The following is a 55,834-nucleotide window of genomic DNA, read 5'->3' as shown; positions in this document are numbered from 1 at the left end:
GTCTCCTCATCCCACAGCGCTTCGGCGACAAACAGCAAGCGCCCGCCGGCCCGAGCCCAGTTCAGTAGCTGTTCGGCCTGACGCGGGCTCATGTTCGCCCTTTCGCCCAGCAACAGCAGGCTTTGCTGGCGTGGCTCCAGAGTCGGCAGGATATCGAGGCTGTTGGCGTGGGTGACCCGCAAGCCTTGTTTGCGCAAGAAATGCTCGGCGGCCAGGTACGGATTGGCCTGGGCCTCGGGGGAGGGACCATGATCGAGCACTTCCTGATAGGGCTCGGCGTTCAGGTAGAGATAGGCGCCCAGTGCGATCAGCAAGCCGCTTATGAGCACGCCGATGAGTAATAGCAGGCGACGGTTCATCGTGGCGACTCCGCGTCGAACAGCTCACGCCAGCCATCGCAGAGTTCCTGTTGCAGATGCACCGGGGGCAGTCGATGACCGTAGGCCAGGTTCTGCCAGTGTTCGGTCAGGTTTTTGCTGAAGGCTTGTAGCGCCGGTTGTTGCAGGTGCTGGATGCGCTCCAGCACCTGGCCCTCGGTGTCGGCGGCTTTCAGGGGGACGTGAAAGTCATGCAGCAAGCGGCTGAGCAAGGCGCGATAGAGCAAACCAAGGGCTTCGCGGGGCTGGGTCTGCCAGAGGCTTTCGACGCTGGTGGCGACATCGGCGGGCAGGGTTTCGAGGCGCACGTCCAGACCGAATAATTGTTGGGGGGGCGGGCGAGGGATCTGGCTGTCCAGTACCGGACGGCGATCGACAAACGCCTGCCACCACTGGCGGTAACGCCAGACCAGCAGGGCAACGCCACCTATGACACTGGTCCAGAGCAGAATCTCGATGACCTTGGCCAGAGTGCCAAAGCTGCGGCTATCGAACATTGCGAACAGCGCTTTCAACCATCCGGGTGTTTTTGCGTCGCTGGCAGGTGATGGCTGGTCTTCGCCGAATCGATAGCGGGTGACAGTTTCCGGATTCTTGAACGGCGGCTTTTCGAGAATGGCTTTGATGTTGTCCCTGGAGGCCTGGCTGGTCAGCGGTTGTTCGAGCAAGCGCGGGCTGTCCGGCGCGATCGGCGATTCGCCAGCCCATGCCGGCTGCGCGATGGGCACCAGCATCAGAGCGGCCAGCATCAAGGTGACGGCAACACTGCTCAGGCGTTGACGCAGGCGACGGAAGATCAGTTCGATGTCCCAGGCTTCGAGCACAGTGCGTCGGTTGAGGTACAGGCTGAAGCCGCATGCAACATAGATGGGTTCCCAGACGATCAGCACCAACACGTAAAAGGCATTGATCAGATGTTCCAGCCACAGCCAGTCCTGGCCGGCCGCGGCGATCAATGTCTGCCAGCTCCAGTCGAGCGCGATCTGTCGCGGCAGGAGCAGATAGAACAGCACCATCAGCCCCATCCACCAGGCTATCTCCAGATGGGCGCCGATCAGCGTCAGCCAACGTGCCGCGCCAGCATTGCGTTGTTGCAATACCAGCAAGCGTTGCTGCCGCGCCTGACCGTCCAGCCCCTCCAGTTGCACGACGGGCATGACGAAACTGCGGCTCAGGCTCAAGCGACGCCAGGTCAGGCTGGCCAGCAGTTGCGGCTTGAGCAGGCGTGGCCACTGGCGTAGCGCCTGCGTAAGATTTGGGGTTTCACCGAACAAGGCTTTGGAAAGGATATACAGCGGCAAGCGCTCGAACGCCGGTTTCAACCACCAGAACAGCAGCAAGGCGACATTGGGTGAGTCCCATAGCAACAGGCTGAGCAGGGCGAAGATCGGCAGGGTGACGATTGCCCAACTGGTGATCAACAGGCGTCGATGCTGCTGGCTCAACAATACGCCCAAGTCCATGGCTTCCCAGGTTATACGCGGGCGGATGACCACACTGGCATCACTCAGGCGCATGGGGCGTACGTCCGGCAAACATCAGGTAAATGGCCACCAGCAACCAAAGAACGGCGCCCACCAGGTATTTGATCAGTGGCGTGGGCCAGGTCATGGAGGACCAATAGGCTTCGATAAAGGCAGCAATCACCAGAAACAGCATGACTCCGCAAATCAACTGCACGCTCTTGCGCGCTGCCAGCCGAAGGGCTTCACCACGGGGCAGTCGTCCTGGTGCGATCAATGCCCAGCCCAGTTGCAAGCCTGCTGCACCGGCCAGGGCAATGGCGCTGAGTTCGAAGGCGCCATGGCCGATGACGAATGACCAGAAGGTTTCCCCATAGCCAATGTGCGTCAGGTGGCCGGCGATCGCGCCGATCATCAGGCCGTTGACGATCAGAAAAAACACACTACCCAGGCCAAACAGCAAACCACCGGCAAAAGTCTGAAAGGCGATGCCGATGTTATGCATGATGTAGTAACCGAACATCACCCAATCTTCACTGGACGCTCGCTCGGCCGTGCGCCCCAGGTGACTGCCGGCGGGGTCGTACATACGTTGCATCTCGGCCACCTGCTCGGTAGAGACCACGCTGTAGATCAATTCCGGGAACAGATAGACCAGAATGCCGATGCCGAACAGGCAGCCGAAAAACAACAGGCCGGCAACCAGGACAAAACCCCATTGCTCGCGGACCAGCCGTGGGAAACCGGCGAGGATGAAACTCAGTGCATTGGCGCCCAGCTGGCTGCGGTGACGGTAGAGCTGTTGATGACCGCGTAATGCGAGTTGCTGCAGCGGGTCGATCAGGAAGCTGCTGTAGCCGCGTTCCTGGGCCAGGGCCAGATGCTGACACAGGCGTCGGTAGTCCTTGGGGAAACTGACGCAGTCATCGGTTTGCGCCTTACTGCTTTCCAGCTGTTCCAGGCGTTGGGCAAATTGCTCCCACTCGGGTTGATGGCGGCTTTCGAAAAGGCTTTGTTTCATGTTGGCCCCAACAAACCGCGCGCGATGCCGTTGAGTTCGGCGACGGCGCAAGGGGGTGATACATGCAGCGGTTGGGCGAGGATGGCCGCCAGTTCGTTGACTCGCTCATCGGAGAGTTCGCTCTGGCGTTCGGCAAAGCTCAATACAGCGCGTTGTTCAATCAGGTTGAGGACAAAGGGTGACCGTAGCGGTTGCGCGAGGGGGAGTTGCGGGCGGCTCACTGGCTGTTCGCGGTAGATCACCAGCGTGCCGGCTGCCAGGTCACCGAGACGCTTGAAGGTGGGATGTTGCAGGCAACTGACGGCCCCGAGGAAATACCCGAAGGGCAGCATATCGACAACACGCAGCAGGTTTCGGGTCAGCGAGGCGGCCCAGCCAATGGGCGTGCCGTCGTCATGGACTACCCGCAATCCCATCAGCTGTTTGCCCGGCGAACAACCCTGATTGAGCGCTTCGAACAGCACCATGTACCACCAGCTGATGACAAACAACAGGATCGAGCCCAGCCCTGCACCCAATTTTCCCAGAAACCCCAAGGCAATGAACAGCAGGCCGAGAATCAGCCCGCGAATCCCGAGGTCGATGGCGAAGGCCAGCGCCCGGGGCATCAGCCCGGCCGGACGCAGTGGCAGATCGATGCCTTCCGGCGTCTCGACCTGATACCGAGTGTCCAGTGGTGGATGCGGCGGGGCTTTCCCTGGCAGTGCTGAAGTCTGGAGCATGGGCTACTTGGTTGGTGGCCTGGTTGAAAGTTAATACTCGTTCGATGCTAGCAGTGTCGGGGGGACAAACGACATCACTATATGTATGACAAAGGATGCGGCAGAAATGATTGAATGCAGACATCGCTGGTCGGGGCCGTCTGCGAACGCCTAGACTTTGCCGGTCTTTAGATCAGGAATAGCCCGTGACCTCCATCTTCTGGTACGACTATGAAACCACCGGCATCAATCCGCGCTGCGACCGTCCGCTGCAAGTGGCCGGGATCCGCACCGATGCGCAGCTCAATGAAATAGGCGATCCGGTCAATCTCTACTGCCAGCCGAGCGACGATATCCTGCCGCACCCGGCCGCCAGCATGATCACCGGCATTACCCCGAGCCGCCTGGCTGAGCAGGGCCTGAGTGAAGCCGATTTCATGACCCGGGTTCACACGCAACTGGCGACCCCCGGGACCTGTGGCGCCGGCTACAACACCTTGCGCTTCGACGATGAAATGACCCGTTACAGCCTGTATCGGAATTTTTTCGACCCTTATGCCCGCGAGTGGCAGGGCGGTAACAGTCGTTGGGATCTGATCGATGTGGTTCGCGCCGCCTATGCGTTGCGCCCGCAAGGCATTGTCTGGCCCCAAGAGGACGGCCGCGTCACCCTGAAACTCGAGCGCCTGACCGCTGCCAACGGCATCGATCATGGCCAGGCTCACGATGCATTGTCCGATGTGCGGGCGACAATCGCCCTGGCGCGGTTGATCCGCGACAAGCAGCCCAAGCTGTATGACTGGCTGTTCCAGCTGCGTAGCAAGCAAAAGGTCATGGACCAGATAAAGTTGTTGCAGCCGATGGTGCATATCTCGGGGCGGTTTTCCGCGGCACGGCATTACGTCGGCGTGGTGCTGCCGCTGGCCTGGCATCCGCGTAATCGTAATGCCTTGATCGTTTGCGACCTGCATCTTGATCCGCAAGATTTACTGGATCAGGACGCCGAAACCTTGCGTCAGCGTCTGTATACCCGTCGCGATGATCTGGCAGAAGGCGAATTGCCGACTCCGCTCAAGCTGATTCACATCAATCGCTGTCCGGTAGTAGCACCGTTGTCCGTATTGCGCGCCGAAGATCAGCAACGTCTGCAATTGGACATGACGCACTATCAGACCAGAGCACGGCGGCTTAGTGACACACAAGAAGTTTGGCGAGATAAAGTCCAGGCCATTTATGCCCGTGAGGAATTTGTCCCCTGTCTGGACCCTGAGCAACAGTTATACGATGGTTTTGTGGGGGACCGGGACCGGCGTTTATGTGAGCAAGTCAGGACTGCCGACCCTGCTCAGTTAGCGCAACAACAATGGCCGTTCGATGATGAGCGTTTGCCGGAATTATTATTCCGCTACCGCGCTCGCAACTTTCCAGACACCCTGAATGATGAGGAGCGAGCACGCTGGCGCTTATTCTGTCAGAAACGTTTGTCAGCACCTGAGTGGGGCGCTCCGAATACCTTACAGGCGTTTAATCAAGCGGCCGTCGAATGTTCGGCAAGTGCTACATCGGTTCAGCGTCAGGTGCTCAATGAATGGAGCGATTATGCCCAGTCGTTACGCAGCCGTTTGAACCTTTGAAATCAGTGAGTTCTATTAGCTGAATCGCAGGCATAAAAAAACGCCAGCTGGCTGGCGTTTTTTTACGGTCGCAAAGCAGTCTGCGACGGGTGTTTCACTTAGCCCAGCAGGGTAGCCCAGCCTTCAACCACGTCACCGCCCCACTTGGCTTTCCACTCTTTCAGAGTCTTGTGGTTGCCACCTTTGGTTTCAATGACTTCGCCATTGTGCGGGTTTTTGTATTGTTTAACCTTGCGAGCACGTTTGGTGCCGGTAGTTTTCACAGCGCCACGTGGAGCTTTGCTGGTTTTGGATTCTGGATCCAGCAGTGCAATGATGTCGCGCAGGGATTTGGAGTATTCGCCCATCAGGGTGCGCAGTTTGCCTTCGAATTCCAGCTCGGTTTGCAGTTTGTCGTCTTGGGACAGGCTCTTCAAACGGGCTTGCAGCTCTTTGATAGCTTCTTCGGTGGCGCGGTATTCGTTGATCAAGGACATGGAGACTACCTTATGTGGGGCGCTGGATGCAGGGTTACAGTACCGTAATAATAGGCCAGACAGTTTCAGCAAGTAAACATTTAAGCAGACTTTTATTTAATTTAATTAAAGTGGTTAGCGAAAAAATTCGAGTTTCAGTTAAATACTGTGAGGGTGTCCTCACAGATGTTCGCAATAGAGGCCTCGCGAAATTTCAGGAAAAGCCCTCGCGGGTTTTGAACTCGGCAAACGGGTGGCGCAACGGCAGTCGGCGTCTCCATCAAACAAAGCATCAGGAATACTGCAGTTTTGCCGCGCAATGGCTAGAATGGCCGCCTTTGCGAAGTTCTGGAGTTCCCCCCATGCGCACTTTTCGGCTGGTGATTGCTTGCCCGGACCGCGTCGGCATCGTTGCTAAAGTCAGTAACTTTCTGGCGTCCCATAACGGCTGGATCACCGAAGCGAGCCATCACTCGGACAATCTCAGTGGCTGGTTCTTCATGCGTCACGAGATTCGTGCCGATACGCTGCCCTTTGGGCTTGAGGCTTTTCGCGAGGCGTTTGCGCCGATTGCCGAAGAGTTTTCCATGGACTGGCGCATCACGGACACCGAGCAGAAAAAGCGTGTGGTGCTGATGGCCAGCCGCGAGTCCCATTGCCTGGCCGATTTGCTGCACCGTTGGCACAGCGACGAGCTGGACTGCGAAATTTCCTGCGTTATTTCCAACCACAACGACCTGCGTAGCATGGTCGAGTGGCACGGCATTCCTTATTTCCATGTGCCGGTGAATCCGCAGGATAAAGAGCCGGCCTTTGCCGAGGTCTCGCGCCTGGTCAAACAGCATGACGCGGAAGTCGTGGTACTTGCCCGTTACATGCAGATACTGCCGCCTGAGTTGTGCCGTGAATATGCTCACAAGGTCATCAATATTCACCACAGCTTTCTGCCGTCCTTTGTCGGTGCCAAACCGTATCACCAGGCTTCCATGCGCGGCGTGAAGCTGATTGGCGCAACTTGCCACTATGTGACCGAAGAACTGGATGCCGGCCCGATCATCGAGCAGGACGTGGTGCGTGTCAGCCACAGCGACAGCATCGAAGACATGGTGCGTTTTGGCCGTGACGTCGAGAAGATGGTGCTGGCCCGCGGCCTGCGTTACCACCTGGAAGACCGGGTGCTGGTGCACGGCAACAAAACCGTGGTGTTCTGATGATCGTGATGATCGTGATGATCGTTCCCACGCTCCTGCGTGGGAACGCCGCCCTGGACGCTCCGCGTCCGCTTTGGATGTGACGCGGAGCGTCACAGGATGCATTCCCACGCAGAGCGTGGGAACGATCCGGACTCACTGTATAGAGGACATGAACATGGCCGATCCACTGGACAAGGCAACGTCCAAAGCTCCGGCAACACTGGGCGAGGGCTGCCTGAGCCGCTATGACCCGGATGACCTGACGTCCGAAGACGGTACGGAGTTTCCCGGCGCAGCCCAATTGTGGGAGCAATTACAGGAAGAACTCACGCCTAAGCCTGTTTGAGTTTCATCAGCTTGTGCAACAACGGTCGTCCGACCATCAGCAAGAACACCGGCCCACCTGCCAGCAAGTAAAAGTAGTAGGTCACGGCTCGCCAGATCAGAATCGCTGCCGCCGCAGTCGACTTTCCTACCAGCGGCGCCAACAGCGCGGCCGAGGTGAGCTCAGCCGCGCCTGCGCCGCCGGGGAGCAGGCTGAACTGCCCGGCGCTCAGTGAAAGCATCTGGATCAGAAAACTCCAGGCCCACTGCAAGTCGACGCCCAAACCACGCAGGGCCAGATACAGCACACTGTATCGTAAGGCCCAATGCAGGCAGGTCAGGGCAAACACACTGGCCAGTGTTTGCCACGGCAACTTGAGGGTGGCGGTGAAGGCTGCCAGGAAGAGCAGCAGCTTGCGCGCCCAGCGTCGCCGGGTGTAAGCCCTGACGTTCAGGCGTTTGAGCAGTCGGGCACTGAGGCGAATCAGCCAGCGGTGGTAGCGCGCCAGGATCAGGCAGCTGCAGAGCCCGCCAAACATCGAGATGGCGCTGAGGGTCAGCATCCATTCGAGGTTGCGACTCAGATGCTGGAACAGCGCGTAAATCAGAATCCCGATCAATGCACAGAGAAAGAACAGCAAGTCACTCAACTGGTCCATGGCAAACACGGCACTGCCATGGGCCGGGCGTACGCCGTTGCGTGCCAGCAGTGCCATTAACGTCAGCGGGCCGCCACTGCCGCCGGGCGTCGCGCACATGGCGAACTCGGTGGACATCACTACCCCGATGCTTTTCAGGCGTCCGAGCTGACCGCGCTGCTCTCCCAGCAACAGACGCAGGCGAAATGAGTTCAGCACCCAGCACAGCACAATCATTCCCAGCATCGCCAGCAACAGGGCGAGCGGAAAACGCTGCACGCGCAGCCACATATCGCTGCCGCCCAGCAGCAGGGGAACCAGCACGGCCAACGACAAGGCGACGACCAGCCAGAGGAACTTGATCATGCGGCGCACCTGAGCGTGGTTTGAGCTGCCAGCCAGTTGGCCTTGGTCATCGGCACGCGGCCATCGGCCAGCAACCGCTTGAGGGTCTGCAGCCAGTAGTTGCGGGAAATCCCATGGCGCATGTCCTCCGGGTGCAAGCCAAGGCGAATCACCGGTGCTTGCCGCCAACGTTGTTCGCGTTGATCGTTGAGTATCTTCGACAGACCACGGCGCCAGGCACTGCGCGAACTCCAGACCAGTCCCGGCGCATCGACCGGGGTGAAATCCGGCAGGCGGTAGAGATGCTGTGGGTCACTGGTGTAGTGCAACGGCAGTTGACGCAACGCTTGACGCGTCCCCGGGCTCATCAGCCAGGCCGGAGCGACGAACCCTTCCAGCGGCCAGTCGTAGCGCCGAAACAGTTCGATCCCGGCGTGCAGGCGGGCGAGGGCGGCGCTTTGCGACAATCCATAGAACTCGCCCTCACGGGTGTAAATCCTGCGCATGAACCAGTCCCGTGGACTTTCCGGAGCCGGGCTGTCGTCGCAATGAAAATAGCCGTGCAGCGCCAGTTCATCGCCCCGGGCTATGCGGCTGGTCAGCAGACGACGAAAATCCGCATGGGCGTCCAGCGCGTTGTGCTTGTGGTAGTCGGGCACTACCAGCCAGGTCATCGGGACGTTGCCCAGCGCATCGACGGCTTCGACAAACGGTTGATAGTCCGCCCAGGTTTGCGGAGCGACGTCATGCAGGACCAACAACACGCTGGGCTTGCTCATGGCCTCAACCATGGGCCCGCAGCGGTGGCTGGCTGCCAAGCACGGCGTGATAGTGTCCTAGCAGGCTGCTGACCACTGCGTCCCAGGAGTAATGCTGCTCGGCATGGAGTCTCGCCTGCCGACCCAGTGCGACGCTGCCTTGAGCGAACAGTTCGCGCACGGCATTGGCCATCGCCAGCGGGTTGCCCGGGGTGCAGAGCAGGCCGCAGGCTGGTGTGACGATTTCCTTGAATGCACCGGCCGCTACTGCAACCACCGGAATACCGCTGGCCATGGCTTCGAGGATCACCAGACCGAAGGTTTCCTGATCGCCGGCGTGGAGCAGCGCGTCAGAGCTGGCCAACAACCGGGCAACCTGAGGGGCGGAGCAGAACTCATTGATCACCGTGACATTGTTCGGCACCACGGCCGGCATGAAGGAGCCGACCAGCAACAGGTGATAGCGCTCGCCAAGGTGTTTCATGCAATTGAGCAACACCGGCAGGTTCTTTTCCTTGGAGCCACGCCCGGCGAAGATCAATAGCCGGGTGTCTTCGGTAATGCCCAGTTCAGCGCGCAAACCCGGGTCTCGGGCGTTCGGATTGAAGGTTTGCAGGTCCACGCCCAAGGGTTGCACGTAGACGTTTTTCACTCCCAGCCCCATCAGCTTGTCAGCCATGACCTGGCTGGGCGCCAATACCCGATCGAAATTGCCATATAGCTTGCTGACATAGGCTTCGGCATTCGGCGTGAACCAACTGCCCATGCGGTTGCTCACCAGCAGTGGCAGGTCCGAGTGATAAAAACCGATGACTGGCACGTCCAGTTGGCGACGAGCGTCGAGGGCCGCCCAAGCGGTGAGGTAAGGATCGCCGACTTCAATCAAATCGGGTTGCAAATCGCGCAAGACATTGCGCCATGGGGCCAGACGCCAAGGGAAGCGGTAGCCTTTGCCGAAGGGCAGGGCGGGAGCGGGGACTGTGTAAACACCGTCTTGCTCACTCAGATGCGCCCCGGGAATCAGCAAGCTGTGTCGGATGCCTGGATGACGCCCCAGGCGACGGTGTTTGGCATCCAGATAAGTGCGCACGCCACCGCTGGCAGGGGCGTAGAACATGGTTATGTCAGCGATATGCACGATGAACATTCCTCCTATCCGGTGTTTCCCTTTAGGGTTGACCTTTATGAAGGATAGATGTTCGGTACGGGATTTGCGGAAGGTGTCAGAAGAGGTTTAGCGCCTGTTTAGACGCCTTCGCGGGCAAGCCCGCTCCCACAGGTTCAATGCAATCCCTGTGGGAGCGGCGGTGCGGCGATCCGACTTGCCCGCGAAGAGGCCGGATGGGCCAACGCTAGATGCGGAAACTGCCCACCAGTTGTTTCAGGCGTGAGGCCTGTTGCTCCAGGTCGGAACAGGCGCGCAGGGTCGACTGCAGGTTCTCCACGCCTTCCTGGTTGAGGGTATTGATTTCGCTGATATCCACGTTGATCGACTCGACCACGGCTGTTTGCTCTTCGGTGGCGGTGGCCACCGACTGGTTCATGCCATCGATCTCACCAATGCGCTGGGTCACGCTGTTCAGGCGCTCACCGGCGAGGTTGGCGATTTCCACGCTGTCCTGGCTATGGCGCTGGCTTTCGCCCATGGTGCTGACCGACTCCCGGGCACCGACTTGCAGCTCTTCGATCATGGTCTGCACCTGTTGCGCAGACTCCTGAGTGCGATGCGCCAGGTTGCGCACTTCATCGGCGACCACCGCGAAACCGCGTCCGGCTTCACCGGCCCGCGCCGCTTCGATGGCTGCGTTAAGCGCCAGCAGGTTGGTCTGTTGGGAGATGCTGGTGATGACTTCGAGAATCTGCCCGATGTTCACCGTTTTGCTATTGAGCGACTCGATGTTGGTGCTCGAAGTGCTCAGCATGGTGGACAGCTGGTTCATCGCCTTGATGCTTCGGTCGACCACGTGTTGACCGTCTTCGGCCAGGTTTCGCGCGTCGCTGGAATGCTGCGAGGCAAGGGCGGCGTTCTGGGCGATTTCCTGGGCGGCGGCACCGAGCTGGTTGATCGCCGCGGCAACGCTACTGGTACGCGAAGCCTGCTGGTCGGAGTTGAACATCGACGAGTTGGAAGCGCTGACCACCCGCAAGGCCACTTCGTTGACGTGCTCGGTGGCCGAGGAAACTTCGCGAATCGAAGTATGAATCCGCTCGACGAAGCGGTTGAAAGCGGTGCCGAGAATGCCGAATTCGTCCTGAGTCTGGATGGTCAGGCGCTTGGTGAGGTCTCCCTCACCGTCGGCAATGTCCTGCATCGCACGGGTCATGACATGCAGGGGCTGGAGCAGGATGCGAATCAGCATGCCGAGCAGGGCAATGATGATGACCACGGCAATAATCGTGGCAACGATCGTCGATGCACGGAAATTGCTGAGCTTCGCGAAAGCTTTGTCCTTGTCGACGGACAGGCCGATGTACCAGTTGACCGAGGACAGGCCCTTGATCTGGGTGAAGGTGACGATGCGGGTTTTACCATCGACCTCAATTTCGCTGAGGTCTTTGCCCAGGCGCGGAGTGTTCTGCGGGTAGACGTCTTTGAGCGTCTTCATCACCAGTGCCTTGTCCGGGTGCACGAGGATTTTACCGTCGGCACTGACCAGAAAGGCATATCCCATGCCGCCGAAGTCCAGCGCGTTGATGCTATCGGCAATCACCTGCAAGCTCAGGTCACCGCCAACCACACCGACGTTCTGACCGCCCTTGAGCACGCTGTTGACGATGGAAATCACCAATTGGCCGGAAGCCAGATCGATGTAAGGTTCGGTCAACGCCGAGCCGCTGCTGCTCTCTGCACTCTTGTACCAAGGGCGCGCGCGCGGATCGTAGCCGTCCGGCATTTTGCTGTCCGGGCGAATGAGGAAGCTGCCGTCCTTATTCCCTAGATAGGCGCCCATGAAGCTGGACGTTACTGCCTTCTGTTCCAGCAGAGTGGCGACGTTACCCATGTCCGGGTTGAGCGCAACGGACTGTGAAAGATTTTCTATCAGCAAGCTGCGGCCGGCGAGCCAGGTCTGGATATTCTTCGCCGTGACGGTGCCCATTTCCTGCAGGTAATTGTCCAGGTCCTGGCGAATCGCATTACGCTGCAAATAGTCGTTGTACAGCGTGAAGGAGGCGAAGGCGGCAATAACGATCAGGGCGGCGGCAAGCAGGATTTTATGGCTGAAGCGCAAATTGTTGTTCATGACTTGTGGTGTCCGCTAAGGTCTTACCAGGGCGAGCTGTTCTACAGCGCGCAAAATGGGCAGTGTTGAAAGTAAGCTGATATTTCCATCTCTCCTTGGGGAATTATCCGACCTTATTTTCAGTCTTTTATGGTCTATCGCTTCTCTATATCGACCGTGCAGGGCCAAAGATTAATCATGGGTGACCAAATGCCTGACTCATCGCAACTTGTTATCGGTGCCGATCTTCAGGGACAACCGCTTGCTCAGGCCATGCGCCTGGCGAACCGTCACGGGCTGGTGGCCGGGGCCACCGGTACGGGGAAAACCGTAACCTTGCAGCGGTTGGCCGAAGCCTTCAGCGATGCCGGTGTGGCAGTGTTTGCCGCTGACATCAAAGGCGATTTGTGCGGGCTGGGTGCCGCCGGCAACCCTCAAGGCAAAGTGGCCGAACGGATCGCCGGGATGCCTTGGCTCGATCACCAGCCTCAGGCTTATCCGGTCACCCTGTGGGACATTCATGGTCAGTCCGGTCATCCGTTACGCACCACGTTGAGCGAAATGGGACCGTTGCTGTTGGGCAGTCTGCTGGAGCTCACCGACAGCCAGCAGTCGGCACTCTATGCCGCGTTCAAAGTGGCTGACCGTGAAGGTTTGTTGCTGCTGGACCTTAAAGATCTCAAGGCGTTGCTCAACCATCTCAGGGACAGCCCCGAACTGTTGGGGGACGATGCGGCGCTGATGACCACCGGCTCCAGCCAGGCGCTGTTGCGGCGCCTGGCGACGCTGGAGCAGCAGGGCGCCGAAGCCTTGTTCGGTGAGCCGGCGCTGCAACTGGAAGACATTCTGCAGCCTGCCAGTGACGGTCGCGGGCGGATTCATTTGCTCGACGCCAGCCGTCTGGTGCATGAGGCCCCCAAGGTCTATGCGACGTTCCTGCTGTGGCTGCTGGCCGAGTTGTTCGAGCAACTGCCGGAACGCGGCGATGCGGAAAAGCCGCTGCTGGCGCTGTTCTTCGATGAAGCGCATTTGTTGTTCGCCGGTACGCCAAAAGCCTTGCAGGACCGTTTGGAACAGGTCGTACGCTTGATCCGTTCCAAAGGTGTCGGCGTGTATTTCGTCACCCAATCCCCGGGCGACTTGCCGGACGATGTACTGGCTCAGCTAGGCTTGCGTGTTCAGCATGGTCTGCGGGCTTTCACTGCCAAAGAGCAGAAATCCTTGCGCGCGGTGGCCGACGGTTTCCGGCCGAATCCGGCGTTCGATGCGTTGGCGGTGCTGACGGAGTTGGGCATCGGTGAGGCCCTGGTCGGCACCTTGCAGGACAAGGGCACGCCAGGGATGGTCCAGCGTGTTTTGGTGGCGCCGCCACAATCGCGAATCGGGCCATTGAGCGACGCCGAGCGGGCGGCGTTGATTGCCGGCTCACCGTTGGTCGGACGTTATGACAAACCGATCGATCGGGAATCGGCCTATGAAGTGCTGATCGGCCGCAAAGGGTTGGCGCCAGAGCCTGAAGCCGCGCCGGGCAAACCGGTGGCCGAAGAACCGAGCTTCACTGACCGGGCCGGCGAGTTCCTCGGCACGGCGGCCGGGCAGGCGTTGAAATCGGCCATGCGTCAGGCCGCCAATCAGCTCGGGCGGCAGTTGGTGCGCGGACTAATGGGCTCGTTACTGGGTGGCAGCAAACGCCGCTAGGGTATGTACCCCCCCTGTGGGAGCGGGCTTGCCCGCGAAGAACGAATACGCGGTCTATCTGGCAAACCGAGTCGTCTGATTCGCGGGCAAGCCCGCTCCCACATTGGATCTGCGTTGGTTTCAGGGCCGCGGTTTGGCGTGACTGGCCAAACGCTCCAGAGCGGCGCGCAGGTTGGGATCGGTAATGCCGTCGGCGGTGGCCTGAATGGTCTCGGCGGCGTTTGTCGACAGGTCCATGGTGTGGCCGACTGCGCCTTGTTGCACAGTGGGAGGCTGGACCTTGAACAGAATGCGCGTCAGGCTGGCGAATTCGTCGAATACCTGCAACTGACGTTGCAAACGTTTTTGCTGATAGCGCAAACGGGTCGCCCAATGACCGTCGGTGACGATCAACAGTAAACTGCCTTCGCGCCAGGAAGCCACGTGACAATGTTCACGGGCGGCGGGCTGCAGCTGGCTTTCCAGCAAGCGCTGTAAATGGGCCAAACGTTGAGCGTGGCTGAATATGGCTTTTAAAGGCTTGGCTTCGCGAAGCAGGACGGCGGGTGCTCTGGCCGTAAGAGGGCGAAATGCCATGATCAGACACCTGAAGTAACAGAGCCGCCATGTTAGCAGAAAGCACTGGACGCGCTTGCCCCCCATTGCTTTGCAGCCGGTTTACCCATTAAATCAACGAGTAACTTCTGTCGCGAATGGGTTGAAGTTCAGCAAAAAGCCCTTATTTTAAACAGGCCCCGTCACAGCGCTGTGCCAGCATCGTGGAATAACGCCACTTTCCTCACCACCGTTTCCGGGTAGAATGCTCGTTCGCATGCGGCCATGAGGGCTGCACGGGCGACTCACGGGGCCGCCCTCCATCCCTATGTGTGGAAGAACCTGCCGATATGTTTGCGCCTTTGTTAAAGAAACTTTTTGGAAGCAAGAACGAGCGCGAAGTCAAACGCATGCTCAAGACGGTACAGATCGTCAATGCCTTCGAAGAGCAAATGGTGGCCCTTTCGGACGAGCAATTGCGTGCCAAGACCGACGAGTTCAAGGCCCGCTTAGCCAAAGGCGAGACCCTCGACAAGCTGCTTCCTGAAGCCTTTGCGGTTGCCCGTGAAGCCGGTAAGCGTGTCATGGGCATGCGCCACTTCGACGTGCAATTGATCGGCGGCATGACCTTGCATGAAGGCATGATCGCTGAAATGCGTACCGGTGAAGGCAAGACCCTGGTGGCGACACTGGCGGTTTACCTGAACGCGCTGTCCGGCGATGGCGTGCACGTTGTAACCGTGAACGACTACCTGGCTCGTCGTGACGCCAACTGGATGCGTCCGCTCTACGAATTCCTCGGCATGACGGTCGGCGTGGTTACGCCGTTCCAGCCGCCGGAAGAGAAGCGTGCTGCCTATGCCGCCGACATCACCTACGGCACCAACAACGAATTCGGTTTCGACTACCTGCGCGACAACATGGCTTTCAGCATGGAAGAAAAATTCCAGCGTCAGCTCAATTTTTCCGTAATCGACGAAGTCGACTCGATCCTGATCGACGAAGCCCGTACCCCGCTGATCATTTCCGGTCAGGCCGAAGACAGCTCCAAGCTCTATATCGAGATCAACAAACTGATCCCGCAGCTTGAACTGCACATTGAAGAAGTGGAAGGCGAAGTCACCAAGGCGGGTCACTACACCGTCGACGAGAAGACCCGTCAGGTCGAGCTGAACGAAGCCGGTCACCAGTTCATCGAAGATATGCTGACCCGCGTTGGCCTGCTGGCTGAAGGCGAGAGCCTGTATTCGGCGCACAACCTGGGCCTGCTGACCCACGTTTATTCCGGTCTGCGCGCTCACAAACTGTTCAATCGCAACGTCGAATATATCGTACAGGACGGTCAGGTCATTCTGGTCGACGAACACACCGGCCGTACCATGCCGGGTCGTCGTCTGTCCGAAGGTCTGCACCAGGCCATCGAAGCCAAGGAAGGCCTGAACATTCAGGCCGAAAGCCAGACCCTGGCATCGACTACCTTCCAGAACTACTTCCGTCTGTACAACAAACTGTCCGGCATGACCGGTACGGCCGACACCGAAGCGTTCGAATTCCACCAGATCTACGGTCTGGCAGTGATGGTCATTCCGCCGAACAAACCGCTGGCGCGCAAAGACTACAACGACCTGGTGTTCCTGACCGCCGAAGAGAAGTACGCGGCCATCATCAATGACATCAAGGAATGCATGACCCTGGGCCGTCCGGTGCTGGTGGGTACTGCAACCATTGAAACGTCCGAGCACATGTCCGGTCTGCTGCAGAAGGAAGGCATCGAACACAAGGTTCTGAACGCCAAGTTCCACGAAAAAGAAGCAGAAATCATCGCCCAGGCCGGTCGCCCGGGTGCGCTGACCATTGCTACCAACATGGCCGGTCGTGGTACTGACATCCTGTTGGGCGGCAACTGGGAAGTGGAAGTTGCGTCCCTTGAAGATCCAACTCCAGAGCAGATCGCGCAGATCAAGGCCGACTGGCAGAAGCGCCACCAGCAAGTGCTCGAATCGGGCGGCTTGCAGGTCATCGCTTCCGAGCGTCACGAATCGCGCCGTATCGACAACCAGCTGCGCGGTCGTGCCGGTCGTCAGGGTGACGCCGGTTCCAGCCGTTTCTACCTGTCGCTCGAAGACAGCCTGATGCGCATCTTCGCCTCTGATCGGGTGAAGAACTTCATGAAAGCCTTGGGCATGCAGTCCGGCGAAGCGATCGAGCACCGCATGGTGACCAACGCCATCGAGAAGGCTCAGCGCAAGGTAGAAGGTCGCAACTTCGACATTCGTAAGCAACTGCTCGAGTTCGACGACGTCAACAACGAACAACGTAAAGTGATCTATCACATGCGTAACAGTTTGTTGGCCGCCGACAACATCGGTGAAACCATCGCCGACTTCCGTCAGGACGTACTCAACGCCACCGTCAGCGCACACATTCCTCCGCAGTCGCTGCCCGAGCAGTGGGATGTGGCCGGTCTGGAAGCCGCTCTGTCGAGCGACTTCGGTGTGAAACTGCCGATCCAGCAATGGCTCGACGAAGACGATCACCTCTACGAAGAGACCCTGCGCGAGAAGCTGCTGGCCGAGCTGCTGGCCGCCTATAACGAGAAAGAAGAGCAAGCGAGTGCCGAAGCACTGCGCAGCTTCGAGAAACAAATCGTTCTGCGCGTGCTGGATGACCTGTGGAAAGACCACCTGTCGACCATGGATCACCTGCGACACGGCATCCACTTGCGTGGTTATGCGCAGAAGAACCCGAAGCAGGAATACAAGCGCGAGTCCTTCACCTTGTTCTCCGATCTGCTGGATTCGATCAAGCGCGACTCCATCCGTGTGTTGTCCCACGTTCAGGTTCGCCGCGAAGATCCGATCGAAGAGGAAGCCCGCCTGCGCCAGGAAGCCGAATCCCTGGCCCGACGCATGCAGTTCGAACACGCCCAGGCCCCAGGTCTGGAGCACCCGGAAGCGTTGGAAGAGGGCGTCGATCTCGATGTCGCCGTTGCCGCCGCGCCGGTTCGCCATGAGCAGAAGCTGGGTCGCAACGAGCTGTGCTACTGCGGTTCGGGCAAAAAGTACAAGCACTGTCACGGGCAAATCAACTAAGGTCTGTCCCTTGAGCTGAAACACCAAGCGCCGCGACCGGCCTCAGCCGTCGCGGCGTTTTACCATTGAAAAACACCGTCCTGTGAGGACGGCGCAGACATCTTACTTAGGAGCGCATTCATGGCTGTTGGTCTTGGTCCTTTGCCAACGTTGCACCCGGTTGCCGGTTTTGAACTCGGTATCGCCTCGGCTGGCATCAAGCGCCCGGGGCGCAAGGATGTCGTGGTCATGCGCTGTGCTGAAGGTTCCACGGTTGCTGGCGTATTCACCTTGAACGCGTTCTGCGCAGCTCCGGTGATCCTCGCCAAACAACGCGTGCAAGGTCCGGTGCGTTACCTGCTGACCAATACCGGCAATGCCAACGCCGGTACAGGTGCACCAGGCCTGGCTGCCGCTGAGCGCACCTGCGCCAAACTGGCGGAATTGACCGGTGTCGATGCCAGTCTCGTACTGCCGTACTCCACTGGCGTGATTGGCGAGCCGCTGCCGGTCGAGAAAATCGAAGGCGCCTTGCAGGCTGCACTCGACGACTTGTCCGTAGACAATTGGGCCGCTGCCGCCACGGGCATCATGACCACCGACACCCTGCCAAAGGGCGCGAGCCGGCAGTTTCAGCATGACGGCGTGACGGTCACCGTTACCGGCATCAGCAAAGGCGCCGGGATGATCCGCCCGAACATGGCGACCATGCTCGGCTACATCGCTACCGACGCCAAAGTCTCCCGTGAAGTGTTGCAAAACCTGCTGCTGGACGGCGCCAACAAGTCGTTCAACCGCATCACCATCGACGGCGATACCTCGACCAACGATTGCTGCATGCTGATTGCCACCGGCAAGGCTGATCTGCCGCAAATCACCTCCGCCGGTGGCCCGCTGTTCGCCGCGCTGAAGCAGGCGGTGTTCGAAGTCTGCATGGAAGTGGCTCAGGCCATCGTCCGTGACGGCGAAGGTGCGACCAAGTTCGTCACGGTTGAGGTGAACGGCGGCGGTAACCATCAGGAATGTCTGGATGTCGGTTACACCGTGGCGCACTCGCCGCTGATCAAGACCGCGTTGTTCGCTTCCGATCCGAACTGGGGCCGCATTCTCGCCGCCGTCGGCCGTGCCGGTGTCCCGGATCTGGACGTGAGCAAGATCGACGTGTTCCTCGGTGACGTGTGCATTGCCAGCCAAGGAGCTCGTGCGGCGACCTACACCGAAGCGCAGGGCGCGGCGGTGATGCAGCAGGAAGAGATCACCATTCGCATCGAACTGGGCCGCGGTGATTGCAGTGAAACGATCTGGACCACCGACCTGTCCCACGAATACGTGAAGATCAACGCCGAATACCGTACGTAACCATACTCGAGACCGAGTCGCTGCAATCGCGAGCAAGCTCGCTCCCACATTGTTTCCTGCCATACACAAATATTGTGTTCGCTGAAGATCTACTGTGGGAGCGAGCTTGCTCGCGAAGACGGACGACCAGACGCTAAAGATTCTGGTCTGTTCCCCTGACGAAAAGGCGCCAAAACATGAGCTACCACCTGATCATCGGCGACAAACTCTATTCCTCCTGGTCCTTGCGCGCTGCTCTTGCACTGGAATTGGCGGGCGCTGATTACACCGAAGAACTGATCAAACTGAACCAGCCTGATACCCGTCAGTTGATCCTCAAGCATTCGCCGACCGGCAAAGTCCCTTTACTGAAAACCGGGCACGGCACCATTGCCGACTCGCTGGCGATCGCCGAGTACCTGGTCGAACGTTTCCCTGAGGCCGATTTGTGGCCGAGCGATGTTGCCGCCCGTGCCCAGGCGCGTTCCGCTTGCGCGCAAATGCACAGCGGTTTCTTCGCAATGCGCGGCAACATGCCGTTCGACCTGAGTCGCGATGCACCGCTGTCGCCGATGCCGCCTGAAGCGCAGGCTGATATCGAGCGCATGCTGGCGCTGTGGGCTGAATGCCGTGCGGCCGCCACTGAGCCGGGGCCTTTCCTGTTTGGTCGGGTCAGCCTGGCGGACGCCTTCTTCGCACCGATTGCCGTGCGTTTGCGCACCTGGCAGGTGGCCTTGCCGGCGGTCGATGCGGCGTACGTTGAAACGATTTACCAATGGCCAGCCTTCAAGGCCTGGCAGAAGGCAGGGTTAGAGGAAATAGTGCGGTGAAACGAGTACATGTGGCTGCGGCCGTTATCCGTGATACCAGCGGCAAGATCCTCATCGCCAAGCGTGCCGATACTCAGCATCAGGGCGGCCTTTGGGAGTTTCCCGGCGGCAAGGTCGAGGCAGACGAAGCGGTGGAGTCGGCCCTTGCCCGTGAGCTGCAGGAAGAGCTGGGCATTGTGGTCAGTGCCGCTCGACCGTTGATCAAAGTGCAGCATGACTACCCGGACAAACAGGTGTTGCTGGATGTCTGGGAAGTCTCGGCCTTTACCGGCGAACCCCACGGCGCCGAAGGGCAACCCTTGGCCTGGGTTACTGCGCGGGAGTTGGCGGACTATGAGTTTCCCGCTGCCAACCAACCGATTGTCGCGGCGGCGCGCTTGCCGGGTGAGTACTTGATCACCCCTGAAGGTCTGGAAACGCCGGCCTTGTTGCGGGGAATACAGAAAGCTATCGCGGGTGGCATCAAGCTGATTCAGCTGCGTGCGCCGAACGGCTATGACCCGCAATACCGCGATCTGGCGGTAGACGCGGCAGGTCTGTGTGCGGGCAAGGCTCAGTTGATGCTCAAGGGCCCGTTCGAGTGGCTGGGAGACTTTCCCTCCGCCGGTTGGCACGTGACTGCCGCGCAATTGCGCAAATATGCCAGCGCCGGGAGACCATTGCCTGCGTCACGCTGGTTGGCCGCGTCTTGTCACAATGCCGAGGAGTTGGCCTTGGCTGAACAGATGGGCGTGGACTTCGTTACGCTGTCGCCAGTGCAGCCTACTCAGACTCACCCGGATGGGCAGCCGTTGGGTTGGGATCTGGCGGCACAGTTGATCAGGGGCTTCAACAGGCCGGTGTTTCTGCTCGGTGGTGTCGGCCCGGCCGAACATCAGCGGGCATGGGAAAACGGCGCCCAGGGCGTGGCGGGAATTCGGGCGTTTTGGCCCCAGGCGTAAACACCTGATCGTTCCCACGCTCTGCGTGGGAATGGGGCCCTGGACGCTCCGCGTCCGCTTTGGATGTGACGCAGAGCGTCACGAGATGCATTCCCACGCAGAGCGTGGGAACGATCAGTTTGGTGAAGGCTTCGCCGCAGCCTCCCAAAGAATCTCCGCAACACCCTGACGCTTGGCAATCAAGCGCGCCGCGACAAACAGCAAGTCCGACAGCCGATTGATGTACGCCAGCCCAACCCCGGTCAGCGGTTCGACGGCGTTCAGATGCTGGCAACGCCGTTCGGCACTGCGAGCCAGACTGCGGCACACATGGGCCTGAGCGATCAGTGCCGAACCGCCGGGCAGAATGAAGTTCTTCAACGGCCCCAGCTCTTCATTCCACAGATCGATAGCCGCCTCCAGGCGCTCGACTTCAGCTGAGTTGAGCGCTTGGTACACCGGCATGGCCAACTCGCCACCCAGGTCGAACAACCGGTGCTGACAGGGCGCCAGGACCTCGATCACCTCGGCCAACCCAGGATACTCGCGGCTTTGCTCGGTCAGTCCGGCCAACAACAGCCCCAACTGACTGTTCAGGCTATCGACTTCGCCCATAGCCTCGACCCGCGGATGATCCTTGGGCACCCGACGTCCGTCACCCAGGCCGGTTTCACCTTTGTCGCCGGTGCGGGTGTAAATCTTCGACAAGCGAAAACCCATGCTTACCTCTCCAGTTGACTGAGTTCATGAGAGGCGAGCTGGGTGCCCGCCAATGGCAGGCGCAAGGTGAAGCAGGTGCCTTGGCCCGGGGTCGATTGCACTTCCATCTGACCCTTGTGGTTGTTGGTGACGATGAAATAGGAAACCGACAACCCAAGTCCGGTGCCTTGGCCGATTTCCTTGGTGGTAAAGAACGGTTCGAAAGTGCGTTTACGCACGTTTTCGCTCATGCCGATGCCATTGTCTTCGACCTGGATTTCCGCCCAAGGTGGATTCAAACGGGTGCGCAGAATGATCCGCCCCGGTTCCTTGTCATCTTCACGCTGGTGAATGGCCTGAGCGGCGTTCTTCAGCAGGTTGAGCAGCACTTGTTCCAGCTCGTTGGCGGTGCCCGGAACCGGGCCCAATTGCGGGTCGAACTGACGAACGATGGCCTGACCCTTGAAGTCGAAGCCGATGGCCAGATCGAAATCGTTGCTGGCAATTTCCACGGCCTGGTCGATCAACGCCGGCAGATCGCACGGAGCCATTTGCCGGTTGCTGCGACGGCTGAAGCTGAGCATGTGAGTGACGATTTTCGCTGCACGCGCTCCGGCCTGCTGGATGCCGTCGAGTAACTGCGGCACCTCACGATTTTGCAGGTAGCGGTTGACGGTCGCAAGCTCGATGCCGATCTGCTCGGCTTGCTCAAGGTTCTTCGGCAATTCTGGCGACAAACGGCGACGAATGTTTTGCACGTTATGCAGGATCGCTCCCAGCGGGTTGTTGATCTCGTGGGCCATGCCGGCGGCGAGGCCACCGACCGAGAGCATCTTCTCCGACTGCACCATCATTTCTTCCAGGGACAGGCGCTGGGTAATGTCATCGATACGGATCACCACGCCACGCCCGGCACCCCCCATCAACGGGTAGAAGGTCAGGGCGTAATGCCTGGCTTCATCATCCTTGACCCAGGTGACTCGCTCGATCTTGGCCACCGTGTGCTGCTCGACGGTTTGCTTGAGTTGCGGCAGGTACGGTTTGAGTGGTTCGAAGGCGAGGAAGATCGGTTGGTTCAGGGCTTCGTCCAGTCGGGTGCCGGACAGGGCGCTGGCCTCCTGATTCCACTGGGTCACGTAGAGCTGTTCATCCAGCGCAATCAGGGCCGACGGCATCGAGTCGATGATGCTGTTGAGGTAGTTCTGGAAGCCGGTGAGCTTTTTCTCGATCTTGCTCCGTACCTGAACCTCCAGCTCGAGCTTGCGATTGGTATGGCGGGTTTCTTCGGCAAGGCCCTGGGCCTGGTCATAAGCCGCCTGGGAATCGTCCCGTGCGCGTTTGAGCTGTTGCTCACGGGCTTCGATGCGCGAGAGCATGGTGTTGAAGGCCTCGGCGAGGCTGCCGATTTCGTCGTGGTTACCGCGAGCGGCGCGCAAGGCGTAGTTTTCCTCACGGGTCACTTGTCGGGACAGCTCTTCGAGCTGGTGAATCGGTCGAGTGATCAGGCGTTTGATCTGCTGGGCGATGATCAGCCACAGCAGCACACTGAAGATCAGAATCCCCAGGCTGGCGGTCAGGGTGCCGGTGTAGAACGCCATCGGCAGTTCGCTGGTGGCGACCAGTAGCAGATGCCCCGGCGCCGAACCGGGGCGGGGTAAGGTGATCAGCTGGTTGGTGCGAAATTCGGTCACTTGCCAGGTTTCGACATGCCGATAGTGTTTTGGCAGATCGAGCGGCTCACCGTGTTGCAACTGCGCCAGGCGCGCACCCTTGCCGTCATACACCGCCGCAGCGCGTAATGGCGAATAGCTGTTGAGCTCATTGAGCAACTTTTCGGCGTTTTGTGGCGAGTCCAGCGCCTGGGCGGCCAGGCTCGGGTTGGAGATCAGTCGGCCGATAGTCTGTAGGGCCTCTGGTGCCATGCTTTCCTGGGAGATCCAGTAGGCGGCGCTGATAAACGTCAGGTTGGCGACCAGTAGCACGGTGGTCAGAAGAACCAGCAGGGCCGCGAGCAGTTTCTGGCCGACGGGCAGGTTTTCAAGGCGCTGGCGCAATGGCATCGGGGTCGTCGCTGAAGAGGAACAAGTGGCCAGCGTAGCCGCTGCTCAGTCGCTGGGCAATCCACGCGTGCGCAGGTACTCGATCAATCGCTGTTGCAACTGATTGAGGTGGGGCAGCATCAGTCGATGTCGGGACGCAACATTGCAAGCATGTCCCAGCAGATAGCTGATCTCGGTCCTGCGGTTGTTGGCGACGTCCTGATACATCGACGAGTAATTGGCTGCGGTCGCCTGAATGACCCGTTTGACTTCGTGATGCAGGTCTTGAGCCGCTGCCGGCTGGCCACAACGCTCCAGCAGTTCGGTCAGCTCGGCGCAGAGCGTGGCGACCTCGCAGTGATGCTGCTGCAAGCCGCCATTGCGGCAGTCGTGCAGCACGGTCAGCGGGTTTATTGCGCAATTGAGCGCCAGTTTGCGCCACAGTCGCGTGAGAATGTCCGTGCTCCACTCGTGAGGGATGCTGCTCGCGCTCAGGTCATCCAGCCATATCGGCGGGACAGGGTGGCCGGCATCACCGAGCCAGGTATAACCGTGACCGGCAAATACCACCCGCCAATCGCCATCGCGAAACGCGCCTTCGGTGCTGGAAGCAAAGATGCAGCGCGCCTGCGGAACCTGCGCCGCGACCGAGTCCTGGCTGCCCAGGCCGTTCTGCAAAAGAATCAGTTCGGCCTCGGGCGTCAGGCGTGACGCCAGTTGGGCGATGGCCTGCTCGGCGTCATAGGCTTTGCAGGCGACGAGCAAGCGGGCGATGGGTTCGCGACTGTCGATGGTTTCGCCGGGGATTTCATAGAGCCGCTCTTCGCCTTGTTCCACCAGTGTGAGCCCGCCTGCTGCCCGGTAGGCCTGCAAGCGTGCCTGATCACGCAGAATCAGCCGCACTGGCAAGCCGGCCCGGGCCAGACGTGTCGCCCACAAGGTGCCGAGGCTGCCTGCGCCGAGAATATGCCAGGTGGTCGACATCAGCTTTTTGCTCTGTTTGGCAGGCGCATGTGAGGCTCGCAGTGAAGGAGAGGAAAGACCCGTTATAATGAGCCCGCATTTTAACCGCAAGCCTGGCGTGCTCCATCTATATCGAGCGGCGCCCTTTTAACATTGGAGAAATTACATGCCGTCGTTCGACGTGGTATCCGAACTGGACAAGCACGAAGTCACCAACGCGGTCGAGAACGCCGTCAAGGAACTCGACCGTCGTTATGACTTGAAAGGCAAAGGCAGCTTCGAGTTCAAGGAAAAGGATCTGACGATCAACCTGACCGCTGAAGCCGACTTTCAGCTGGAAGCGATGATCGAAATCCTCAAGCTCGCGCTGGTCAAGCGCAAGATCGACGTGCAGTGCCTTGAGCTCAAGGACGCTTACGCTTCCGGCAAATTGATGAAGCAGGAAGCGACCCTCAAGGAAGGGATCGATAAGGAGATGGCGAAAAAGATCGTCGCGCATGTCAAGGACGCCAAGCTCAAGGTTCAGGCGGCCATTCAGGGTGAGCAGGTGCGTATCACCGGCAAGAAGCGTGACGACTTGCAGGAAGCGATTGCCGCACTGCGTGCCAAGGACTTCGGCCTGCCACTGCAGTTCAACAACTTCCGCGACTGATCGGCGTCCGGATACCCGGTAATAAGGAGAGAGAGATGGATTTGAATGCGGAAGTGGACAACCTGGTCAAGGTGTCCCAGGCGTGGATTCCGATGATCATGGAATACGGCAGTCGCGTGCTGCTGGCGGTCATCACCCTGGCCATCGGCTGGTGGCTGATCAACAACCTGACCCGTAAAGTCAGCAAGCTGCTGGCCATGCGCAACGCCGATCAGGCCTTGCAAGGTTTTATCGGCAGCCTGGCGAACATCATTCTCAAGGTGCTGCTGATCGTCAGCGTGGCCTCGATGATCGGTGTCGAAACCACCTCGTTCGTTGCGGCGATCGGTGCGGCGGGTCTGGCCATTGGTTTGGCGTTGCAAGGCAGCCTGGCGAACTTCGCCGGCGGCGTGCTGATTCTGCTGTTCCGTCCATTTCGTATTGGCGACTTGATCGAAGCGCAGGGCATCAGCGGCACGGTCGACAGCATTCAGATCTTCCATACCGTGCTGCGTACCGGTGATAACAAGACCATCATCGTACCTAACGGCAATCTGTCGAACGGCATCATCACCAACCACAACCGTCAGGTGACTCGCAAGGTGGTGTTTGATATAGCCGTCGACTACCAGGCCGATCTGCAAAAGGCCCGTGAGGTCCTGCTCGAGCTGGCCAAGGATGAGCGCGTGCTGGTCGATCCGGCACCGGAAGCGGTGATTTCGACCCTGGGTGACAGTTCGATTACGGTTTCCCTGCGAGTCTGGGTGAAGACCGCGGATTACTGGAATGTCATGTTCATGTTCAACGAACTGTCCCGTGATCGGCTGAAGGCGGCGGGGATCGATATTCCGTTCCCGCAGCGAGTGATTCGGGTGGTTCAGGAAGCAGCTGTGCAGTAACGTTGTTTGTCATTGCTTGGCTGTTCGGTCAAGTGTCGGCAGTGAGCTCAAGGGGCGATGAGCCTCTTGGGTGTCTTATCCCTCCTCAAGTGTTATTCGCTAAAAACATTTGGCTGACGCCAAGCATGAAGTGCGCGCATTGGTAAACAAGATGTGTTGGTTAGCTTGCTATGCAGTTTCCTCACTGCCCGACTGCAACTCAGTGGCCATAAAAAAACCGCTCACCTGAATCAGGTGAGCGGTTTTTTGTTAGAGCATAGCTCTACGACGTCATTGAATTACCGCAGAATTACAAGATGCTCAGCGGGTATTCAACGATGATACGTACGTCGTTGTTGTCTGCGGTGTAGTCGGCGTTGTAGGCATCGTTTGCACGATAGATTGCGCTACGCAGACGGAACGACAGATCCTTGGCTGGACCTTCTTGCAGAACGTACTTGGTTTCGAAGTTGAACTCGTGTTCCTTACCTTCGGTATCGGAAGACGTCTTGATGTTGTCGCCGTATACGTAACGAGCCATGAAGCTCAGGCCAGGAACGCCGTAGGTCTTCATGTTCAGGTCGTAGCGACCCTGCCAGGAGCGTTCGTCGATACCCACGAAGTCGGAGATCTGGATGGAGTTGGCTACGAAGATCGTGCCGTTACCGTCCACGCCGTACAGGTAGGTGGTGTCGCCGGAAGAGCGCTGGTGAGCTACGGTGAATTTGTGCGCGCCGATGCTGTAGGCAGCTGCCAAGCTCCACAGTTTGTTGTCGAGTTCGCCGTACCGCGCCTGGCCCTGATCTTCAGTTTTGTAGGCGTTGAGGTCGAAGTTCAGCGACTGCTCGTCGTTGATCGGGAAGGTGTAGTTGGCGTTGATGTACTGCTTCTTGAAGTACTCATCAACGTCGGATGCAGCGATACCCGCAACGAAGTTATCGGTGAACTGGTAGGTTGCGCCAACGATGTTGGCGCTGGTCAGGCCTGTACCGTCGATGCTGTCTTTGCCCATGCCGGTTTGCGAGCTCAGAGCAGTGAAACGACCGAGGCTGAGTTCCAGGCCTTTGATTTCTTTGCTGGTGAGCAAGGTGCCTTCAGCGACTTCTGGCAGCAGACGGCTGTCATCAGTAGCGAATACAGGGCTGGCTACGAATTGACGACCGTATTTCAGCGTGGTGTCGGAAAGACGGACTTTGACAGCTGCGCCAGCCTTGGATTGGGTGTCCTCAGGATTGCCTTCGCTGTCGCGAGCGAACAGGCCGTTACCAGCGCGACCCGAGCCGCCATCCAGCTTGGCGGTGCCGCCTACGAATGCGTCAAGACCAAAACCGACAGTACCTTGGGTGAAGCCGGACTCGAAAGTAACCAGTTCGCTGATACCGGTGTCTTGACGATAGCCACTTTTGAAACCGCCACCTGGCTTGGCAATGTTGCCAGCGCCATTGCGGAAGTCACGGTTCATGTACTCGATACGAGTCTTGGCGACCAGGCTGGCGTCTTCAACGAAGCCTTTGGATTCGTCCTGGGAGGACGCGATTGCGAACTGCGAGGTGCCTGCTGAAACAGCCAGTGCGATCATGCTCCACTTCATCACGCGCATCGTGATTTGCTCCTTTGGTTTTTAGAAGAGTACTGCCGTCCGCCTGTTTTATTATCCGGGCGGCTCTTTCTTTTTGTGTCGGCGCAAACTTATATCACGCTGACAATGTTGGCGATACTTACGTATCTATCCTTTCGGCTTCTTTACGACCCTGTCGCAAAATGCTCGGTCCATGTCGCAAATCCACAACACAGTGTATCCGGACTGACAACTTCAGTGCTGTTTTCAACGGCCTGAGCATAGAGAAAAATGTTCTACGTTCAAGCGGTGAATTCTCCATGGGCAACCTTGCCACTATTATTATGCGTCTCAAGGTACCCACTTGCGGTGGGCATCTTTTCGACGATGCAGGTGTGGATGCAACAAGCGTGCACAAACACGTTTTCTTTCGCTAATTTTTTCTGATGCTCTGGATGGAGCAGCCAAAACCTCATGAAATCGGGGGTTTTAAGGTCGTTTTGTTTGAGCTTGACTCCGCAGTTTTACTGGTGTTAGCACCAGAAAAGTCGACCTGACAACCAAAAACGTTACCGGTTCACACTCAATATTGAGTAGATGGCGGATGGCTAAGGCAATCAGCGTAGACGAGCTGTGCAGTTTTGGTGCAAAAAATTTTCAGAGGTGGGCAGATTCATCCAGGACGGCTCCGAGATAAAAAGTGACGACCCCGCATCAGCGGGTCATTTCCCGGGGTGTGACCGGCCAGCGTTTCTTGATTTGTGCGCTTGAATCAGAAGTGATCCATATTGGGGCGTCCATGGGCTTGATGGCCGGTATCCTGTTCGTGTTCACCGTGAAGGGATTGCCAATCGCAGGTATGCTGCCGTTCTGTCGCTTGGCGAGCAGTCGGTCGGGCTGTGTGCCAAGCTGAAAACTGATGAGCTGAGCGGGAGTGCGCGCGGTGTTCACTTTAGATCCACGACTTCAACAAGACACGCTACCCATCGGGGATTTCCCCTTGTGCCGGTTGCTGTTGTCCAATGATTCGAACTACCCCTGGTTCATCCTGGTACCGCGGCGAGAGGATGTCAGTGAGTTGTTTCAGCTGGATGCCGCTGATCAACAACAGCTATGGAAAGAAACCACAGAGCTGGCAGAGATGCTCAAGGATTCGTTCGACGCGGACAAGTTGAACGTGGCGACCCTGGGGAATGTGGTCAGCCAACTGCACATGCATGTCATCGTGCGTAAGCGTGAAGATGCGGCCTGGCCGGCACCGGTTTGGGGCAAGCATCCGGCAGTGCCTTATAGTGCCGAGCAGGTGGCGGCAGTTCGCGAGCGGCTGCGACTGGTGTTGACCGATGGTTTTCAGTTTCTGGAGGGCTGAAGAATGAACGCTGAGGCGCGTATTACCGAATTGGAAAGCCGTCAGGCTTTTCAGGATGACACGATTCAACAGTTGAGCGATGTGCTCGCAACGCAACAGCGGGTGGTCGAGCGTTTGCAATTGCAGATGGCGGCGCTGCTCAAGCGGCAGGAAGAAATGGCCGGCCAGTTCGAGTCCTTCGAGGAGGAAGCTCCGCCACCGCATTATTGAGTGTTCTTGAGCGCCTCAAAAATGCAGGCCCCCCATCCCTGCAAAAAAAAACCGCGATGCAGCCTGGCTGCATCGCGGTTTTTATTGCGGGGGCTGAAATCAGCGGCGCGGCAACGCTGCGATCACATCTTCAGCTTGCAGGCCTTTATCACGGTTCATGACGGAGAACTCCACGCGCTGGCCTTCGACCAGGACGCGGTGCCCTTCACCCCGGATAGCACGAAAGTGCACGAAAATATCATCACCGGAGTCGCGGGAAATGAAACCGAAGCCTTTAGAGGTGTTGAACCACTTGACGGTGCCGGTATCGCGATTGGTCATGTCGTAGTTTTGTGACGCTGCAGATGCTGGCGAAGAAGTGTAGAAGCTGATGGCCAGATGCAGGAGAACGGCAACCAGTGCAGTCAGAAGACTGAACAGAACGGCCGGTTGGCCGCCAATTATAGGAAGAGGAGCCAGTAGTGTGAGGATTTGCAGGACGACGGCAAGCACCAGCAGGGCGCTGACCAGGTTCTGCAGTTGATGACGTGGGCCTTTGTTCCAGTAGGGAATAACCGGAGCGAGGGTCAGGTTGAGCAGACCGAAAAATGCCAGATAAAGCGCATCGGGTTGTTGCAGGTAAGGTACGGCTTCGGATCGCAGGCTAGGGATAAAGGACAGCAGCAGGGCTGCTGCGCCCGTTAGCAGATGGACGATTTTCAACATTTTGATTAACTCACGTTAAGACGGATCACAAGGAAGAGCTGATTGCGAACGGTTCGCTTCTGAACAATATGAGGCGCTGGACACGTACGCGGTATCAGCCTATGCGCTGCGGTCAGGGAAATAGGTCGCAGCGACACACCCTCTATTTAACAGCAAAGCCTTGGCCTTCTCAAATCAGGCGCTGCCGCTATAGATGCCCGTTGATCGCCTGCCAGGGAAATGTTGCCCTGATTTGTCTTGTAGACGCTTGTTCCAGACGGTTGTGTGAGGTTTCAGGCTGGCCGCGGGCTGCTGTTTTTTATTTTGGCTGGATGCGTAGCAGCTGCCGAGCTTGCGAGGCTGCGTTCGGCTGCGAAGCAGTCGTAAAACCTGCAACTGCCGTGCATCAGGGAAAACGCATCTGCCGGACTACGACTGCTGCGCAGCCGAACGCAGCCTCGCAGGCTCGGCAGCGGCTACGGATACCTATGTTCTTTATCTAAAAGCCCATAACTTCCACTGGAATTTCATGGTTTTCCTGCGCCCGGTGCTTATTTGGTTTGTGCGTGTCTTTCTTCGATTTAGGCGGAAGAGGAAGTGCCAGGTGCCGACGATATGATCAAGCAACTTGTTCGAGGTCAGAAGACGGTAATACGAACAGCGCGCGGGCTCTTCCCGCTGCTTGACAAGGTGAGCGATGAGTCGACGGCGGCGGCGCCGACGCGGCGTATGCAGGCGCCTGGATGCTGTGCTCGTTGCTGGACAGCAGCTGATGCCGGGGCCGGGCTTTCAAGTGGCTGGTAATAAAACCATTGTGGTTTTGGAATGTAGGACGGCGATATAAATCGCGCTGTAGTTGTTGGCTTGTCCTACATTCGTGGTCCTGAAATCATCTGGATATAGCCATCTGGTTAAGCTTTTATAAAGGGGCAGGTTTGTTTTTGACTTTCTGAAAGAGCATACGGCAAAGGAGTGTCGAGGATATGGTTCAAGGAGTAGGTCGAGATGTGAAGGACGTGCCCCGGTTCAAACATGCAAGGGTTGATCCGTTTGTCAGGGAATTCGATATGGGGTTGGCGCAACCACTTTCCAGATCGATTCGATTGAATGGCTTTGCTACCTGTTTGCGGCTGGAACAAATCTATTGGGATATTCTGGCCGAGATCGCCAGGATCAATTGTTGCTCGGTCAGTGCGCTGCTTTCCTATGTCGACAGAGAGGTGCATTTACGTCATGGGGGAGTGAAAAATTTCAGCGGGCTGGTCAGAGTCGTTTGTGTCGCGCATAGCTTGAAGGAGGGGGCGTGTCTGGTTGCCGAGGCTTCAGCTGCCGGGCGAGCTTGATGCCCGGGTGCAATAAAAGGAGAGATGTGTAGCAAATGGCCGCAAACGGTCTGGCGCGGTAGCTGCGTAGCTTGAGCAGTGGGTGTCGTTACCCGCTCTACAAGGGCTGACGTCAGCCTATGCAGTCATACGGCTGCACAGGCACGATTTAATGGATATAATCCCGCTCTTTGCTGCGTAGCCCGGGCTTTCGTGCGGGCGCGGGCTGTAGAATTGATTGCCGAGACAACCGCCATGCCCATGTACGACTATCAATGTGCTTCCTGCGGTCATCAACTGGAAGCCATTCAAAAGATCAGCGCCGAGCCGCTGGTCGACTGCCCTGCCTGCCAGGCGCCTGAACTGAAAAAAATGCTCTCCATGCCCGGGTTCCGCCTCAGCGGTACCGGCTGGTACGAGACTGACTTCAAGACAGGCTCGAAGAAGAATCTGTCTGGCGGCGACAAAGCTGACTAAGTTGAACGACCACGCGAGCTCTTGCATTATCTGGCGCCTGACTTAAGGGTGGTGGTGCGCAAGGCCTCCAATCGAATTTCGAATTACGAGAAGTGAAATCACCATCATGATGCGCAGCCATTATTGCGGCCAACTGAACGAAAGCCTGGAAGGTCAGGAAATTACCCTTTGCGGATGGGTCCACCGTCGTCGCGACCATGGCGGGGTCATTTTCCTCGATATCCGTGATCGTGAAGGTCTGGCCCAAGTGGTGTTCGATCCGGATCGCGCTGAAACTTTCGCCGCCGCCGACCGCGTGCGCAGCGAGTATGTGGTCAAGGTCACCGGCAAGGTGCGCCTGCGTCCGGCCGGTGCCGGCAACGCCAACATGGCTTCGGGCATGATCGAAGTGCTGGGCTACGAGCTGGAAGTATTGAACGAGGCGGAAACCCCGCCATTCCCGCTCAACGAGTTCTCTGACGTCGGCGAAGAAACCCGCCTGCGTTATCGCTTCATCGACCTGCGTCGCCCGGAAATGCTCGAGAAGCTGCGCCTGCGTTCGCGCATGACCACCAGCATCCGTCGTTACCTGGACGAAAACGGCTTCCTCGACGTCGAGACACCGATCCTGACCCGTGCCACCCCTGAAGGTGCGCGTGACTATCTGGTGCCGAGCCGTACCCACGCAGGCAGCTTCTTTGCCTTGCCGCAATCGCCGCAGCTGTTCAAGCAATTGCTGATGGTTGCCGGCTTCGATCGTTACTACCAGATCGCCAAGTGCTTCCGCGATGAAGACCTGCGTGCAGACCGTCAGCCGGAATTCACCCAGATTGACATCGAAACCAGCTTCCTCAATGAAGCCGAGATCATGGGCATCACCGAAGGCATGATCCGCAACCTGTTCAAGGAAGTGCTGGATCTGGAGTTCGGCGAATTCCCGCACATGACCTGGGACGAGGCCATGCGTCGTTTCGGTTCCGATAAGCCGGACCTGCGTAACCCGCTGGAACTGGTGGACGTTGCCGATCAGCTCAAGGATGTCGACTTCAAGGTCTTCAGCGGTCCGGCCAACGATCCGAAATGCCGCGTTGCTGCCTTGCGCGTACCGGGCGGGGCGAGCATGCCGCGCAGCAAGATCGACGACTACACCAAGTTCGTCGGTATCTACGGTGCCAAGGGCCTGGCGTACATCAAGGTCAACGAACGTGCCAAGGGCGTCGAAGGCCTGCAGTCGCCGATCGTCAAGAACATCCCTGAAGACAACCTCAACGTGATCCTCGATCGCGTGGGTGCAGTCGATGGCGACATCGTGTTCTTCGGTGCCGACAAAGCCAAGATCGTCAGCGAAGCCTTGGGCGCGCTGCGGATCAAGGTCGGTAACGACTTCAACCTGCACACCTGCGAATGGGCACCGATGTGGGTCGTCGACTTCCCGATGTTCGAAGAAAACGACGACGGCAGCCTCGCCGCACTGCACCACCCGTTCACCGCGCCGAAGTGCTCGCCACAAGAACTGGAAGCCAACCCGGCTGCAGCCTTGTCCCGTGCCTACGACATGGTCCTGAACGGTACCGAGCTGGGTGGCGGTTCGATCCGTATCCACCGCAAGGAAATGCAACAGTCGGTGTTCCGTCTGCTGGGTATCAGCGAAGCTGAACAGGAAGAGAAATTCGGCTTCCTGCTCGATGCCCTGAAATACGGTGCGCCACCCCATGGTGGTCTGGCCTTCGGTCTGGACCGTCTGGTGATGCTGATGACCGGCGCCCAGTCGATCCGTGAAGTGATCGCCTTCCCGAAAACCCAGAGCGCTGCCTGTGTCATGACTCAGGCGCCGGGTCTGGTAGATGCCAAGGCATTGCGTGAACTGCACATCCGTTTGCGCGAACAGCCAAAGGCTGAGTAAGGCTGACCTGAAAGGTGAAAGGCGCATCCTCTGATGCGCCTTTTCCTTTCTTTATAGATTGAGAAGGGTCGAAATTTTTACTTGCCGGCCTGCGCTCAGTCGCGCGGCGGGCAATGTTTCAAAGAGAATCTGGAGCAAGTTATGGCAGGTCATTCCAAGTGGGCGAACATCAAGCACCGCAAAGAGCGTCAGGATGCCAAGAAAGGCAAGATTTTCACCAAGTGGATTCGTGAGCTGACGGTCGCTGCCCGCCAGGGCGGTGGTGATCCGGGGTCCAACCCGCGTCTGCGTCTGGCGCTGGACAAGGCGCTGGGTGCGAACATGAGCCGGGACATCATCGATCGCGCGGTTGCCCGTGGTGCCGGTGCTGCCGATACCGACGACATGGTCGAGCTGACCTACGAAGGTTACGGCCCGGGCGGCGTGGCAGTTATGGTCGAATGCATGACCGACAACCGTAACCGCACTGCAGCGGCTGTGCGCCATGCGTTCAGCAAATGCGGTGGCAACCTGGGTACCGACGGCTCGGTGGCTTACCTGTTCGAGCGCAAAGGGCAGATCTCCTTCGCGCCAGGTGTCGACGAAGACTCCCTGATTGAAGCCGCCATGGAAGCCGACGCCGATGACGTCGTGAGCAACGAAGACGGCTCCATCGATGTCTTTACCTCGTTCACCGGGTTCTATGCCGTGCGCAACGCTTTGGAGGCCGCAGGCTTCAAGGGCGATGACGCTGAAGTCGTCATGCTGCCGACCACCAGTGCCGAACTGGACCTGGAAGGCGCCGAGAAGGTGCTCAAGCTGATCGACATGCTGGAAGACCTGGATGACGTACAGAACGTCTACTCCAACGCGGATATCCCGGAGTCGGTGGCCCAACAGCTAGGCTGATCGCCCCGGCTTTTTGTGGGAGCGAGCTTGCTCGCGATGAGCCTGAGCTCGACGCGTAGTTTCAGGAAGGTCGCGTCATCGTTAACGACCATCGCGAGCAATCGAGCGTCGACCGGCTGCTCCCACAAGGTTCTGCGTCGGCCTACAGTGATGCGTATCCGATACACCTCCCTCAACCCGCAGGCGTTATGACACTTATTCTTGGTATCGATCCCGGTTCGCGCATCACCGGTTATGGCGTGGTACGCGATACCGGGCGTGGTTGCGTATACGTCGCGTCGGGTTGTATTCGCACCGGCAGCGGTGAGCTGCATGAGCGGCTGCAAATCGTCTATCGCGGTGTGCGCGAGGTCATCCAGACCTACGGGCCGGTGACCATGGGCATTGAAAAGGTCTTTATGGCGCGCAACGCTGACTCGGCACTGAAGCTCGGTCAGGCCCGTGGCGCGGCGATTGTCGCCGGAGCCGAAGAAAGCCTGGAAATTGCCGAATACACGGCAACCCAGGTCAAGCAGGCGGTCGTCGGCACCGGCGCGGCGAATAAAGAGCAGGTGCAGATGATGGTGATGCACTTGTTGAAGCTGACAGCCAAGCCGCAGATCGATGCCTCGGACGCCCTCGCGATTGCCATTTGCCATGCGCATACCCGTTCCAGCTTGCTGCCCCATGGCTTGGGGACGGCACGCAGTCGTGGCGGTCGCCTGCGTCTCTGATAGCATCAGCGCAGTCATTTTACGAGTGGAGCGTCTGGCGCCGGTTTTGTCGGCCGCCGCGCTCACTCTGTTACTCGTCAGCCATTGATCTGGCCAAGGCTTAAGGATCTGAAACGTGATTGGACGCTTGCGCGGCACCGTGGCTGAAAAACAGCCGCCGCACCTGATTCTTGATGTAAATGGTCTGGGTTATGAGCTGGAAGTGCCGATGACCACTCTTTATCGACTGCCGTCGGTCGGTGAACCGATCACCTTGCACACCCATTTGGTCGTGCGCGAGGATGCCCAGTTACTCTATGGCTTCATTGGCAAGCGCGAGCGGGATTTTTTTCGTGAGCTGATCCGCCTCAACGGCGTCGGGCCGAAGCTGGCGCTGGCCTTGATGTCCAGTCTGGAAGTCGATGAGTTGGTGCGTTGCGTCTCGGCACAGGACACCTCGGCGCTGACCAAGGTGCCGGGTGTCGGCAAGAAGACCGCCGAGCGCCTGCTGGTCGAGCTCAAGGATCGCTTCAAGGCCTGGGAAACCGTGCCGAGCATGTTTGCGCTGGTGCCGAATCAGCCTGACGCGCCGGCATCCCAGGTGGCCAGTGCCGAGAGTGATGCCGTCAGCGCGCTGATCTCCCTGGGCTACAAGCCGCAGGAAGCCAGTAAAGCGGTTTCCGCTATCAAGGAAAAAGGTTTGAGCAGCGAAGACATGATTCGCCGGGCCCTGAAGGGAATGATTTAAGTGATTGAAGCTGATCGTCTGATCGCCGCCACGGGTAGCCGTGACCGCGAGGAAATTCAGGACCGCGCGATTCGCCCGCTGAGCCTGGCCGAGTACATTGGTCAGCCGACCGTGCGCGAGCAAATGGAGCTGTTCATCCAGGCCGCCCGTGGGCGTAACGAGTCGCTGGATCACACGCTGATCTTCGGTCCGCCAGGTCTGGGTAAAACCACCCTGGCGAACATCATTGCTCAGGAAATGGGCGTATCGATCAAAAGCACCTCGGGGCCGGTACTGGAGCGTCCGGGTGATCTGGCAGCCTTGCTGACCAATCTTGAGCCTCACGATGTGCTGTTCATCGACGAAATTCATCGGCTATCACCGATTGTCGAAGAAGTGCTGTACCCGGCAATGGAAGACTTTCAGCTCGACATCATGATCGGCGAAGGGCCGGCTGCACGCTCGATCAAACTCGATCTGCCGCCGTTTACCCTGGTGGGCGCGACCACCCGCGCCGGGATGCTGACCAACCCGTTGCGCGACCGCTTCGGGATCGTCCAGCGCCTGGAGTTCTACAGCACGGCGGACCTGGCGACCATTGTCGGCCGTTCGGCGGGCATTCTCGGCTTGCCGCTCGATCCAGACGGCGCTTTTGAAATCGCCCGTCGTGCCCGTGGTACGCCGCGGATTGCCAACCGCTTGCTGCGTCGCGTCCGGGATTTTGCCGAAGTGCGCGCCAATGGCCATATCACCAAGCCGATTGCCGATCGAGCGTTGAATCTTCTGGATATCGACGAACGTGGTTTCGATCACCAGGACCGACGGCTGCTGCTGACGATGATCGAGAAGTTCGATGGCGGGCCGGTGGGTGTAGACAGCCTGGCGGCGGCGATCAGCGAGGAGCGACATACCATCGAGGACGTGCTCGAGCCTTACCTGATTCAGCAGGGCTATATCATGCGCACTCCGCGAGGTCGCGTCGTGACCCGGCATGCATATCTGCACTTCGGTCTTAACATCCCGTCACGATTGGGAGAGATACCCGTGGTAGACGAGTTTCTCGATACCGTGGACGATTAAATAACCTCTGCGCGCTGATTTGTTCAGGGAATGTGCGGTCCTAGGGCTGGCATTGCCGTTCTTTCACGAGAAAAGCGTTCGAGAATGAAAAACAGTTGCCTGGCCGGATTGGCAACCTGAGGAGTAACCACTAGAGTATGCGCGCGCAAAACGGGCTTGAGTCGTTCGCACATCGTTGTCGCGTTTATTACGAGGACACCGATGCCGGCGGCATCGTGTATTACGTCAATTACCTTAAGTTTATGGAACGGGCTCGAACCGAGCGGCTACGGGAGCTGGGCTTTGCCCAATCCACGCTTGCCGGGGAGGACCTGTTGTTCGTCGTGCATTCCAGCGAAGCGCGTTACCACGCGCCGGCGCGACTGGATGACGAGCTTCTGGTAAGCGCTGAAGTAATCGAATTGAACCGTGCCAGCCTGCGCTTTAAACAGCAGGTCAGGCGGGCTACGGATAATGTACTGCTCTGTGAAGGGCAGTTTTTGGTGGCCTGTGTGCGCACCGATAGTTTGAAACCCCGGGCCATTCCCGAAGCTCTACGTGCGGCCTTCGCCGGCGTGAGCGGCGCGGGTACACACTTAGAGCAGGAGATAAAGCGTGGAAGCTAACGTCGTCGACCATACCTCCATGTGGAGCCTGGTCAGCAATGCCAGCGTCGTTGTGCAGTTGGTAATGCTGATCCTGGTGGCTGCATCGGTCACTTCATGGATCATGATCTTTCAGCGCAGCACCCTGCTGCGCGCCGGTCGACGTGCCCTGGAGGGCTTTGAAGAGCGCTTCTGGTCAGGTATCGACCTGTCGAAACTCTATCGTCAGGCCGGTAGCAATCCGGATCCGGACTCAGGCGTAGAGCAGATTTTCCGTGCCGGCTTCAAGGAATTCTCCCGTCTGCGTCAGCAGTCAGGCGTTGATCCGGAAGCGGTCATGGAAGGCGTGGCGCGTGCCATGCGCGTGGCTATTTCCCGTGAAGAAGAAAAGCTCGAGCAGAGCCTGCCGTTCCTCGCCACCGTAGGTTCCGTCAGCCCGTACATCGGTCTGTTCGGTACCGTCTGGGGGATCATGAACTCCTTCCGTGGTCTGGCAATGGCCCAGCAAGCGACCCTGGCCACTGTGGCTCCAGGTATTGCCGAGGCACTGATCGCTACCGCCATTGGCCTGTTCGCGGCAATCCCCGCAGTAATCGCCTACAACCGTTTTGCCGCTCGTGGCGAGACCTTGATCGGCCGTTACTACACCTTCGCCGACGAGTTCCAGGCGATCCTGCACCGCAAAGTGCACACCAGCGAAGAATAAGCAGGTATTTCCCAATGGCTTTAATCGCTCGAGCTCGTAAAAAGCGCAAGCCGGTTGCCGAGATGAACGTGGTGCCCTACATCGACGTGATGCTGGTACTGCTGGTCATCTTCATGGTGACCGCGCCGATGCTCAATCAGGGCGTGAAGGTTGATCTGCCCAAGGTTTCCAGCGAAGCCTTGCCGCAAGACAACAACACTCAGGTCCTGACCATTTCGATCAAGGCTGACAAGACCTACTACTGGAACCTTGGCAGCGAAGTCGATACCGAAAAGCAGCAGGACAAGGCGATGACCTTGCCGCAGATGACCGACGCCGTGACCAAGATCATTCGCGCCGGTAATGGAAACGGCAAGCGTACCCAGGTCTTTATCCGTGGCGACAAGACCGTCGATTACGGTGCCGTCATGGGGGCCATGGGCGGGTTGCAGAAAGCCGGGGTCGGTAATGTTGGCTTGATTACCGAGGCGCCCTGATGCAGCAACAGCGAGAGCCGTCCGCTTCGGAAAGCTACTTCTGGCCTAGTGTCTGGGCGATTGCCCTGCATATTCTGGTGTTTGGCATGCTGTTCGTCAGTTTTGCCTTCACCCCGGAGTTGCCACCGGCCAAACCGATCGTCCAGGCGACCCTGTATCAGCTGAAATCGAAAAGTCAGGCGACTACCCAGACCAATCAGAAGATTGCGGGTGAGGCGAAGAAATCCGCTGCACGTCAGACCGAAGTCGAACAGATGGAACAGAAGAAGATCGAACAGGAAGCGATCAAGGCCGCGGAACAAAAGAAGGAAGATGCGGCTCAAAAAGCCGAAGAATCCAAGAAGGCCGACGAGACGAAGAAAGCGGAAGAGGCAAAAAAGGCTGATGAAGCCAAGAAAGCCGATGAAGCGAAGAAGACCGCCGAAGCCAAAAAGGCCGAAGAGAAACAATTGGCTGATATAGCCAAGAAGAAATCTGAAGAAGAAGCCAAAAAAGCTGCTGAAGAAGAGGCCAAGAAAGCGGCCGCTGAAGAAGCGAAGAAAAAAATCGTCGAAGACGCGAAGAAGAAAGCCGCCGAAGACGCCAAGAAGAAATCTGAAGCTGAAGAGGCGAAGAAGAAAGTCGCCGAAGACGCGAAGAAGAAAGCTGCTGCCGATGCTGCGAAGAAAAAGTCGCAGGAAGCGGCACGTAAATCCGCCGAAGAGAAAAAGGCTCAGGCCTTGGCCGATTTGCTTTCCGACACGCCGGAGCGCCAGCAAGCGTTGGCCGATGAGCAGGGCGATGAAGTCGCCGGCAGTTTCGACGATCTGATTCGTGCTCGGGCAGCGGAAGGGTGGGCACGTCCTCCTTCGGCACGCAAGAACATGACGGTAGTGCTGCAAATCGGCATGTTGCCGGACGGTACAGTGACTTCGGTGACTGTGGCCAGGTCCAGTGGCGATGGTCCGTTTGACAGTTCTGCGGTAGCGGCGGTCAAGAATATTGGTCGTTTGACAGAAATGCAGGGAATGAAACCGAGCGATTTCGCTCCCTATCGTTCATTCAAGATGACATTCACACCTGAGGATCTAGCCTTGTGAGAAACCTTCTTCGAGGAATGCTTGTCGTTATTTGCTGCCTGGCAGGAATAGCGGCGGCGGATGAAAAAAATATTCTGGTCACCAGCGGCAGTGACCGGGCGACACCGATTGCAGTAGTGCCATTCGGCTGGCAGGGCGGTAGCGTGCTGCCGGACGACATGGCGGAAATCATCGGTAATGACCTGCGTAACTCGGGTTACTACTCGCCGATTCCAAAGCAGAACATGATCAGCCAGCCAAGCCAGGCGAGCGAAATCATTTTCCGTGACTGGAAGGCTGTTGGCGCCCAGTACATCATGGTCGGCAGCATTGTTCCGGCTGGCGGTCGCCTGCAGGTGCAGTACGCACTGTTCAACGTCGCCACCGAGCAGCAAGTGCTGACCGGCAGCGTGTCGGGCAGCGTCGATCAACTGCGCGACATGTCCCACTACATCGCCGACCAGTCGTTCGAGAAGCTCACCGGTATCAAGGGTGCTTTCTCGACGCGCATGCTGTACGTGACCGCCGAGCGTTTTTCGGCGAGCAACACGCGTTACACCTTGCAGCGTTCCGACTACGACGGCGCGCGTGCAGTGACCTTGTTGCAATCGCGCGAGCCAATCCTGTCGCCGCGTTTCGCGCCTGATGGCAAGCGTATTGCCTATGTGTCGTTCGAACAGAAGCGTCCGCGCATCTTCGTTCAGCACATCGATACCGGTCGCCGCGAGCAGATCACCAACTTTGAAGGCCTGAATGGCGCGCCAGCATGGTCGCCGGACGGTCAGCGACTGGCTTTCGTGCTGTCCAAGGACGGAAATCCGGATATTTATGTAATGAATATGGGCTCGCGTCAGCTCTCTCGCGTGACCAGCGGCCCAGGCATCAATACCGAACCGTTCTGGGGTAAAGATGGTTCGACCATCTACTTCACGTCCGATCGTGGTGGCAAGCCACAAATCTACAAAACCAGCGCAAGTGGCGGCGGGGCTGAGCGTGTGAGCTTTGTTGGTAACTACAACGCCAACCCGAAACTGTCAGCGGATGAAAAGACCCTGGTGATGATTCACCGTCAGGATGGCTTCACTAATTTCAAGGTAGCGGCCCAGGATTTGCAACGCGGAAGCGTAAAAATCCTTACCGACAGCACACTTGATGAGTCGCCTACTGTCGCGCCCAACGGCACCATGGTAATCTACGCCACCCGCCAGCAGGGCCGGGGAGTCTTGATGCTCGTGTCCATTAATGGACGCGTAAGGCTCCCGCTTCCTACCGCACAAGGCGAAGTCAGAGAACCTTCCTGGTCCCCTTACCTGAACTGACGCGGCGCTACACGTTGTACTTAACACATTGGGGTTCATTAGGAGTTTCACAGATGGAAATGCTGAAGTTTGGTAAGTTTGCTGCGCTGGCCCTGGCCATGGCTGTAGCTGTAGGTTGCTCGTCCAAAGGCGGCGACAATGCCGGTGAAGGCGCTGTCGATCCAAACGCTGGTTACGGCGCTAACACTGGTGCTGTTGATGGCTCCCTGAGCGAAGAAGCTGCTCTGCGCGCAATCACCACCTTCTACTTCGAATACGACAGCTCGGACCTGAAGCCAGAAGCCATGCGCTCCCTGGACATTCACGCCAAAGACCTGAAAGCAAACGGCGCTCGCGTTGTTCTGGAAGGCAACACCGACGAACGTGGTACTCGTGAGTACAACATGGCACTGGGCGAGCGTCGTGCGAAAGCCGTTCAGCGTTACCTGGTACTGCAAGGTGTTTCCCCAGCTCAGGCTGAACTGGTTTCCTACGGCGAAGAGCGTCCAGTTGCTACCGGCAACGACGAGCAGTCCTGGGCTCAAAACCGTCGCGTCGAACTGCGTAAGTAATTCGCCATGCGAACGTGCCGTCGTGCTGTAACTGTTTTGGCTCTCAGCCTCCTGCCGCTTGCGGCGGGGGCTGCGGTTCCTGTGGTCGAGGACAACTCTGGCTATAACAATGGCGGAAGCAGTTATCCGCCTGCGGGTTACGGTACGAACGGCGCCTATGCCGGGGGAGGGGTTTCGGCCCCTGTCTCGGCACAGGGTGAGCTGTTTAACCAGCTGCAACAAATGCAGGAGCAAATCGCCCGGCAACAAGGTGTGATTGAAGTTCTGCAAAATGATGTCGCACGCATGAAGCAGGAAAACCTGGAGCGATACCAGGATCTTGATCGGCGTATTGGAACTGGCGGTGCTCCTGCCGCGGCTCCTGAAAATTCTCCAGCCGGTGGTGATCTCAATGCCCCCGGTGCAGCTGTAGCGCCTGCCACTCAGGCTCCTGCGGCAAGTAGCGAACCGGCTGATCCGGCGAAGGAAAAGCTGTATTACGACGCAGCCTTCGACCTGATCAAAGCCAAGGATTTCGACAAGGCCAGTCAGGCCTTCACCGCATTCCTGCGCAAATACCCGAACAGCCAGTACGCGGGCAATGCTCAATACTGGTTGGGTGAAGTGAATCTGGCCAAGGGCGACCTGCAAGGTGCCGGCCAGGCTTTCGCCAAGGTTAGCCAGCTGTATCCCAAGCATCCCAAGGTGCCGGACTCGCTGTACAAGCTCGCTGATGTAGAACGCCGACTGGGTCATACCGACAAGGTCAAAGGCATTCTGCAGCAGGTTGTCGCCCAGTATCCGGGCACTTCTGCCGCTCAGCTGGCCCAGCGCGACTTGCAGCGCATGTAAGCGTGCTTGACCCGTTTTGAAAGAAACCCGCGCTTATCGCGGGTTTTTTCGTTAGAATTCATACCCTTTTTATGAAATACGCTTTTTGGGATTCGCGCGGTTGCGGGGTTCCTTGAAGTGCCTGACGGAGGCGGACAGCCTGTTTAGCTGTTACGCCCGTGGCGACTATGCAAGACACATTGAGAATCACCGAAGTTTTTTACTCGTTGCAGGGTGAAACGCGGACGGCCGGGCTGCCCACTGTATTTGTGCGCCTGACCGGCTGCCCATTGCGTTGCCAATACTGCGACAGCGCCTATGCGTTCACTGGCGGCACCATTCGCCCGCTCGACGACATTCTCGAGCAAGTGGCCGGTTTCCGTCCGCGTTACGTCTGTGTCACCGGCGGCGAGCCGCTGGCACAACCGAATGCCATTCCTTTGCTCAAGCAGCTGTGTGATGCCGGTTACGAGGTGTCGCTGGAAACCAGCGGTGCCCTGGATATCTCGGCGGTCGATCCGCGGGTCAGTCGCGTCGTCGACCTGAAAACTCCCGGCTCCAAAGAGTCTCACCGTAACCGCTACGAAAACATCGAGCTGCTGACGCCAAACGATCAGGTCAAGTTCGTCATCTGTTCCCGTGAAGACTATGACTGGGCCGTGTCCAAGCTGATTCAGTACGGTCTGGATCAGCGTGCCGGCGAAGTTCTGTTCTCCCCAAGTCACCATGATCTCAATGCTCGTGATCTGGCGGATTGGGTCGTGGCGGATAACCTGCCAGTGCGCCTGCAACTGCAGTTGCATAAATATCTTTGGAATGACGAGCCGGGGCGCTGAAATGACTGAGCAATTGAAGCAAGAGCTTTCGAATGAGAAGCGCGCGGTAATCCTGCTGTCGGGCGGTCTGGATTCGGCGACGGTGGTGGCGATGGCCCGCGCCGATGGTTACAGCTGCTACACCATGAGCTTTGATTACGGTCAGCGCCATCGTACCGAACTGGACGCCGCCGCTCGGGTTGCCCGGGATCTTGGTGTCGTCGAGCACAAGGTGATTGGCCTGAATCTGAACGGCATTGGCGGCTCGGCTCTGACCGACAGTTCAATCGATGTGCCAGAAGTGCCGAGCGAAGGTATTCCGGTGACCTACGTGCCGGCGCGCAATACCGTGTTCCTCTCGCTGGCCCTTGGCTGGGCGGAAGTGCTCGGCGCGCGAGACATCTTCATTGGTGTGAACGCGGTGGACTACTCCGGCTATCCGGACTGCCGTCCCGAGTTCGTCGAGGCTTTCGAGCGCATGGCTAACCTGGCTACAAAGGCCGGGGTAGAGGGGAAGGGCTTCCGTATCCAGGCGCCGCTGCAGAACTTGAGCAAGGCCGATATCGTCAAGGCTGGTGTACGACTTGGCGTCGACTACGGGCTCACGGTGTCCTGCTATCAGGCGGATGATAATGGTCGCGCATGTGGGAAATGTGACAGTTGCCGTCTGCGTGCTGAGGGCTTCTCTGCGGCAGGAATCAGCGACCCAACACGTTATTTCTGATTTATTTCAAATCAGGTGTTGAATTCCCGTTAAAAATCAGTATTATACGCGCACCACACAGCGGGTCGTTAGCTCAGTTGGTAGAGCAGTTGGCTTTTAACCAATTGGTCGTAGGTTCGAATCCCACACGACCCACCATTTTAGATGTAGATGTTTGAAAATCTGGAAGGCCCATGAAAATGCGGATTTCCAGATTTTTTTTTGCCCTGGATTTTAGCTCCGTCCTGTCCTGGCGCTTCACTGCTTTACGCAGGTCAGAATCATCTTTTGAATCCACTGGATATTCTGTAGCCTTGCGCAGCTTCAACGCTGTCCGTGCCTGATGAACTCACTCTCCCGGCGGGGCCCTGATGGGGCCGGAGCCGGTGGTATACTCGACTTACGCGCAACCGCGCTTGCAGGTCTTGCGAACATGACGCAAATATCCGAACGCCTTCTGGTTCAAGCTCACCTCGACGCCAAGCAGCCCAAGCCGCTAAGCACCGAAGAGCAAGCCTATTACCGTGCCGCCATCGCTGCCGAGCTCAAGGCTCAGGACGCGGTGCTGGTTGCCCACTTCTATTGCGATCCGATCATTCAGGCCCTGGCCGAAGAAACCGGCGGCTGTGTGTCCGACTCATTGGAGATGGCCCGCTTCGGCAACGCCCATCCGGCCAAGACTGTGGTGGTCGCCGGGGTGAAGTTCATGGGCGAGACGGCAAAAATCCTCAATCCGGAAAAACGGGTGCTGATGCCGACCCTGGAAGCGACTTGCTCGCTGGATCTGGGTTGTCCGGTGGACGAGTTTTCGGCGTTTTGCGATCAGCACCCCGAGCGCACGGTGGTGGTGTATGCCAACACTTCAGCTGCCGTCAAAGCCCGGGCTGATTGGGTAGTGACTTCCAGTTGTGCGCTGGAGATCGTCGAAAGCCTGATGGATAACGGTGAGACGATCATCTGGGGCCCGGACAAGCATCTGGGGACTTATATCCAGCGTAAAACCGGTGCTGACATGTTGCTCTGGGACGGCGCCTGTATCGTCCATGAAGAGTTCAAGGCCAAGCAGCTCGAAGACATGAAGGCGCTGTATCCGGAGGCGGCGATTCTGGTTCACCCTGAGTCGCCGACTGCGGTCATCGATCTGGCCGATGCGGTGGGTTCTACCAGTCAGCTCATCGCAGCTGCACAGAATCTGCCGAACAAGACCTTTATCGTTGCCACCGACCGCGGCATTTTCTACAAGATGCAGCAGTTGTGTCCGGACAAGGTGTTCATCGAGGCGCCAACGGCCGGTAACGGTGCGACATGCCGCAGTTGCGCGCATTGCCCGTGGATGGCGATGAACACCCTTGAGCGTACGCTGAAGAGCCTGCGAGAGGGTTCCAATGAGATCTTTGTCGACCCGGCGTTGATTCCCCAGGCCATTCGGCCGCTCAAGCGGATGCTCGACTTTACCCAGGCTGCACGTATGAAGCTGGCGGGTAATGCCTGATCTGCTGGCAGGTCGTCTGTGCAGGCGACCTGTCTCTCGCGGCTATACACCGATCCATGTGGGAGCTGGCTTGCCTGCGAAGGCGGCCTGACAGCCGGCCTGTCTCTTGCGGGTGTACATATCCATTCCTGCGGTAACGGCCACTAATGGTTCCGCCCTGACGGCGGGTCACTTGGAAAAGCCCCAAGTAACCAAGGGCTCTTGCCCCTTTCGTTCGGTGCCTCGCCTAGGCTCGGCATGCCCTCGCTCCGGTCCTGCTCCGTGGGCCCGCCGCGATCGGCCATCCATGGCCGTGCGCGGCTAACCCGGCATCCATGCCGGGTTGCCCACTGCGCAGAACCTGCGCTCGGCCTCTCGAGGGGGCGGTGCATCAAGATCAAAAGCTGCAGGCGAGCTAACGCTCGGCCTGTTGAGTGGTGAACAGCGAGTTGTACGCCGAGCCATTGTGGGAGCGAGCCTGCTCGCGAAGCTGTTGATCTCCCCCGGGGTGGGCAGATCAAAAAGCAAAAGCCGAGCCGGCCTTGAACACATTCCCACAGGCATAAAAAAAGGTGCGACCCAAACGGATCGCACCTTTTTTGCAGCAGGCTGAAAATCAGCTGCCGAGGACTTTCGAAGCCAGCCAGAACAAGCCGGCTGACAGGGTCACTGTCGCAGGCAGGGTCAGGACCCAGGCCAGCAGGATGGTCTTCACCATTCCGCCTTGCAGGCCGCTCTTGTTGGCGACCATGGTCCCGGCAACCCCTGAGGACAGCACGTGGGTGGTCGACACCGGCAAGGCGAAGATGTTGGCCATGCCGATGGCGCAGGCAGTGGTGATTTGCGCCGACATGCCCTGGGCATAGGTCATGCCTTGCTTGCCGATTTTCTCACCGATGGTCAGTACCACACGCTTCCAGCCGATCATGGTGCCCAGGCCCAAGGCCAGTGCAACCGCGAGAATCACCCAGAAAGGTGCGTACTCGGTGGTGGCGGTCAGGTCTTTGCGCAGCTTGTTCAGGTCGGCTTTTTCACGGGCGTGGAGCGTCGGCAACTTACCGACTTTCTTCGCAGTGTCGTCCAGGCAAAGCAGGTAGCGACGCACTTCGATGCGGCTTTCGGCCGACAGCGATTGATAGTCAGCTACGCCGTTGAGAGTGCTCAGGAGGGCGGAAATGGTCGGTTCGGTTTGTTGCGGGTTGCAGCGGAATTTTCCCGGCAAGTCGTCTTTAACGCTTTTGCCCAGCGCCAGGAACTCACCCAGAGAATCGTTGTTGCGCTGATAGAACTGGCTCAGGTGCAAGGTCGCATCACGGGTGCGTTCGATCTGGTAAGTGGTGCTGCCCAGGTCGAGAACGAACTGGCTCGGAACGATACCGATCAATACCAGCATGATCAGGCCGATGCCTTTCTGGCCATCGTTGGAACCGTGCACAAAGCTCACCGCCATTGCGGAAACCACCAGGACCAGGCGGTTCCAGAACGGTGGATGCTTCTTGTCATCGATCTGGCGACGCTGGTCCGGGGTTTTGTGCATCTTGGACAGCGGACGCCACCATTTCAGGCTCAGCAGCACCAGCCCTGCTACGAGGAAGCCGGCCATGGGCGAGAACACCAGGGACATGCCGATATCGATCGCTTTCTGCCAGTTCACGCCATCCGCCAGCGGAATGTCGTTGATCAGTGCGTTCGCCAGGCCCACACCGAGGATCGAACCGATCAAGGTATGCGAACTGGAAGCCGGGATACCGAAGTACCAGGTGCCCAGGTTCCAGGTGATCGCGGCGGCGAGCAACGAGAACACCATCGCCAGCCCGTGGCCGGTGTTCACATTGATCAGCAGCTCCACCGGCAGCAAGTGGACGATTGCATAGGCCACGCCAACCCCGCCGAGCAACACGCCGAGGAAGTTGAATACACCGGAAAAGAACACCGCCAGATGGGGTGGCATGGCTTTGGTGTAGATAACAGTGGCCACCGCGTTAGCGGTGTCATGAAAGCCGTTGATGAACTCGAAGGCGAGGACAAAGGCCAGGGCGAGCAAGAGGCTCACAAGCACCCAAGCATCCAGTCCGCTGAATAAATCAATCATGAAGGTTTTCTGACCCGGTCGTAAGGGGGCGCGATTATGCCAGAAAACCCAGGTAATCGATGCACTTGCTGCTCATCGGTAAAATTCTTCAACGAATCGGTGTGCAGGAAGACCCTGCGGCCCAGGTTTTTTCGGGCTTTGGCAACCTGTTGATATTGTTGCTGATGATCGAAAGTCAGGCTGATTTTTTCGACACGATGAGCGCTTGAAACATTTGTATGTAATTTCAAATGGAAGGCTAGCCGCGAGCTATATGCCTCATCCGGTTGGGCTGAGGTCGCAGCCGTTCGCTGGTAGCGAGCGGGATAGGGTCAACGATCCGGCCAGCTTTTATCTGGCAGGGATGTGGCCAGCCCTGAAGGATTCAAGCCCGAGCAGTCATGGCTCTTCGGCTTTGAGTTCCTTTTCCATTTTTTGCAGCTCTTGAGTAAAAGCCTGATCGAGAATGCTGGCGCGCTTACGCCAGGGTTTGCGTTCTGGTTCGGGCTGGGCGGCGTAGGTGGTGACTTCCCCGCCGTAAACTTCCTTGTAACGTTGTTCCTGGCGCTCAAGTTCCGCGCGCAGTTCGTCTTTTGTCACATTGCTACCTGATTGAGTTGGATAAATTCTGGTGATACGCAGTACAACGATGGTGTTTATCAAGTCGTGTCACAGGCCCGACCAATAAAGGTCTCGGCGTTTGAGGGCGACCCGGTAAACAGCGTCCTTGTTGGATGCGATCACGGCACCAGAGAAGAATAGCTGCCGTGAAACAGTTTTCCTTTCTTGCAAGCGCATTGGCTGATCATTTGAATGAGCCGCCAGGCGGTTACTACAGGGAGCGCCATTGGAACGTGCGCAGCCTGATGATTGGATCCGATGGTATAGAGAAACCACTTTCCACATAGGATGCATTATAGCGGTCGATCTGAACAACACTATCATCATGAAGTTAAAAACCGTCAACTTTGTATGAGGGTTTTGTTACCGGAAAGTTTTGTCAGCAAGTGTATTTTCTTGCTGGCGCAGTGTTGATGTCTGTTTTTTGACGACAATAATGCGTACAAGTTTTGAAGGATAAGAAGCTGACGCCCACAGGTGATGCCGGCTCATCCAGATAGTGTGAACTCTTGCCAATCAGCAATGCCAGGCATGAATGTGCCTGAGAAGAAAACCCGTCACTGCAGCCAGAGGGGTGCAATTGCGATTATCGGCTGATGGTTCGATAATCGCCCAATGCTGACTGCCGGTGGCTTGTGTATTCGCCACTCAGCAGCCTGTAATAGATGTCGACCTGGGTGGAAAGGACCTGAAATGAACGATCAATTGCGTAACTCTTTCGCTTCAGTGGCCCCGCCAATCGTTGCCTCTGCGGCCAAGCGGATCCAGGCATTCACCGGCGACCCGGATTTCATGACGTCACTGGCACGAGGTCTGGCTGTGGTGCAGGCCTTTCAGGAGCGCAAACGCCACCTGACCATCGCTCAGATCAGCCATCGCACGGAAATTCCCCGGGCGGCGGTGCGCCGTTGTCTGCATACGCTGATCAAGCTCGGTTACGCGACCACCGATGGCCGCACCTATTCGCTGCTGCCCAAGGTACTGACCCTGGGCCACGCCTACCTGTCCTCGACGCCGTTGGCGGTTTCGGCCCAGCCTTATCTGGACCGCATGAGCGAGCAACTTCACGAGGCTTGCAACATGGCCACGCTGGAGGGCGATGACATTTTGTATATCGCCCGCTCGGCGACGACTCAACGACTGATCTCCGTTGATCTGTCGGTGGGCGGACGTCTGCCGGCCTACTGCACCTCCATGGGACGGATCCTGCTGGCAGCGCTGGACGATGCCTCGCTTCACGACTACCTCGATCACGCCGAATTACAAGCCAAGACCAGTCGCACCTTGCACACCCCCGAAGCGCTGCTCGAATGCCTGCAACAGGTTCGTCAGCAAGGCTGGTGCATTGTCGATCAGGAGCTCGAGCAAGGTCTGCGTTCCATCGCTGTTCCGGTGTACGACGCTTCCGGGCAAGTGCTGGCAGCGTTGAACGTCAGCACTCACGCCGGACGCGTGAGCCGCAATGAGCTGGAACAGCGCTTTCTGCCTGGCCTGCTGAGCGCCAGCCGCGATCTGAGTGCGCAGTTGTTTGCCTGATGCTGAAGCTGTTCGGTAAACGCACAGATACGGGTTTGGTGAATTGACGCTGTTTCCCTTGCTTCATTAATGTCGCGGCAGCGTCATCCGGCGATGTGGGTTACCTGCCATCAGCCGGGCGGCGACCCAATAATAATGAAGAGGCCAGCCCCCCATGAGCACTTTCCCCGCCAGCCGTTGCCTGCACCGGTTCTGCCACCGAGCCCGGGTCGCCTGATTGCGGCATTGCCCCTTTTGTGAAACCGCTGGCCGTTGCCGGCATCTGTTCGCCTGCGCATCTCGTGTGGAATAAAAATAATGAATCAGCCTCTGCCTGCTGTAGGGACCTGCCTCGATGTGCAGTCCTTTATCAATGCCCAACCGCTGTCCCGCTATCAGTGGCGGGTGGTGATCCTGTGTTTTCTGATTGTTTTTCTCGACGGCCTGGACACCGCCGCCATGGGCTTCATTGCGCCGGCGCTGTCGCAGGATTGGGGAATCGATCGGGCCAGCCTCGGCCCGGTGATGAGTGCGGCGCTGATCGGGATGGTCTTCGGCGCTCTGGGCTCTGGCCCGCTGGCCGATCGCTTTGGCCGCAAAGTCGTACTGGTGGGGGCGGTGCTGGTGTTCGGTGCATTCAGCCTGGCATCGGCCTACAGCAGCAACGTTGACCAACTGTTGATACTGCGCTTTTTGACGGGGCTGGGTTTGGGCGCCGGCATGCCGAATGCCACCACACTGCTGTCCGAGTACACCCCCGAGCGGCACAAGTCGCTGCTGGTGACCAGTATGTTTTGCGGGTTCAACCTGGGCATGGCCGGTGGCGGTTTCATTTCGGCCAAGCTGATTCCGGCGTTCGGCTGGCACAGCCTGTTGATGATCGGCGGAGTCCTGCCATTGATCCTGTCGGTGGTCTTGTTGCTCTGGCTGCCGGAGTCCGCACGGTATCTGGTGGTGCGCAATCGTGGCACCGACAAAGTGCGCAAGGCGCTGGCGCCAATCGATCCGGGCGTCGTCGCCCAAGCTGCCAGTTTCAGCGTGCCTGAGCAGAAAACCGTGAAGGCTCGCAATGTGTTCGCGGTGATCTTCTCTGGTACCTACAGCACCGGGACCTTGTTGTTATGGCTGACCTATTTCATGGGGCTGGTCATCGTCTATCTGTTGACCAGCTGGTTGCCGACGCTGATGCGTGACAGCGGCGCGAGCATGGAGCAGGCGGCGTTCATTGGTGCGTTGTTTCAGTTCGGCGGGGTACTCAGCGCAGTGGCAGTGGGCTGGGCGATGGACCGGTTCAATCCGCACAAGGTTATCGGCATTTTCTATCTGTTGGCCGGGGTCTTTGCCTACGCAGTGGGGCAGAGCCTGGGCAACATCACACTGTTGGCGACCCTGGTGCTGGTCGCTGGCATGTGCGTCAACGGCGCGCAATCGGCCATGCCGTCGCTGGCTGCGCGCTTTTACCCGACCCAAGGCCGGGCGACCGGTGTGTCGTGGATGCTCGGGATCGGTCGTTTCGGCGCGATTCTCGGTGCCTGGATGGGCGCGACACTGTTGGGTCTGGGCTGGAACTTCGAGCAAGTGCTGACGGCACTGGTGATCCCGGCGGCGCTGGCGACCACGGCGGTGGTGATCAAGGGCATGGTCAGTCATGCGGATGCGACCTGATTAGATTTTGAAAAGATCGCTGTCGTGATGGTAAGCGGGCTTTTGTGGCGAGGGAGCTTGCTCCCGCTGGAGCGCGAAGCGGTCCTGAAATCTGCAACCCCGTTGTGTCAGGCATACCGCATTCTCAGGTTTTACGACTGCTGCGCAGCCGAGCGGGAGCAAGCTCCCTCGCCACAGGGACCGTGTATCGACAGAGATTCCTGTAGGAGCGGGCTTGCCCGCGAAGCTTTTCAGCAGCAACGCACAACCGTTAGCCTGACAACAATCTGTTCGATAAACGAACACTTAGTCGATTATCGGATTGTTTGGGTTTTTTTAGAGGCTTAATCTTCAGTCATCCGGCGCTGCTCATCGCGCCTTTTCTTCCACGTCGGTTTACTGAATTCGGGAGTCCACCCATGGCTGAAATCCTTTCGCTGCACGACGCGGTGAAGCAATTCGTCAACGACGGCGATACCGTCGCGCTCGAAGGCTTCACTCACCTGATCCCGACAGCGGCGGGTCATGAAATCATTCGCCAGGGCAAGAAAGACCTGACCCTGGTGCGGATGACGCCTGACCTGGTCTACGACCAGTTGATCGGTGCCGGTTGTGCTCGCAAGCTGATTTTTTCCTGGGGCGGCAACCCGGGCGTCGGTTCCCTGCATCGGTTGCGTGACGCCGTCGAGAGGCAGTGGCCGCACGCGCTGGAGATCGAAGAACACAGCCATGCCGACCTGGCCAATGCCTACGTTGCCGGTGCCTCCGGTCTGCCATTCGCGGTGCTGCGGGCCTACGCCGGTTCCGACTTGCCGAAGGTCAACCCGCTGATCAAAAGCGTGACCTGCCCGTTCACTGGCGAAGTGCTGGCGGCGGTGCCTTCGGTGCGCCCGGATATCACGGTGATCCATGCTCAGAAAGCCGACCGTAAAGGCAACGTGCTGCTCTGGGGCATTCTTGGCGTACAGAAAGAAGCGGCGCTGGCGGCCAAACGCTGCATCGTCACCGTCGAAGAGATCGTCGACGACCTGAAGGCCCCGATGAACGCCTGCGTGTTGCCGACCTGGGCCTTGAGTGCCGTCTGCCATGTACCCGGCGGTGCACATCCGTCCTACGCCCACGGTTACACCGAGCGTGACAACCGTTTCTACCAGGCTTGGGATGCGATTGCCCGCGACCGCGAAACCTTCACCGCCTGGATCAACGAATACATCCACGGCAGCGCTGACTTCAGTGAATTCCAGGCCAAACTGGCCGCAGCAATGGAGGCCAAATAATGACTTACTCCACCAATGAAATGATGACCGTCGCCGCCGCCCGCCGGTTGAAGAACGGTTCGGTGTGCTTCGTCGGTATCGGCCTGCCTTCCAAGGCTGCCAACCTGGCGCGGTTGACCTCCTCGCCGGATGTGGTGCTGATCTACGAGTCCGGCCCGATTGGCGCCAAGCCGACTGTACTGCCGCTGTCGATCGGTGACGGTGAACTGGCGGAAACCGCCGACACCGTCGTTCCGACCGGTGAGATTTTTCGCTACTGGCTGCAGGGTGGGCGCATCGACGTCGGCTTCCTCGGTGCCGCGCAGGTTGATCGTTTCGGCAACATCAACACCACCGTGGTGGGCGATTACCATCAGCCGAAAGTCCGTCTGCCCGGTGCCGGTGGTGCGCCAGAGATCGCCGGTTCGGCGAAAAGCGTGCTGATCATCCTCAAGCAATCGGCGCGTTCGTTTGTCGACAAGCTCGATTTCATTACGTCGGTCGGCCATGGTGAAGGTGGCGATTCGCGCAAACGTCTCGGTCTGCCGGGTGCCGGGCCGGTGGGAATCATTACCGACCTGTGCATCATGGAACCGGAAGCCGACAGCCACGAATTCGTGGTCACCGCGCTGCACCCGGGCGTGACCCGCGAGCAGGTGATTGCCGCCACCGGTTGGGCCGTTCGCTTCGCCGACCAGCTTGAACACACCGCCGAGCCGACTGAAGTCGAGCTGACCGCGTTGCGTGATCTCGAAGCACGCACCGCAGCGGCCCACGGCCAAGCACCGGGAGAAGCCTGATGCGCGAAGTCTTTATCTGTGACGCGATCCGTACCCCCATCGGCCGTTTCGGCGGTGGTCTGGCGGCCGTACGTGCAGACGATCTGGCCGCCGTGCCGATCAAGGCGCTGATGGAGCGCAACCCTTCGGTGGACTGGAGCGCGGTGGACGAGGTGTTCCTCGGCTGCGCCAACCAGGCCGGCGAAGACAACCGCAATGTCGCGCGCATGGCCTTGCTGCTGGCCGGTCTTCCAGAAAGCATTCCCGGCGTGACCCTCAACCGTCTCTGCGCTTCGGGCATGGACGCCATCGGTACCGCCTTTCGGGCGATTGCCAGCGGCGAGATGGAGTTGGCGATTGCCGGCGGCGTCGAGTCGATGTCCCGCGCGCCCTTCGTCATGGGCAAGGCTGACGCGGCGTTCTCGCGCAACATGAAACTGGAAGACACCACCATCGGCTGGCGCTTTATCAACCCGTTGATGAAGGCCCGATACGGCGTCGATGCGATGCCGCAAACCGCCGATAACGTCGCCGATGACTACCAGGTTTCCCGCGCCGATCAGGATGCTTTCGCCTTGCGCAGTCAGCAACGTACTGCGGCCGCACAAGCAGCAGGATTCTTCGCTGAAGAAATCGTCCCGGTGCGTATTGCCCACAAGAAGGGCGAGAGCGTGGTCGAACAGGACGAGCACCCGCGTGCCGACACCTCGCTGGAAACCCTGAGCAAACTCAAACCGGTGAATGGTCCGGATAAAACCGTCACCGCCGGCAACGCTTCGGGCGTTAATGATGGTGCGGCGGCGTTGATTCTGGCCTCGGCCGACGCCGTGAAAAAACATGGCCTGACCGCTCGCGCCCGAGTATTGGGCATGGCCAGTGCCGGTGTCGCGCCACGGGTCATGGGTATCGGTCCGGTGCCGGCGGTGCGTAAATTGACCGAGCGCCTGGGCCTGGCTGTCAGTGATTTCGACGTGATCGAGCTCAACGAAGCCTTCGCCAGCCAGGGTTTGGCGGTGCTGCGTGAACTGGGGCTGGCGGATGACGCGGCGCAGGTCAACCCGAACGGCGGCGCCATCGCCTTGGGTCATCCGTTGGGCATGAGCGGTGCGCGGCTGGTGCTGACCGCTTTGCACCATCTGGAAAAAACCGGCGGCAAGAAAGGCCTGGCGACCATGTGCGTCGGCGTGGGCCAGGGCCTGGCTTTGGCGATCGAGCGCGTCTGACGCGTCGCTGCTGACTGACAAGAAAAGAGGATTGATCCATGACTGACAAGCCTGGTTACCGTCGCCCGCAAGCGGGCACTCAGCCGGAATATCTGCATCCTGCCTACAAATCCACCAACAGTCGTTCGCCGTCCAAACCGTTGGTGTTTTTGCCTCATTCGTTGTCGGAAATCACCGGCCCGACCATTGGCGCCGAGTACCTGCAAGACCAAGACAACGACCTGACTGCCCAGCATGAAAGCGAACCACTCGGTGAGCGGATCATCATTCATGGCCGCGTGCTGGATGAAAATGGCCTGCCGGTGCCGGGGATTCTGGTGGAGATCTGGCAGGCCAACGCCGCCGGACGCTACAACCATGAGCGCGACCTGCACGATGCTCCGCTGGACCCGAACTTCACCGGCTCCGGCCGCACGGTCACCGACGCCGATGGCTGGTACCAGTTCCAGACCATCAAACCGGGTGCCTACCCGTGGGGCAATCACCACAACGCCTGGCGCCCGGCGCATATCCATTTTTCGCTGTTTGGCCCGAGTATCCTCACACGGCTGGTGACCCAGATGTATTTCCCCGGCGATCCGCTGCTGGCCTACGACCCGATCTACAACTGCGTGCCGGACACCAGTGCCAAAGAGCGCTTGATCGCCAGCTTCGACCTGGAAAAAACCATCCCTTCCTATGCCCTCGGTTATCGCTGGGACATCGTTTTGCGCGGCCGCGAAGCCACGCCGATGGAGAAATAAGATGACGCTCACTGCGACTACTTCACACACCGTCGGCCCGTATTACCACATCGGTCTGACCTGGCTGAACCGTGAAGACCTGACGACCCCCGAAACCTTGGGCGAGCGTGTGGCGATCACCGGGCAGGTCGTCGATGGCAACGGCGATTTCGTCAACGATGCGATGCTGGAAGTCTGGCAAGCCAATGCTGCCGGCAAGTACGACCACGTCGAAGACGATCAGGACAAACCCCTGGACCCGAACTTCGAAGGCTTTGGCCGGGTGCCGGTGGACGCCGAAGGGCGCTTCCGTTTCACCACCATCAAACCGGGCACGGTACCGGGCCTCAACGGTACGACCCAGGCGCCGCATCTGGTGGTGCTGGTGTTCGCTCGCGGGCTGGTCAAACACTTGCTGACGCGCATCTACTTCGACGGCGAACCGGCCAACGCCGCCGACCCGCTGCTCGAGTGTGTCCCGGCAGAACGCCGCAGCACCCTGTTGGCCAAGGCGGATGCGGCGGGTATCTACCAGTGGAATGTGATCCTGCAGGGGACGGATGCCGAGACGGTGTTTTTCGATTACTGAGTTCACTCGTTTTTTGTGGCGAGGGAGCTTGCTCCCGCTCGGTCGCGCAGCGGCCGTAAATCCGGCTGACGCGATCTGCCTGATAAATCGCAGTTGCCGGTTTTGGGCCCGCTTCGCGGTCCAGCGGGAGCAAGCTCCCTCGCCACATTGATGAGCGGTGCTCTCAGGATACGGAATGGGTTACAAAGTGTGCCTAAACTCTATCCGCGTGCACCCTTTGCGGGCGTACGCCTCCAAGGGATTGTTTATGAGCGAACGACCGAGCAATCAATTGTTCGACACCTACTTCACTGCCCGCGAT

55 protein-coding genes, 1 tRNA gene and 2 pseudogenes (2 of these 58 only partly in view) are annotated in these 55,834 nt (G+C 58.5%); 40 read left to right on the top strand and 18 right to left on the bottom strand.

The features are described from left to right. The 4 genes in view from AC3I0A_RS21370 to AC3I0A_RS21355 are tightly spaced (each overlapping or abutting the next) and all read right to left on the bottom strand, a layout consistent with a single transcriptional unit that may run on beyond the window. Positions 1-359: the 5' portion of a DUF4350 domain-containing protein gene (locus tag AC3I0A_RS21370; RefSeq protein WP_489374424.1), read on the bottom strand. The gene continues 805 nt to the left of window position 1, outside the view; 359 of the gene's 1,164 nt are visible here — the first part of the coding sequence; it begins with the start codon at positions 357-359; its stop codon lies off the left edge, out of view. After that, positions 356-1,894: a DUF4129 domain-containing protein gene (locus AC3I0A_RS21365; RefSeq protein ID WP_489374422.1), complete on the bottom strand. Its 1,539-nt coding sequence runs from the start codon at positions 1,892-1,894 to the stop codon at positions 356-358. The genes AC3I0A_RS21370 and AC3I0A_RS21365 overlap by 4 nt, the downstream gene beginning before the upstream one ends. Continuing rightward, the gene (locus tag AC3I0A_RS21360; protein ID WP_489374421.1) at positions 1,881-2,861 is read right to left on the bottom strand and encodes a stage II sporulation protein M; all 981 of its coding nucleotides are present in this window, start codon (positions 2,859-2,861) and stop codon (positions 1,881-1,883) included. The genes AC3I0A_RS21365 and AC3I0A_RS21360 overlap by 14 nt, the downstream gene beginning before the upstream one ends. Beyond that, positions 2,858-3,583, bottom strand: coding sequence for an RDD family protein (locus AC3I0A_RS21355; protein ID WP_489374419.1), 726 nt, complete (start codon positions 3,581-3,583; stop codon positions 2,858-2,860). Before AC3I0A_RS21355 ends, AC3I0A_RS21360 begins: the two co-directional genes overlap by 4 nt. A 185-nt stretch (positions 3,584-3,768) precedes the next feature. Here AC3I0A_RS21355 and sbcB point away from each other — a divergent pair, with 185 nt between their 5' ends. Continuing rightward, on the top strand, positions 3,769-5,196 hold the full coding sequence (gene sbcB / locus AC3I0A_RS21350; RefSeq protein ID WP_489374417.1) for an exodeoxyribonuclease I: 1,428 nt from the start codon (positions 3,769-3,771) through the stop codon (positions 5,194-5,196). 98 nt (positions 5,197-5,294) lie between these two features. On the opposite strand, the gene mvaT is transcribed toward sbcB, so the two are convergent. Next, on the bottom strand, positions 5,295-5,672 hold the full coding sequence (mvaT, locus tag AC3I0A_RS21345) for a histone-like nucleoid-structuring protein MvaT (protein ID WP_489374415.1): 378 nt from the start codon (positions 5,670-5,672) through the stop codon (positions 5,295-5,297). Positions 5,673-6,013: 341 nt separating this feature from the next. Between mvaT and purU the strand changes: the two genes are divergently transcribed. After that, the gene (gene purU / locus AC3I0A_RS21340) at positions 6,014-6,862 is read left to right on the top strand and encodes a formyltetrahydrofolate deformylase (protein WP_489374414.1); all 849 of its coding nucleotides are present in this window, start codon (positions 6,014-6,016) and stop codon (positions 6,860-6,862) included. A gap of 157 nt (positions 6,863-7,019) precedes the next feature. Continuing rightward, a complete protein-coding gene (locus AC3I0A_RS21335) occupies positions 7,020-7,190 on the top strand; it encodes a hypothetical protein (RefSeq protein ID WP_489374412.1) in 171 nt (56 codons plus the stop codon). Here the strand turns inward: AC3I0A_RS21335 and gpgF are convergent. The 5 genes and pseudogenes from gpgF to AC3I0A_RS21310 all read right to left on the bottom strand — a co-directional run. After that, positions 7,177-8,172 (bottom strand): glucosaminyl phosphatidylglycerol flippase, encoded by a 996-nt coding sequence (gpgF, locus tag AC3I0A_RS21330; RefSeq protein WP_489374410.1) that lies wholly within the window; start codon positions 8,170-8,172, stop codon positions 7,177-7,179. The two genes, AC3I0A_RS21335 and gpgF, sit on opposite strands and share 14 nt — an antisense overlap. After that, positions 8,169-8,942, bottom strand: coding sequence for an N-acetylglucosaminyl phosphatidylglycerol deacetylase (gpgD, locus tag AC3I0A_RS21325; RefSeq protein ID WP_489374409.1), 774 nt, complete (start codon positions 8,940-8,942; stop codon positions 8,169-8,171). The genes gpgF and gpgD overlap by 4 nt, the downstream gene beginning before the upstream one ends. Further along, positions 8,935-10,056, bottom strand: a complete 1,122-nt coding sequence (gpgS, locus tag AC3I0A_RS21320; RefSeq protein ID WP_489374407.1) for an N-acetylglucosaminyl phosphatidylglycerol synthase — start codon at positions 10,054-10,056, stop codon at positions 8,935-8,937. The genes gpgD and gpgS overlap by 8 nt, the downstream gene beginning before the upstream one ends. Before the next feature lie 205 nt (positions 10,057-10,261). Next, positions 10,262-11,026 (bottom strand): methyl-accepting chemotaxis protein, encoded by a 765-nt coding sequence (locus tag AC3I0A_RS21315; RefSeq protein ID WP_489378570.1) that lies wholly within the window; start codon positions 11,024-11,026, stop codon positions 10,262-10,264. 141 nt (positions 11,027-11,167) lie between these two features. Beyond that, positions 11,168-12,007 (bottom strand): annotated as a pseudogene (locus AC3I0A_RS21310) (HAMP domain-containing protein); the annotation flags it as partial. Positions 12,008-12,340: 333 nt separating this feature from the next. Between AC3I0A_RS21310 and AC3I0A_RS21305 the strand changes: the two are divergent. Further along, complete coding sequence (locus AC3I0A_RS21305) at positions 12,341-13,828, top strand: helicase HerA-like domain-containing protein (protein WP_489378568.1); 1,488 nt, start codon at positions 12,341-12,343, stop codon at positions 13,826-13,828. Positions 13,829-13,948: 120 nt separating this feature from the next. Here the strand turns inward: AC3I0A_RS21305 and AC3I0A_RS21300 are convergent, their stop codons facing one another. After that, positions 13,949-14,404 (bottom strand): DUF721 domain-containing protein, encoded by a 456-nt coding sequence (locus AC3I0A_RS21300; protein WP_489374405.1) that lies wholly within the window; start codon positions 14,402-14,404, stop codon positions 13,949-13,951. 308 nt (positions 14,405-14,712) lie between these two features. On the opposite strand from AC3I0A_RS21300, the gene secA reads away from it, so the two are divergent. The 4 genes from secA (at position 14,713) to AC3I0A_RS21280 (ending at position 20,542) form a co-directional block, all read left to right on the top strand. Continuing rightward, positions 14,713-17,454 (top strand): preprotein translocase subunit SecA, encoded by a 2,742-nt coding sequence (gene secA, locus AC3I0A_RS21295; protein ID WP_489374404.1) that lies wholly within the window; start codon positions 14,713-14,715, stop codon positions 17,452-17,454. A 120-nt stretch (positions 17,455-17,574) separates the two neighbouring features. Next, positions 17,575-18,792 carry a bifunctional glutamate N-acetyltransferase/amino-acid acetyltransferase ArgJ gene (argJ, locus tag AC3I0A_RS21290; RefSeq protein ID WP_489374402.1) on the top strand — a complete coding sequence of 406 codons (1,218 nt, stop codon included), beginning with the start codon at positions 17,575-17,577 and terminating at the stop codon, positions 18,790-18,792. 176 nt (positions 18,793-18,968) lie between these two features. After that, complete coding sequence (locus AC3I0A_RS21285; protein WP_489374400.1) at positions 18,969-19,601, top strand: glutathione S-transferase; 633 nt, start codon at positions 18,969-18,971, stop codon at positions 19,599-19,601. Next, complete coding sequence (locus AC3I0A_RS21280) at positions 19,598-20,542, top strand: Nudix family hydrolase (protein WP_489374398.1); 945 nt, start codon at positions 19,598-19,600, stop codon at positions 20,540-20,542. Before AC3I0A_RS21285 ends, AC3I0A_RS21280 begins: the two co-directional genes overlap by 4 nt. A 114-nt stretch (positions 20,543-20,656) precedes the next feature. On the opposite strand, the gene AC3I0A_RS21275 is transcribed toward AC3I0A_RS21280, so the two are convergent. The 3 genes from AC3I0A_RS21275 to AC3I0A_RS21265 are packed head-to-tail and all read right to left on the bottom strand — an operon-like array spanning position 20,657 to position 24,243. Next, complete coding sequence (locus AC3I0A_RS21275) at positions 20,657-21,241, bottom strand: cob(I)yrinic acid a,c-diamide adenosyltransferase (RefSeq protein WP_489374396.1); 585 nt, start codon at positions 21,239-21,241, stop codon at positions 20,657-20,659. 2 nt (positions 21,242-21,243) lie between these two features. Further along, complete coding sequence (locus tag AC3I0A_RS21270; protein ID WP_489374394.1) at positions 21,244-23,280, bottom strand: sensor histidine kinase; 2,037 nt, start codon at positions 23,278-23,280, stop codon at positions 21,244-21,246. A gap of 45 nt (positions 23,281-23,325) precedes the next feature. Further along, complete coding sequence (locus AC3I0A_RS21265; protein WP_489374393.1) at positions 23,326-24,243, bottom strand: putative 2-dehydropantoate 2-reductase; 918 nt, start codon at positions 24,241-24,243, stop codon at positions 23,326-23,328. Positions 24,244-24,388: 145 nt separating this feature from the next. Between AC3I0A_RS21265 and AC3I0A_RS21260 the strand changes: the two genes are divergently transcribed. Continuing rightward, complete coding sequence (locus AC3I0A_RS21260; RefSeq protein ID WP_489374391.1) at positions 24,389-24,874, top strand: YajQ family cyclic di-GMP-binding protein; 486 nt, start codon at positions 24,389-24,391, stop codon at positions 24,872-24,874. A 35-nt stretch (positions 24,875-24,909) separates the two neighbouring features. Beyond that, on the top strand, positions 24,910-25,752 hold the full coding sequence (locus AC3I0A_RS21255; protein ID WP_489374389.1) for a mechanosensitive ion channel family protein: 843 nt from the start codon (positions 24,910-24,912) through the stop codon (positions 25,750-25,752). A gap of 289 nt (positions 25,753-26,041) precedes the next feature. On the opposite strand, the gene AC3I0A_RS21250 is transcribed toward AC3I0A_RS21255, so the two are convergent. Beyond that, the gene (locus AC3I0A_RS21250; RefSeq protein ID WP_489374387.1) at positions 26,042-27,331 is read right to left on the bottom strand and encodes an OprD family porin; all 1,290 of its coding nucleotides are present in this window, start codon (positions 27,329-27,331) and stop codon (positions 26,042-26,044) included. 901 nt (positions 27,332-28,232) lie between these two features. On the opposite strand from AC3I0A_RS21250, the gene AC3I0A_RS21245 reads away from it, so the two are divergent. Both AC3I0A_RS21245 and AC3I0A_RS21240 read left to right on the top strand, forming a co-directional pair. After that, positions 28,233-28,658, top strand: coding sequence for an HIT family protein (locus AC3I0A_RS21245; protein WP_489374385.1), 426 nt, complete (start codon positions 28,233-28,235; stop codon positions 28,656-28,658). A 3-nt stretch (positions 28,659-28,661) separates the two neighbouring features. Further along, the gene (locus AC3I0A_RS21240) at positions 28,662-28,868 is read left to right on the top strand and encodes a SlyX family protein (protein WP_489374383.1); all 207 of its coding nucleotides are present in this window, start codon (positions 28,662-28,664) and stop codon (positions 28,866-28,868) included. Positions 28,869-28,967: 99 nt separating this feature from the next. Here the strand turns inward: AC3I0A_RS21240 and AC3I0A_RS21235 are convergent, their stop codons facing one another. Further along, positions 28,968-29,573, bottom strand: coding sequence for a cold-shock protein (locus AC3I0A_RS21235; RefSeq protein ID WP_489374381.1), 606 nt, complete (start codon positions 29,571-29,573; stop codon positions 28,968-28,970). Positions 29,574-29,973: 400 nt separating this feature from the next. On the opposite strand from AC3I0A_RS21235, the pseudogene AC3I0A_RS21230 reads away from it, so the two are divergent. The 19 genes and pseudogenes from AC3I0A_RS21230 (at position 29,974) to nadA (ending at position 45,134) form a co-directional block, all read left to right on the top strand. Then, positions 29,974-30,325: pseudogene (locus AC3I0A_RS21230) on the top strand (hypothetical protein). A gap of 210 nt (positions 30,326-30,535) precedes the next feature. Beyond that, a complete protein-coding gene (locus tag AC3I0A_RS21225) occupies positions 30,536-30,895 on the top strand; it encodes a ribbon-helix-helix domain-containing protein (RefSeq protein ID WP_489374380.1) in 360 nt (119 codons plus the stop codon). 234 nt (positions 30,896-31,129) lie between these two features. Next, positions 31,130-31,351, top strand: coding sequence for an FmdB family zinc ribbon protein (locus AC3I0A_RS21220; protein WP_489374379.1), 222 nt, complete (start codon positions 31,130-31,132; stop codon positions 31,349-31,351). A 106-nt stretch (positions 31,352-31,457) separates the two neighbouring features. Continuing rightward, on the top strand, positions 31,458-33,233 hold the full coding sequence (aspS, locus tag AC3I0A_RS21215; RefSeq protein WP_489374378.1) for an aspartate--tRNA ligase: 1,776 nt from the start codon (positions 31,458-31,460) through the stop codon (positions 33,231-33,233). Between the two features lie 141 nt (positions 33,234-33,374). Next, a complete protein-coding gene (locus AC3I0A_RS21210) occupies positions 33,375-34,121 on the top strand; it encodes a YebC/PmpR family DNA-binding transcriptional regulator (protein WP_489374377.1) in 747 nt (248 codons plus the stop codon). Positions 34,122-34,309: 188 nt separating this feature from the next. After that, positions 34,310-34,834 (top strand): crossover junction endodeoxyribonuclease RuvC, encoded by a 525-nt coding sequence (ruvC, locus tag AC3I0A_RS21205; protein WP_489374376.1) that lies wholly within the window; start codon positions 34,310-34,312, stop codon positions 34,832-34,834. Between the two features lie 115 nt (positions 34,835-34,949). Next, positions 34,950-35,561, top strand: coding sequence for a Holliday junction branch migration protein RuvA (gene ruvA / locus AC3I0A_RS21200; RefSeq protein ID WP_489374375.1), 612 nt, complete (start codon positions 34,950-34,952; stop codon positions 35,559-35,561). Beyond that, a complete protein-coding gene (gene ruvB, locus AC3I0A_RS21195) occupies positions 35,562-36,620 on the top strand; it encodes a Holliday junction branch migration DNA helicase RuvB (protein ID WP_489374374.1) in 1,059 nt (352 codons plus the stop codon). A 137-nt stretch (positions 36,621-36,757) separates the two neighbouring features. Continuing rightward, positions 36,758-37,225: a tol-pal system-associated acyl-CoA thioesterase gene (gene ybgC / locus AC3I0A_RS21190; protein ID WP_489374373.1), complete on the top strand. Its 468-nt coding sequence runs from the start codon at positions 36,758-36,760 to the stop codon at positions 37,223-37,225. Then, positions 37,215-37,910: a protein TolQ gene (gene tolQ, locus AC3I0A_RS21185; protein WP_489374372.1), complete on the top strand. Its 696-nt coding sequence runs from the start codon at positions 37,215-37,217 to the stop codon at positions 37,908-37,910. The genes ybgC and tolQ overlap by 11 nt, the downstream gene beginning before the upstream one ends. A 23-nt stretch (positions 37,911-37,933) precedes the next feature. After that, positions 37,934-38,386 carry a protein TolR gene (gene tolR, locus AC3I0A_RS21180; RefSeq protein ID WP_489378567.1) on the top strand — a complete coding sequence of 151 codons (453 nt, stop codon included), beginning with the start codon at positions 37,934-37,936 and terminating at the stop codon, positions 38,384-38,386. Continuing rightward, entirely contained in the window at positions 38,386-39,465 is a 1,080-nt protein-coding gene (gene tolA / locus AC3I0A_RS21175) for a cell envelope integrity protein TolA (protein WP_489374371.1), read from the top strand. Before tolR ends, tolA begins: the two co-directional genes overlap by 1 nt. After that, positions 39,462-40,763, top strand: coding sequence for a Tol-Pal system beta propeller repeat protein TolB (gene tolB / locus AC3I0A_RS21170; RefSeq protein WP_489374370.1), 1,302 nt, complete (start codon positions 39,462-39,464; stop codon positions 40,761-40,763). Before tolA ends, tolB begins: the two co-directional genes overlap by 4 nt. A gap of 53 nt (positions 40,764-40,816) precedes the next feature. Continuing rightward, positions 40,817-41,314: a peptidoglycan-associated lipoprotein Pal gene (gene pal / locus AC3I0A_RS21165; RefSeq protein WP_489374369.1), complete on the top strand. Its 498-nt coding sequence runs from the start codon at positions 40,817-40,819 to the stop codon at positions 41,312-41,314. 6 nt (positions 41,315-41,320) lie between these two features. After that, a complete protein-coding gene (gene ybgF, locus AC3I0A_RS21160; protein WP_489374368.1) occupies positions 41,321-42,145 on the top strand; it encodes a tol-pal system protein YbgF in 825 nt (274 codons plus the stop codon). A 167-nt stretch (positions 42,146-42,312) separates the two neighbouring features. Beyond that, positions 42,313-42,960, top strand: coding sequence for a 7-carboxy-7-deazaguanine synthase QueE (gene queE, locus AC3I0A_RS21155; protein ID WP_489374367.1), 648 nt, complete (start codon positions 42,313-42,315; stop codon positions 42,958-42,960). Position 42,961: 1 nt separating this feature from the next. After that, entirely contained in the window at positions 42,962-43,663 is a 702-nt protein-coding gene (gene queC, locus AC3I0A_RS21150) for a 7-cyano-7-deazaguanine synthase QueC (protein ID WP_489374366.1), read from the top strand. 62 nt (positions 43,664-43,725) lie between these two features. Then, positions 43,726-43,801: transfer RNA gene (locus AC3I0A_RS21145), tRNA-Lys, on the top strand. A gap of 274 nt (positions 43,802-44,075) precedes the next feature. Then, a complete protein-coding gene (gene nadA, locus AC3I0A_RS21140) occupies positions 44,076-45,134 on the top strand; it encodes a quinolinate synthase NadA (RefSeq protein ID WP_489374365.1) in 1,059 nt (352 codons plus the stop codon). A gap of 595 nt (positions 45,135-45,729) precedes the next feature. On the opposite strand, the gene AC3I0A_RS21135 is transcribed toward nadA, so the two are convergent. Next, positions 45,730-47,205 carry an inorganic phosphate transporter gene (locus AC3I0A_RS21135; protein WP_489374364.1) on the bottom strand — a complete coding sequence of 492 codons (1,476 nt, stop codon included), beginning with the start codon at positions 47,203-47,205 and terminating at the stop codon, positions 45,730-45,732. Positions 47,206-47,270: 65 nt separating this feature from the next. Here AC3I0A_RS21135 and AC3I0A_RS21130 point away from each other — a divergent pair, with 65 nt between their 5' ends. After that, positions 47,271-47,414, top strand: a complete 144-nt coding sequence (locus tag AC3I0A_RS21130; protein ID WP_489374363.1) for a hypothetical protein — start codon at positions 47,271-47,273, stop codon at positions 47,412-47,414. Positions 47,415-47,583: 169 nt separating this feature from the next. Here the strand turns inward: AC3I0A_RS21130 and AC3I0A_RS21125 are convergent, their stop codons facing one another. Beyond that, positions 47,584-47,784, bottom strand: a complete 201-nt coding sequence (locus AC3I0A_RS21125) for a hypothetical protein (protein ID WP_419119594.1) — start codon at positions 47,782-47,784, stop codon at positions 47,584-47,586. Positions 47,785-48,498: 714 nt separating this feature from the next. Here AC3I0A_RS21125 and pcaR point away from each other — a divergent pair. The 8 genes from pcaR to AC3I0A_RS21085 all read left to right on the top strand — a co-directional run. Then, the gene (gene pcaR, locus AC3I0A_RS21120; protein ID WP_489374362.1) at positions 48,499-49,341 is read left to right on the top strand and encodes a pca regulon transcriptional regulator PcaR; all 843 of its coding nucleotides are present in this window, start codon (positions 48,499-48,501) and stop codon (positions 49,339-49,341) included. Between the two features lie 297 nt (positions 49,342-49,638). Continuing rightward, complete coding sequence (pcaK, locus tag AC3I0A_RS21115; protein WP_489374361.1) at positions 49,639-50,985, top strand: 4-hydroxybenzoate transporter PcaK; 1,347 nt, start codon at positions 49,639-49,641, stop codon at positions 50,983-50,985. 398 nt (positions 50,986-51,383) lie between these two features. Then, positions 51,384-52,241: a CoA transferase subunit A gene (locus AC3I0A_RS21110; protein WP_489374360.1), complete on the top strand. Its 858-nt coding sequence runs from the start codon at positions 51,384-51,386 to the stop codon at positions 52,239-52,241. Further along, positions 52,238-53,020 (top strand): CoA-transferase subunit beta, encoded by a 783-nt coding sequence (locus AC3I0A_RS21105; RefSeq protein ID WP_489378565.1) that lies wholly within the window; start codon positions 52,238-52,240, stop codon positions 53,018-53,020. The genes AC3I0A_RS21110 and AC3I0A_RS21105 overlap by 4 nt, the downstream gene beginning before the upstream one ends. Continuing rightward, positions 53,017-54,222, top strand: coding sequence for a 3-oxoadipyl-CoA thiolase (pcaF, locus tag AC3I0A_RS21100; RefSeq protein ID WP_489378563.1), 1,206 nt, complete (start codon positions 53,017-53,019; stop codon positions 54,220-54,222). The genes AC3I0A_RS21105 and pcaF overlap by 4 nt, the downstream gene beginning before the upstream one ends. Before the next feature lie 38 nt (positions 54,223-54,260). Next, entirely contained in the window at positions 54,261-54,965 is a 705-nt protein-coding gene (gene pcaH / locus AC3I0A_RS21095) for a protocatechuate 3,4-dioxygenase subunit beta (RefSeq protein WP_489374359.1), read from the top strand. A gap of 1 nt (position 54,966) precedes the next feature. Then, the gene (gene pcaG / locus AC3I0A_RS21090; protein WP_489374358.1) at positions 54,967-55,533 is read left to right on the top strand and encodes a protocatechuate 3,4-dioxygenase subunit alpha; all 567 of its coding nucleotides are present in this window, start codon (positions 54,967-54,969) and stop codon (positions 55,531-55,533) included. Between the two features lie 247 nt (positions 55,534-55,780). After that, on the top strand, positions 55,781-55,834 hold the start of the coding sequence (locus AC3I0A_RS21085) for a 3-carboxy-cis,cis-muconate cycloisomerase (RefSeq protein WP_489374357.1). The gene runs 1,311 nt beyond the window's last position; 54 of the gene's 1,365 nt are visible here — the first part of the coding sequence; the start codon lies at positions 55,781-55,783; its stop codon lies beyond the right edge, outside the window.

This window comes from Pseudomonas sp. KH_024_B2 (assembly GCF_057839965.1).
The sequence above is the reverse complement of the archived record's forward strand: the minus strand, read 5'-3'. Positions and strand labels throughout refer to the sequence as shown.

Bases quoted from the DNA above. Each gene is read 5' to 3' on its own strand.
- AC3I0A_RS21365 (WP_489374422.1), bottom strand. From the start codon at position 1,894: ATGCGCCTGAGTGATGCCAGTGTGGTCATCCGCCCGCGTATAACCTGG.
- AC3I0A_RS21360 (WP_489374421.1), bottom strand. From the start codon at position 2,861: ATGAAACAAAGCCTTTTCGAAAGCCGCCATCAACCCGAGTGGGAGCAA.
- AC3I0A_RS21355 (WP_489374419.1), bottom strand. From the start codon at position 3,583: ATGCTCCAGACTTCAGCACTGCCAGGGAAAGCCCCGCCGCATCCACCA.
- mvaT (WP_489374415.1), bottom strand. From the start codon at position 5,672: ATGTCCTTGATCAACGAATACCGCGCCACCGAAGAAGCTATCAAAGAG.
- purU (WP_489374414.1), top strand. From the start codon at position 6,014: ATGCGCACTTTTCGGCTGGTGATTGCTTGCCCGGACCGCGTCGGCATC.
- AC3I0A_RS21335 (WP_489374412.1), top strand. From the start codon at position 7,020: ATGGCCGATCCACTGGACAAGGCAACGTCCAAAGCTCCGGCAACACTG.
- gpgF (WP_489374410.1), bottom strand. From the start codon at position 8,172: ATGATCAAGTTCCTCTGGCTGGTCGTCGCCTTGTCGTTGGCCGTGCTG.
- gpgD (WP_489374409.1), bottom strand. From the start codon at position 8,942: ATGGTTGAGGCCATGAGCAAGCCCAGCGTGTTGTTGGTCCTGCATGAC.
- gpgS (WP_489374407.1), bottom strand. From the start codon at position 10,056: ATGTTCATCGTGCATATCGCTGACATAACCATGTTCTACGCCCCTGCC.
- AC3I0A_RS21315 (WP_489378570.1), bottom strand. From the start codon at position 11,026: ATGTTCAACTCCGACCAGCAGGCTTCGCGTACCAGTAGCGTTGCCGCG.
- AC3I0A_RS21305 (WP_489378568.1), top strand. From the start codon at position 12,341: ATGCCTGACTCATCGCAACTTGTTATCGGTGCCGATCTTCAGGGACAA.
- AC3I0A_RS21300 (WP_489374405.1), bottom strand. From the start codon at position 14,404: ATGGCATTTCGCCCTCTTACGGCCAGAGCACCCGCCGTCCTGCTTCGC.
- secA (WP_489374404.1), top strand. From the start codon at position 14,713: ATGTTTGCGCCTTTGTTAAAGAAACTTTTTGGAAGCAAGAACGAGCGC.
- argJ (WP_489374402.1), top strand. From the start codon at position 17,575: ATGGCTGTTGGTCTTGGTCCTTTGCCAACGTTGCACCCGGTTGCCGGT.
- AC3I0A_RS21285 (WP_489374400.1), top strand. From the start codon at position 18,969: ATGAGCTACCACCTGATCATCGGCGACAAACTCTATTCCTCCTGGTCC.
- AC3I0A_RS21275 (WP_489374396.1), bottom strand. From the start codon at position 21,241: ATGGGTTTTCGCTTGTCGAAGATTTACACCCGCACCGGCGACAAAGGT.
- AC3I0A_RS21270 (WP_489374394.1), bottom strand. From the start codon at position 23,280: ATGCCATTGCGCCAGCGCCTTGAAAACCTGCCCGTCGGCCAGAAACTG.
- AC3I0A_RS21265 (WP_489374393.1), bottom strand. From the start codon at position 24,243: ATGTCGACCACCTGGCATATTCTCGGCGCAGGCAGCCTCGGCACCTTG.
- AC3I0A_RS21260 (WP_489374391.1), top strand. From the start codon at position 24,389: ATGCCGTCGTTCGACGTGGTATCCGAACTGGACAAGCACGAAGTCACC.
- AC3I0A_RS21255 (WP_489374389.1), top strand. From the start codon at position 24,910: ATGGATTTGAATGCGGAAGTGGACAACCTGGTCAAGGTGTCCCAGGCG.
- AC3I0A_RS21250 (WP_489374387.1), bottom strand. From the start codon at position 27,331: ATGCGCGTGATGAAGTGGAGCATGATCGCACTGGCTGTTTCAGCAGGC.
- AC3I0A_RS21240 (WP_489374383.1), top strand. From the start codon at position 28,662: ATGAACGCTGAGGCGCGTATTACCGAATTGGAAAGCCGTCAGGCTTTT.
- AC3I0A_RS21235 (WP_489374381.1), bottom strand. From the start codon at position 29,573: ATGTTGAAAATCGTCCATCTGCTAACGGGCGCAGCAGCCCTGCTGCTG.
- AC3I0A_RS21225 (WP_489374380.1), top strand. From the start codon at position 30,536: ATGGTTCAAGGAGTAGGTCGAGATGTGAAGGACGTGCCCCGGTTCAAA.
- AC3I0A_RS21220 (WP_489374379.1), top strand. From the start codon at position 31,130: ATGCCCATGTACGACTATCAATGTGCTTCCTGCGGTCATCAACTGGAA.
- aspS (WP_489374378.1), top strand. From the start codon at position 31,458: ATGATGCGCAGCCATTATTGCGGCCAACTGAACGAAAGCCTGGAAGGT.
- AC3I0A_RS21210 (WP_489374377.1), top strand. From the start codon at position 33,375: ATGGCAGGTCATTCCAAGTGGGCGAACATCAAGCACCGCAAAGAGCGT.
- ruvC (WP_489374376.1), top strand. From the start codon at position 34,310: ATGACACTTATTCTTGGTATCGATCCCGGTTCGCGCATCACCGGTTAT.
- ybgC (WP_489374373.1), top strand. From the start codon at position 36,758: ATGCGCGCGCAAAACGGGCTTGAGTCGTTCGCACATCGTTGTCGCGTT.
- tolA (WP_489374371.1), top strand. From the start codon at position 38,386: ATGCAGCAACAGCGAGAGCCGTCCGCTTCGGAAAGCTACTTCTGGCCT.
- pal (WP_489374369.1), top strand. From the start codon at position 40,817: ATGGAAATGCTGAAGTTTGGTAAGTTTGCTGCGCTGGCCCTGGCCATG.
- ybgF (WP_489374368.1), top strand. From the start codon at position 41,321: ATGCGAACGTGCCGTCGTGCTGTAACTGTTTTGGCTCTCAGCCTCCTG.
- queE (WP_489374367.1), top strand. From the start codon at position 42,313: ATGCAAGACACATTGAGAATCACCGAAGTTTTTTACTCGTTGCAGGGT.
- queC (WP_489374366.1), top strand. From the start codon at position 42,962: ATGACTGAGCAATTGAAGCAAGAGCTTTCGAATGAGAAGCGCGCGGTA.
- nadA (WP_489374365.1), top strand. From the start codon at position 44,076: ATGACGCAAATATCCGAACGCCTTCTGGTTCAAGCTCACCTCGACGCC.
- AC3I0A_RS21135 (WP_489374364.1), bottom strand. From the start codon at position 47,205: ATGATTGATTTATTCAGCGGACTGGATGCTTGGGTGCTTGTGAGCCTC.
- pcaR (WP_489374362.1), top strand. From the start codon at position 48,499: ATGAACGATCAATTGCGTAACTCTTTCGCTTCAGTGGCCCCGCCAATC.
- pcaK (WP_489374361.1), top strand. From the start codon at position 49,639: ATGAATCAGCCTCTGCCTGCTGTAGGGACCTGCCTCGATGTGCAGTCC.
- AC3I0A_RS21110 (WP_489374360.1), top strand. From the start codon at position 51,384: ATGGCTGAAATCCTTTCGCTGCACGACGCGGTGAAGCAATTCGTCAAC.
- pcaH (WP_489374359.1), top strand. From the start codon at position 54,261: ATGACTGACAAGCCTGGTTACCGTCGCCCGCAAGCGGGCACTCAGCCG.
- pcaG (WP_489374358.1), top strand. From the start codon at position 54,967: ATGACGCTCACTGCGACTACTTCACACACCGTCGGCCCGTATTACCAC.